Annotated in this window: 58 protein-coding genes and 1 pseudogene (2 of these 59 cut by a window edge); 22 read left to right on the plus strand and 37 right to left on the minus strand. The window is 71.4% G+C overall.

The window, feature by feature from the left end:
- A protein-coding gene (locus P696_RS0105565; RefSeq protein WP_084336860.1) for a tetratricopeptide repeat protein crosses the window boundary here: on the plus strand, positions 1–514 show its end. It extends 1745 nt beyond the left edge of the window; 514 of the gene's 2259 nt are visible here — the last part of the coding sequence; its start codon lies off the left edge, out of view; the stop codon is at positions 512–514.
- 35 nt (positions 515–549) lie between these two features.
- Here P696_RS0105565 and P696_RS0105570 read toward each other — a convergent pair whose 3' ends face one another.
- Positions 550–1008 (minus strand): hypothetical protein, encoded by a 459-nt coding sequence (locus P696_RS0105570; protein WP_245627516.1) that lies wholly within the window; start codon positions 1006–1008, stop codon positions 550–552.
- A 236-nt stretch (positions 1009–1244) separates the two neighbouring features.
- On the opposite strand from P696_RS0105570, the gene P696_RS0105575 reads away from it, so the two are divergent.
- Positions 1245–2018 carry a DUF899 family protein gene (locus tag P696_RS0105575; protein ID WP_026411544.1) on the plus strand — a complete coding sequence of 258 codons (774 nt, stop codon included), beginning with the start codon at positions 1245–1247 and terminating at the stop codon, positions 2016–2018.
- A gap of 183 nt (positions 2019–2201) precedes the next feature.
- Here the strand turns inward: P696_RS0105575 and yczE are convergent, their stop codons facing one another.
- Positions 2202–2843, minus strand: coding sequence for a membrane protein YczE (yczE, locus tag P696_RS0105580; RefSeq protein ID WP_026411545.1), 642 nt, complete (start codon positions 2841–2843; stop codon positions 2202–2204).
- Positions 2844–2973: 130 nt separating this feature from the next.
- On the opposite strand from yczE, the gene yczR reads away from it, so the two are divergent.
- Positions 2974–4365, plus strand: a complete 1392-nt coding sequence (gene yczR, locus P696_RS0105585; RefSeq protein ID WP_026411546.1) for a MocR-like transcription factor YczR — start codon at positions 2974–2976, stop codon at positions 4363–4365.
- A gap of 295 nt (positions 4366–4660) precedes the next feature.
- Here yczR and P696_RS43520 read toward each other — a convergent pair whose 3' ends face one another.
- Positions 4661–5404 carry a class I SAM-dependent methyltransferase gene (locus P696_RS43520; protein ID WP_051467100.1) on the minus strand — a complete coding sequence of 248 codons (744 nt, stop codon included), beginning with the start codon at positions 5402–5404 and terminating at the stop codon, positions 4661–4663.
- Between the two features lie 970 nt (positions 5405–6374).
- Here P696_RS43520 and P696_RS0105600 point away from each other — a divergent pair.
- Positions 6375–6881, plus strand: a complete 507-nt coding sequence (locus P696_RS0105600) for a hypothetical protein (protein WP_245627517.1) — start codon at positions 6375–6377, stop codon at positions 6879–6881.
- Positions 6882–6938: 57 nt separating this feature from the next.
- On the opposite strand, the gene P696_RS0105605 is transcribed toward P696_RS0105600, so the two are convergent.
- From P696_RS0105605 to P696_RS0105635, 7 genes and pseudogenes are all read right to left on the minus strand, one after another.
- On the minus strand, positions 6939–7451 hold the full coding sequence (locus P696_RS0105605; RefSeq protein WP_026411548.1) for a GNAT family N-acetyltransferase: 513 nt from the start codon (positions 7449–7451) through the stop codon (positions 6939–6941).
- A gap of 59 nt (positions 7452–7510) precedes the next feature.
- Positions 7511–8584, minus strand: coding sequence for a ribosome small subunit-dependent GTPase A (gene rsgA, locus P696_RS0105610; RefSeq protein ID WP_026411549.1), 1074 nt, complete (start codon positions 8582–8584; stop codon positions 7511–7513).
- Between the two features lie 402 nt (positions 8585–8986).
- A pseudogene (locus P696_RS54010) lies at positions 8987–9127 on the minus strand (AAA family ATPase); the annotation flags it as partial.
- Complete coding sequence (locus P696_RS0105620; protein ID WP_034483316.1) at positions 9124–9504, minus strand: hypothetical protein; 381 nt, start codon at positions 9502–9504, stop codon at positions 9124–9126. The gene P696_RS0105620 and the pseudogene P696_RS54010, both read right to left, overlap by 4 nt.
- A gap of 128 nt (positions 9505–9632) precedes the next feature.
- On the minus strand, positions 9633–10571 hold the full coding sequence (locus P696_RS0105625; RefSeq protein WP_245627518.1) for an NAD-dependent epimerase/dehydratase family protein: 939 nt from the start codon (positions 10569–10571) through the stop codon (positions 9633–9635).
- An 83-nt stretch (positions 10572–10654) separates the two neighbouring features.
- Positions 10655–11596 (minus strand): RNA polymerase sigma factor SigJ, encoded by a 942-nt coding sequence (gene sigJ, locus P696_RS0105630; protein ID WP_026411552.1) that lies wholly within the window; start codon positions 11594–11596, stop codon positions 10655–10657.
- 72 nt (positions 11597–11668) lie between these two features.
- Positions 11669–11899, minus strand: coding sequence for a hypothetical protein (locus P696_RS0105635; RefSeq protein WP_157429533.1), 231 nt, complete (start codon positions 11897–11899; stop codon positions 11669–11671).
- Positions 11900–12079: 180 nt separating this feature from the next.
- Here P696_RS0105635 and P696_RS43525 point away from each other — a divergent pair, with 180 nt between their 5' ends.
- Positions 12080–12943 carry a DUF1963 domain-containing protein gene (locus tag P696_RS43525; protein WP_034483318.1) on the plus strand — a complete coding sequence of 288 codons (864 nt, stop codon included), beginning with the start codon at positions 12080–12082 and terminating at the stop codon, positions 12941–12943.
- Between the two features lie 42 nt (positions 12944–12985).
- Here P696_RS43525 and P696_RS0105645 read toward each other — a convergent pair whose 3' ends face one another.
- Positions 12986–13321 carry a DUF397 domain-containing protein gene (locus P696_RS0105645; RefSeq protein ID WP_026411554.1) on the minus strand — a complete coding sequence of 112 codons (336 nt, stop codon included), beginning with the start codon at positions 13319–13321 and terminating at the stop codon, positions 12986–12988.
- Positions 13322–13397: 76 nt separating this feature from the next.
- Here P696_RS0105645 and P696_RS0105650 point away from each other — a divergent pair, with 76 nt between their 5' ends.
- The gene (locus tag P696_RS0105650; RefSeq protein ID WP_245627519.1) at positions 13398–14318 is read left to right on the plus strand and encodes an NADP-dependent oxidoreductase; all 921 of its coding nucleotides are present in this window, start codon (positions 13398–13400) and stop codon (positions 14316–14318) included.
- Here the strand turns inward: P696_RS0105650 and P696_RS54015 are convergent.
- Complete coding sequence (locus tag P696_RS54015) at positions 14287–14559, minus strand: DUF397 domain-containing protein (protein WP_084336862.1); 273 nt, start codon at positions 14557–14559, stop codon at positions 14287–14289. The two genes, P696_RS0105650 and P696_RS54015, sit on opposite strands and share 32 nt — an antisense overlap.
- Positions 14556–15389 (minus strand): helix-turn-helix domain-containing protein, encoded by an 834-nt coding sequence (locus P696_RS43530; protein ID WP_051466919.1) that lies wholly within the window; start codon positions 15387–15389, stop codon positions 14556–14558. Before P696_RS43530 ends, P696_RS54015 begins: the two co-directional genes overlap by 4 nt.
- Before the next feature lie 128 nt (positions 15390–15517).
- Between P696_RS43530 and P696_RS0105660 the strand changes: the two genes are divergently transcribed.
- A complete protein-coding gene (locus P696_RS0105660; protein ID WP_026411556.1) occupies positions 15518–15748 on the plus strand; it encodes a hypothetical protein in 231 nt (76 codons plus the stop codon).
- A gap of 90 nt (positions 15749–15838) precedes the next feature.
- Here the strand turns inward: P696_RS0105660 and P696_RS0105665 are convergent, their stop codons facing one another.
- The 3 genes from P696_RS0105665 to P696_RS0105675 all read right to left on the minus strand — a co-directional run bounded on the left by P696_RS0105665 (position 15839) and on the right by P696_RS0105675 (position 18075).
- Complete coding sequence (locus P696_RS0105665; RefSeq protein ID WP_026411557.1) at positions 15839–16603, minus strand: phytanoyl-CoA dioxygenase family protein; 765 nt, start codon at positions 16601–16603, stop codon at positions 15839–15841.
- Between the two features lie 46 nt (positions 16604–16649).
- Positions 16650–17204 carry a prepilin peptidase gene (locus tag P696_RS0105670; protein ID WP_026411558.1) on the minus strand — a complete coding sequence of 185 codons (555 nt, stop codon included), beginning with the start codon at positions 17202–17204 and terminating at the stop codon, positions 16650–16652.
- A gap of 175 nt (positions 17205–17379) precedes the next feature.
- Positions 17380–18075 carry an SseB family protein gene (locus tag P696_RS0105675; protein ID WP_026411559.1) on the minus strand — a complete coding sequence of 232 codons (696 nt, stop codon included), beginning with the start codon at positions 18073–18075 and terminating at the stop codon, positions 17380–17382.
- A 152-nt stretch (positions 18076–18227) separates the two neighbouring features.
- Here P696_RS0105675 and P696_RS0105680 point away from each other — a divergent pair, with 152 nt between their 5' ends.
- Positions 18228–19139 carry a hypothetical protein gene (locus P696_RS0105680; RefSeq protein WP_026411560.1) on the plus strand — a complete coding sequence of 304 codons (912 nt, stop codon included), beginning with the start codon at positions 18228–18230 and terminating at the stop codon, positions 19137–19139.
- On the opposite strand, the gene P696_RS0105685 is transcribed toward P696_RS0105680, so the two are convergent.
- The 4 genes from P696_RS0105685 to P696_RS0105700 form a co-directional block, all read right to left on the minus strand.
- A complete protein-coding gene (locus P696_RS0105685) occupies positions 19132–21228 on the minus strand; it encodes a glycoside hydrolase family 31 protein (RefSeq protein ID WP_034483659.1) in 2097 nt (698 codons plus the stop codon). The two genes, P696_RS0105680 and P696_RS0105685, sit on opposite strands and share 8 nt — an antisense overlap.
- A gap of 138 nt (positions 21229–21366) precedes the next feature.
- Complete coding sequence (locus tag P696_RS0105690; RefSeq protein WP_026411562.1) at positions 21367–22533, minus strand: pyridoxal phosphate-dependent aminotransferase; 1167 nt, start codon at positions 22531–22533, stop codon at positions 21367–21369.
- Between the two features lie 52 nt (positions 22534–22585).
- Positions 22586–23590, minus strand: coding sequence for an alpha/beta fold hydrolase (locus tag P696_RS52085; RefSeq protein ID WP_157429534.1), 1005 nt, complete (start codon positions 23588–23590; stop codon positions 22586–22588).
- Between the two features lie 5 nt (positions 23591–23595).
- Positions 23596–24522 carry a hypothetical protein gene (locus P696_RS0105700; RefSeq protein WP_026411564.1) on the minus strand — a complete coding sequence of 309 codons (927 nt, stop codon included), beginning with the start codon at positions 24520–24522 and terminating at the stop codon, positions 23596–23598.
- Between the two features lie 130 nt (positions 24523–24652).
- Here P696_RS0105700 and P696_RS43540 point away from each other — a divergent pair, with 130 nt between their 5' ends.
- Positions 24653–26086 (plus strand): carboxylesterase/lipase family protein, encoded by a 1434-nt coding sequence (locus P696_RS43540; protein ID WP_051466921.1) that lies wholly within the window; start codon positions 24653–24655, stop codon positions 26084–26086.
- Between the two features lie 27 nt (positions 26087–26113).
- On the opposite strand, the gene P696_RS0105710 is transcribed toward P696_RS43540, so the two are convergent.
- Positions 26114–26869: a carbonic anhydrase gene (locus P696_RS0105710; RefSeq protein ID WP_026411565.1), complete on the minus strand. Its 756-nt coding sequence runs from the start codon at positions 26867–26869 to the stop codon at positions 26114–26116.
- Positions 26870–26989: 120 nt separating this feature from the next.
- Here P696_RS0105710 and P696_RS0105715 point away from each other — a divergent pair, with 120 nt between their 5' ends.
- Entirely contained in the window at positions 26990–27793 is an 804-nt protein-coding gene (locus P696_RS0105715) for a carbon-nitrogen hydrolase family protein (protein ID WP_026411566.1), read from the plus strand.
- Between the two features lie 50 nt (positions 27794–27843).
- Here the strand turns inward: P696_RS0105715 and P696_RS0105720 are convergent, their stop codons facing one another.
- On the minus strand, positions 27844–28485 hold the full coding sequence (locus tag P696_RS0105720; RefSeq protein WP_026411567.1) for an NAD(P)-dependent oxidoreductase: 642 nt from the start codon (positions 28483–28485) through the stop codon (positions 27844–27846).
- Positions 28486–28576: 91 nt separating this feature from the next.
- On the opposite strand from P696_RS0105720, the gene P696_RS43545 reads away from it, so the two are divergent.
- Positions 28577–29176: a TetR/AcrR family transcriptional regulator gene (locus P696_RS43545; RefSeq protein ID WP_034483325.1), complete on the plus strand. Its 600-nt coding sequence runs from the start codon at positions 28577–28579 to the stop codon at positions 29174–29176.
- Between the two features lie 6 nt (positions 29177–29182).
- Here the strand turns inward: P696_RS43545 and P696_RS0105730 are convergent, their stop codons facing one another.
- From P696_RS0105730 to P696_RS0105750, 5 genes are all read right to left on the minus strand, one after another.
- Complete coding sequence (locus P696_RS0105730) at positions 29183–30346, minus strand: thiopeptide maturation pyridine synthase (protein WP_026411568.1); 1164 nt, start codon at positions 30344–30346, stop codon at positions 29183–29185.
- The gene (locus P696_RS52090; protein WP_157429535.1) at positions 30343–31311 is read right to left on the minus strand and encodes a lantibiotic dehydratase C-terminal domain-containing protein; all 969 of its coding nucleotides are present in this window, start codon (positions 31309–31311) and stop codon (positions 30343–30345) included. Before P696_RS52090 ends, P696_RS0105730 begins: the two co-directional genes overlap by 4 nt.
- Positions 31308–33785, minus strand: coding sequence for a lantibiotic dehydratase (locus tag P696_RS0105740; protein WP_026411569.1), 2478 nt, complete (start codon positions 33783–33785; stop codon positions 31308–31310). Before P696_RS0105740 ends, P696_RS52090 begins: the two co-directional genes overlap by 4 nt.
- A gap of 75 nt (positions 33786–33860) precedes the next feature.
- Entirely contained in the window at positions 33861–34055 is a 195-nt protein-coding gene (locus P696_RS0105745; protein ID WP_026411570.1) for a thiomuracin/GE37468 family thiazolyl RiPP peptide, read from the minus strand.
- 194 nt (positions 34056–34249) lie between these two features.
- Positions 34250–34474 (minus strand): hypothetical protein, encoded by a 225-nt coding sequence (locus P696_RS0105750; RefSeq protein WP_026411571.1) that lies wholly within the window; start codon positions 34472–34474, stop codon positions 34250–34252.
- Between the two features lie 13 nt (positions 34475–34487).
- Here P696_RS0105750 and P696_RS0105755 point away from each other — a divergent pair, with 13 nt between their 5' ends.
- On the plus strand, positions 34488–35348 hold the full coding sequence (locus tag P696_RS0105755) for a hypothetical protein (protein WP_026411572.1): 861 nt from the start codon (positions 34488–34490) through the stop codon (positions 35346–35348).
- A 60-nt stretch (positions 35349–35408) separates the two neighbouring features.
- On the opposite strand, the gene P696_RS0105760 is transcribed toward P696_RS0105755, so the two are convergent.
- The 6 genes from P696_RS0105760 to P696_RS0105785 form a co-directional block, all read right to left on the minus strand.
- Entirely contained in the window at positions 35409–35789 is a 381-nt protein-coding gene (locus P696_RS0105760; protein ID WP_026411573.1) for a hypothetical protein, read from the minus strand.
- 157 nt (positions 35790–35946) lie between these two features.
- Complete coding sequence (locus tag P696_RS0105765) at positions 35947–36726, minus strand: GntR family transcriptional regulator (protein ID WP_026411574.1); 780 nt, start codon at positions 36724–36726, stop codon at positions 35947–35949.
- 104 nt (positions 36727–36830) lie between these two features.
- Positions 36831–37820, minus strand: a complete 990-nt coding sequence (locus P696_RS0105770) for a sulfite exporter TauE/SafE family protein (protein WP_026411575.1) — start codon at positions 37818–37820, stop codon at positions 36831–36833.
- The gene (locus P696_RS43555; RefSeq protein ID WP_342668997.1) at positions 37817–39241 is read right to left on the minus strand and encodes an MBL fold metallo-hydrolase; all 1425 of its coding nucleotides are present in this window, start codon (positions 39239–39241) and stop codon (positions 37817–37819) included. The genes P696_RS0105770 and P696_RS43555 overlap by 4 nt, the downstream gene beginning before the upstream one ends.
- 120 nt (positions 39242–39361) lie before the next feature.
- The gene (locus P696_RS0105780; RefSeq protein WP_026411576.1) at positions 39362–40564 is read right to left on the minus strand and encodes an FAD/NAD(P)-binding oxidoreductase; all 1203 of its coding nucleotides are present in this window, start codon (positions 40562–40564) and stop codon (positions 39362–39364) included.
- A gap of 157 nt (positions 40565–40721) precedes the next feature.
- Positions 40722–41921: a cytochrome P450 gene (locus tag P696_RS0105785; protein WP_026411577.1), complete on the minus strand. Its 1200-nt coding sequence runs from the start codon at positions 41919–41921 to the stop codon at positions 40722–40724.
- Between the two features lie 256 nt (positions 41922–42177).
- Here P696_RS0105785 and vanY-N point away from each other — a divergent pair, with 256 nt between their 5' ends.
- Genes vanY-N through P696_RS43565 form a run of 3 tightly spaced genes read left to right on the plus strand, consistent with a single transcriptional unit; the run spans position 42178 to position 44573 of the window.
- Positions 42178–42801: a D,D-peptidase/D,D-carboxypeptidase VanY-N gene (gene vanY-N / locus P696_RS43560; protein ID WP_245627520.1), complete on the plus strand. Its 624-nt coding sequence runs from the start codon at positions 42178–42180 to the stop codon at positions 42799–42801.
- Complete coding sequence (locus P696_RS0105795; RefSeq protein ID WP_026411578.1) at positions 42749–43459, plus strand: response regulator transcription factor; 711 nt, start codon at positions 42749–42751, stop codon at positions 43457–43459. Before vanY-N ends, P696_RS0105795 begins: the two co-directional genes overlap by 53 nt.
- A complete protein-coding gene (locus tag P696_RS43565) occupies positions 43452–44573 on the plus strand; it encodes a sensor histidine kinase (protein WP_051466925.1) in 1122 nt (373 codons plus the stop codon). The genes P696_RS0105795 and P696_RS43565 overlap by 8 nt, the downstream gene beginning before the upstream one ends.
- Here the strand turns inward: P696_RS43565 and P696_RS0105805 are convergent.
- The 4 genes from P696_RS0105805 to P696_RS0105820 form a co-directional block, all read right to left on the minus strand.
- The gene (locus P696_RS0105805; RefSeq protein WP_157429536.1) at positions 44549–45043 is read right to left on the minus strand and encodes a cupin domain-containing protein; all 495 of its coding nucleotides are present in this window, start codon (positions 45041–45043) and stop codon (positions 44549–44551) included. The genes P696_RS43565 and P696_RS0105805 overlap by 25 nt on opposite strands.
- A gap of 82 nt (positions 45044–45125) precedes the next feature.
- Complete coding sequence (gene codA / locus P696_RS0105810; RefSeq protein ID WP_034483327.1) at positions 45126–46400, minus strand: cytosine deaminase; 1275 nt, start codon at positions 46398–46400, stop codon at positions 45126–45128.
- 11 nt (positions 46401–46411) lie between these two features.
- Entirely contained in the window at positions 46412–47827 is a 1416-nt protein-coding gene (locus tag P696_RS43570) for a purine-cytosine permease family protein (protein WP_051466928.1), read from the minus strand.
- Positions 47828–47998: 171 nt separating this feature from the next.
- Entirely contained in the window at positions 47999–49558 is a 1560-nt protein-coding gene (locus P696_RS0105820; RefSeq protein WP_026411581.1) for an acyl-CoA synthetase, read from the minus strand.
- A gap of 134 nt (positions 49559–49692) precedes the next feature.
- On the opposite strand from P696_RS0105820, the gene P696_RS43575 reads away from it, so the two are divergent.
- From P696_RS43575 to P696_RS0105855, 7 genes are all read left to right on the plus strand, one after another.
- On the plus strand, positions 49693–50322 hold the full coding sequence (locus P696_RS43575) for a uridine kinase family protein (protein WP_034483329.1): 630 nt from the start codon (positions 49693–49695) through the stop codon (positions 50320–50322).
- A 93-nt stretch (positions 50323–50415) separates the two neighbouring features.
- Positions 50416–50790 (plus strand): FKBP-type peptidyl-prolyl cis-trans isomerase, encoded by a 375-nt coding sequence (locus tag P696_RS0105830; RefSeq protein ID WP_026411582.1) that lies wholly within the window; start codon positions 50416–50418, stop codon positions 50788–50790.
- 163 nt (positions 50791–50953) lie between these two features.
- Positions 50954–52021, plus strand: coding sequence for an ATP-binding cassette domain-containing protein (locus P696_RS0105835; protein WP_026411583.1), 1068 nt, complete (start codon positions 50954–50956; stop codon positions 52019–52021).
- Positions 52018–52842 carry an ABC transporter permease gene (locus P696_RS0105840; protein ID WP_026411584.1) on the plus strand — a complete coding sequence of 275 codons (825 nt, stop codon included), beginning with the start codon at positions 52018–52020 and terminating at the stop codon, positions 52840–52842. The genes P696_RS0105835 and P696_RS0105840 overlap by 4 nt, the downstream gene beginning before the upstream one ends.
- Positions 52843–53132: 290 nt before the next feature.
- On the plus strand, positions 53133–53984 hold the full coding sequence (locus P696_RS0105845) for a polysaccharide deacetylase family protein (protein WP_026411585.1): 852 nt from the start codon (positions 53133–53135) through the stop codon (positions 53982–53984).
- Between the two features lie 130 nt (positions 53985–54114).
- On the plus strand, positions 54115–55371 hold the full coding sequence (locus P696_RS0105850; protein ID WP_026411586.1) for a DUF3696 domain-containing protein: 1257 nt from the start codon (positions 54115–54117) through the stop codon (positions 55369–55371).
- On the plus strand, positions 55361–55674 hold the start of the coding sequence (locus tag P696_RS0105855) for a hypothetical protein (protein ID WP_026411587.1). Its footprint extends 634 nt past the window's final position; 314 of the gene's 948 nt are visible here — the first part of the coding sequence; it begins with the start codon at positions 55361–55363; its stop codon lies off the right edge, out of view. Before P696_RS0105850 ends, P696_RS0105855 begins: the two co-directional genes overlap by 11 nt.

Here is a 55674-nt window from a genome sequence, read left to right on the forward strand (position 1 = left end):
GGAGGACGGGCGGCACGCCCTCGCCGAGAGCGAGCTGAGGGACCTCCTGAGAGATGCCAGGGATTCCCTGGGAGAGGAGAACGAGGACACCCTCGTCATCGGGCTCAACCTCGCGGTCTGCCTGCGCGTGCAGGGACTCCTCCAAGAGGCGCTCGCCGAGTACCGGCACGTGCTTCGGGGATGGCGTGCCGCGCACACCGAAGAAGATCTGAACACCCTCGACATCCGATTCGAGATCGCGCGCACGAGAAGCGATCTCGGCGACCACCGGGAAGCCGAAGAAGAGCTTCACCGGATCCTGGAGATCGCCGTGAGGGTGTACGGCGCGGAACACCCGAACACACTGACGATCAGGAACGGCCTGGCGAACACGCTCATACGCGCCGGTCGGGCGCGAGAGGCCGTGAACGAACTGCGCAGGACGCTTGAAGGGCAGCGGTCACAGCTGGGTCCGGGCCATCCGTCGACGAAGGCGACGGAGACCATGCTGCGGGAGATCGAGGCGTCGATCTAGCCGACGGATTCGGGAAGCCCCTCGGACGATCCAGGTCACTGCGGAGTCGCCGGAGGCCGCCCGAACACCACATGCTGGGTGCCCTGTCCCTGGACCGCCTGCTGCGCCTGATCGTGGGCGTGGGCGTTCACCTGGACCGCCGCTGCCGTCGTGCCGCCGATCTCCTCCGCCACGAATCTCACCAGCTCACGAACCTTCTCGTGAACCTCCGGAGTCTCTTCCAGCAGATCCGCGAACCGCGTTCGCCACGCGACGGCCTGCGCTTCCCGTATCTCCCGCGCCCTCTCCTCCGGAGCTCCCGCGACGTCCGCGTGGGCATGTTCCAGCCTGCGTTCCTGCCGGGCCTCCTCCGCCCGGTCGCCGCGTCCCAGAAGCCGCACCGCGCGGGCCCGGACCTCCTCCCACGCATCGGAGACCATGGCCGTCACGAGCCCCGACCCCGCCGCGGCCGCCAGCGCCGCCGCACTCTCAGGCAACATCATGAACTCCCTCACCGAAGGGTGATCAAGAAAGGACGTGCCCCTGCAAAATCTGTCATACAACTCCAAGCGATTCCATAAGGGCACGAAATGGATGGGCCTCTCGTGGCGTGTGGAGCGGGGCTGAGCCGCCGTGGGGACGCATTGGGCGAGGACGAGCCCCTGCCCGCGATGAGTTTCGGGGTGGGGGCTGGTCTGCACGGGTGACCGGCTGATGACGCCGCTCGGTACGAGACATCACGGAGGACACCATGACGGACGATCAGACCACCTCGCTGCCCGGACGCCCGCCCGTCGTCGACATGGACGCCTGGCAGGCCGCGCGTGACGAGCTGCTGGTCCGGGAGAAGGCGCACACGCGCGAAGGGGACGCCCTCGCCGCGGCCCGCCGCCGGCTGCCGATGGTGGAGTTCGACGGGAAGGTCGAGGTCGTCGGGCCCGACGGCCCCGTCCCGTTCCTGGACCTGTTCCAGGGCCGCGACGAGCTCGTCGTCTACAAGCACATGTGGTGGGACGGCGCACCTCACCAGGGGCAGTGCGAGGGCTGCACCGTCACGGCGTGGCACATGAGGGACAGCGTGTACCTCAACTCGCGCGGGGTCTCGTCCGCCATCCTGACCACGGGCCGGTGGGACGAGGTGGCCCCCTACGTCGACTTCATGGGCTACACCCAGCCCTGGTACTCCGTCCGCGACCTGGACGAACCGGTCGGCGGCGCGATGGGGCGTCTCACCAGCTACCTGCGGGACGGCGACCGGACGTTCCTCACCTACTCCACGACGGGACGCGGCGTCGAGCCGGTCAGCGGGTCCTTCGCCCTGCTCGACAGGACGCCCAACGGCCGCGGCGAGGCGTGGGAGGACAACCCCGAGGGCCGTCCCGAGGGCAACCATGCCTGCTGGTACTGGCGCTCGGACGCGGACGGCACCCCCTCCTGGAGCCCGACCAGCCGTCCCGTCCCCCAGTGGACCCGCCCCGACGCGACCCCCGAGACCACCCTCGGCCGCCAGGGCGACTACCACTGACCCACCCTCGCGCCACCGACCGTCGAAGGGATCGGGGCCGCTTCCAGACGGGCGGCCCCGATCTGGGGCGCCCGTCTGGAAGCGGCCCAGATCTGGGGCGCCTCGCCCCGGTGGACCTCGAAGGTTCCGGTGATCCTCACCGGCCCCTGCCTCGCACCAGCTGCCCGGACGTTCTCTTCGCGGTCATCGGGTGTGCTGTGCGGGTGCGGGAACGGCAGGAAGGCGAACGGCCACCAGCGGCAGGAAGCGGCCGACGAGGGGCCCCATGCACAGTGCGATCAGCACGGTGCCGACCCCGACGGTTCCGCCCAGGAGCCAGCCGGCACAGGCGACAGTGACCTCGATGCCGGTGCGCACAATGGCGACAGGCAGGCGGGTGAGCCGGACGAGTCCCGTCATGATGCCGTCGCGCGGTCCCGACCCGAACTGCGCGCCGAGGTAGAGCGCGTCGAAGAACGCCAGAGCGACAACGCCGAGGGCGAGATATCCGCCCTCGGCGAGTGGCCCCCGTGGGTCGGGGAGCACAGTCGCGGTGGCGTCGGCGGCGAAGCCGACGATCGCGACGTTGAGGAGCGTGCCGAGCCCGGGCAGTTCTCGTAGGGGGATCCACGCGACGAGCACCAGCAGCGAGATCAGGTTCGTCGCCCAACCGAACGAGACACCAAGGGATATGGCGGTGCCTTCGGTGAGCACGCTCCAGCTGGCCGCCCCGAGTCCGGACTGGACGAGCACCATGACGGCGGCCCCGTAGCCCGTCAGGCCGAGCAGGAGCTGAGGGATCCGACGCGCCTTTCGGACCGCCCGGATCTGGGCGAACGCGTTCATGCGCGGTAGTACGAATGGGTCGTGACGAGCCTGGACAGAGGCGTGTGTCGTGGAGTCGCAAGGTGCCATACGGTGAGTCTCTGGGGGATCTGGCCACGCATTCCATAGCCAGATTGCCTATGGTGGTCGGGTGAAAATCAGCTCGCACACGGTGGCGCGGATGCTGGGGACCTGGCAGGAGGGGCCGGGGCCGGGGCATCAACGGCTCTCCGACAGGCTGCGCCTGCTCATCCTGGACGGACGCCTTCCCCTCGGCGCGACCCTGCCGAGCGAACGCGACCTGGCCGTCACGCTCGGCACCAGCAGGACCACGGTCGGTACCGCGTTCCACACTCTGGTCGAGCACGGATACCTCGCCACACAGGCGCGCACCGGGGCGACCGTACGGCTGCCTGATGACACCGTTCCCGATCACCCGGCCGGCACGGACGCGGAGACCATCGACCTGTCCATCGCCGCGCCGCCCGCGCCCGTTCAAATCCTCCACGCGGCTTACGCGACCGCTCTCGAACGGCTGCCACGGCATTTCGAGCGGCACGGCTACGACCGATACGGCATCGCCGAACTGCGTGAAGCGGTCGCCCACTGGTACCAGCGGCGAGGACTGCCCACCCGGCCCGACCACATCCTGATCACCAACGGCGCGCAGCACGCGCTTGCTCTTCTGGCGCGAGTGCTCCTGTCGCCACGCGACCACGTCCTCATCGACCACCCGACCTACCCGCACGCGATCACGACGTTCACCCAAGCGCGCGCCCGGCTTCTGCCCGTCGCCGTGACATCTTCCGGCTGGGACACCGAGCAGCTTCGAACAGCGGGGCGAGCCGCGAACCTGGCCTACCTGATACCCGACTTTCACAACCCGACCGGGATGTGCATGCCCACAAGCGTGCGCCAAGAGCTCCGGCTCGCGTGCCCCACGATCGTCGACGAGACCATGGCCGATCTGGCTCTGGACGTTCCGAGCCCCGAGCCCCTCGCGCTGCACATGCCGACGGCCATCAGCATCGGCTCCGTGTCCAAGAGCGTCTGGGGCGGCCTGCGCATAGGCTGGGTTCGCGCGCTTCCCTCTCTCCTGGAACGCATCGAAAGGGCCCGTGCCACGACAGACCTCGGCACCCCCGTTGTCGAACAGCTCGCCACAGCCGTCCTCCTGAACGAGCACCAAACCCAGCGGCCGGACGCACTCCAGCAACTCAGGTCGCAACGCGACGCCCTACACCAAGCACTCACCGAGCACCTACCGGCGACCTGTGCCCTGCAACCAGCCGGCGGTCTGACGCTCTGGGCGACCTTCCCCGGGCCCGTCAGCTCACGGCTGGCAGCCATGGCGCCTGACCACGGAGTGACCATCGCGGCCGGACCACGATTCGGGATCGGGGGTGCGTTCGAACGCAACATCCGCCTGCCGTACACGCTCCCCTCAGGTCAACTGACCCTGGCGATCCGCAGACTCGCGCAGGCAGAACAGGCACTCGCACAAGGCGCTACCGGAACCCACACCCCCGCCGCCATCGCATGACCGTCAACGACATCCTGCCCCGCAACGGCCGCGGCGAGGCGTAGGAGGACAATCCCGAAGGCCGTCCCGAGGGCAAGCATGCCTGCTGCTACTGGCGCTCGGACGCGGACGGCACCCCCTCCTGGGGCCCCACCAGCCGCCCCGTCCCCCAGTGGACCCGCCCCAACGCAACCCCGAGAGCACCCTCGGCCGCCAGGGCGACCACCACTGACGCCCGACGACGGAAGCGCAGCCGCCGGGCATCGCAGCAGCAGCGGCGCCCGGCGCTTCGTCCCGTCAGGTCGGGGCCCGGCATTCATTTGGCTCCGGGATCGTCGTTCGGTTGGTCGTCCGCGCCGGAAGCCTTCGACGATGCCTCAAGGACGAAGAACAGGAAGGCGGGTCGGGTCGAGAGGTCCTGGAAGGCATCGGGAAACAGGTCGCGGGCGGCCGGGTCGGGCTGAGGCTCGCTGATGGTGGAGATGCGGAAGCCGGCGGCGGTGAATGCGTCGGTCATCGTATGCAAGGGCTTGCGCCAGAACTTCATCGGGACGAGCCGTCCGCTGAGCAGCCAGTCGAAGCTGTAGCTCGTCGTCGCGAGGTAGTCGGGCCGGGGATCGGAGATCGTGTAGGCCACGAAGGGATGGTCCACCGACGCGATCAGTCGGCCGCCGGGCCTGAGGACACGGCGTATCTCGGTCAGCGTCGGCCCCCAGTCCTCCAGGTAGTGCAGGACGAGTGACGCGACCACGTCGTCGAACGCGCCATCGGCGAACGGCAGAGGGTCGCGCAGGTCGACCACGTGCAGGGGCGCGTCGTCACCGAGCCTCTGCCTGGCCAGCGCCAGCATCCCCGTGCTGGCGTCGATGCCGGTGACGTCGGCGCCGCGATCGCGCAGTGCGGCCGTCAAGGGACCCGTGCCGCAACCGGCGTCCAGGATTCGACGACCGGCCACGTCTCCGGCAAGGGCCAACATCGCGGGCCGCTCGTAATAGGCGTTCACGAGGCTGTTCTCGGTCTCCGCCGAGTAAGCCTCGGCGAAGCCGTCGTAGTCGTTCACCTGCGCCGGATCGGCGGTCTGGACGGGCTTGTCGGCGGCCTGCTGGAGGCGGCGGCGTCCTTGCGGGGTGTAGGTGAGGGCGTCGGGCAGGGGCATGCCGCCGTGGCGCACCGCGATGAGCACCAGTGGATCGTGGTCGTCCGACCCGGTGGTCTCCGTTCCGAGGTCGAGGCGCTGCCCGATGTGGAAGAAGACCATGGGCTCGGCGGGGTCGTCGGTCAGGTATCCCAGCGTCTTCCCGTGCACGGGGCTGGTGGGGCCGAAGAGAACCGAGGGGGTCCCAAACGCGTCGGTCACCTCTTGCAGGGTGCGATCGTAAGCCGCCCAGGCGGCGGCCGATTCCCGCAGGTCGGTGAAACGGTCGGCGTCCAGCGTCCGGTCTGGATGCAGCCAGCCTCGGTCATTTGCCAGCTCCGCGTAGACCGACGCCATGGCGGGGTGATCGACGACGTGGGGATGGGGCAACCGGTCGATGACGGCGCCGGTCACGCCGCGCGCGGACCACGCGTTGCGCCGTTCCATCTCCTGTCTGACCAAGTCCAGGCCGTCCGGCTCGCGTTCGACCGTGAGCAGGTGGTCGATCAACAGCCGAAGGGTCAGCTCGTTGCCCCACACACCCGGTCTCCGCAGCGCACCGTTGAGCTGCTCGACAAGGTGCGCGTGGATCTCTTCGGCGGTTGCCAGTTCCGGCGAGGACGACATACCGCAGTCTCCCGCATGACGGGGCGCCGGCGAGAAAAGTGGCGGCGTCCGCGAGTGCCATCACCTGTGCAGGTGATGGGGCGGCGGCGCGAATCCCCTGAGCGAGGGAGGTGGCCGGCCCGGACGGGTGATCATCGGGGACGGCCTGGTCGGAAGAGTGAGGGCCGTGAACATCAGTCGGGTCATCCGCTTCCTCATCCACTCCGCTCCGGACGCCAGCGACACCGAACGGCCGGTTCGGCGGTGGGTTCTTCGTCTTGCTTACGCGATGCCCCTGGTCATCTTGCCTGCATGTCTGTGGCGGCTGCCGTTCGCCGTGCACTTCGACATGGGCCAGGACCTCAAGGGCGTCGGCATGCCGACCTACTGGCTGAGCATCCCCTACGTCCTGGGGCTGAGCGTGATGTCGGAGTTGATCGCCTTCCTGTGCATCGGCCTGGTGCGCCGCTGGGGCGAGGTGGCGCCCGGCTGGATCCCGTTCATCGGCGGCAGGCGCGTCCGGCCGCTCGCGGCGTTCGTCCCCGCTCTGCTCGGCGGGATGATCCTCACCGTGCTGTTCGTCGGCGTCCCCATCGGCGACGGCCAGGACCTCACCCTGTACGGCGTCGTCGACAGCCAGCCGTACGACAACGCCTGGTGGAAGGCGCTCGCCTTGATCTGCACCCGTCCACTCGGTTTGTGGGGCCCGGCCGTCATCGTCCTCGCCGTCGCCTACTACCTGCGACGCCGCCCTGAGTCCAAGGCCCCCACGGTCACCGAGCCGCTCCGGGGTTGAGGGCCCGGTCGCCCGTGGGCAGGCGGTGTTCTGCCTGCCCACGGGCTTGTGCCGGTGTCAGACGCCGAACGCCTTGGCGTAGCGGATGGTGCCGGACGGCATCGGACGGGACGGGGCGAGGCTCAGGGCCATCATGTTCTCGTCCGGCACCTCGAAGGGCGCGCGGATGCCGTGCTTCGAGGCCGGGACGAACCCGAACCGCGGGTAGTACGAAGCGTGCCCGAGGACGAGAACGAGGTTCTCACCCGCGCTCCGCGCAGCGTCGAGGGCGGCGCGGATGGCAGCCGACCCCGCGCCCGTCCCCTGGTGTTCCGGGGGGACGGCGCACGGCCCGAGCGCGAGGGCCGGGACGTCGTCGACGTGGCAGCGGGTCAGGAGCGCGTAGCCGGTCGGCGCGCCGTCGGGGCCCTCCGCGATCCAGGAGCCGAAGGGCAGCCAGGCGTCCGGGTCCTCGCGCAGGGCGTCGACGAGGTCGGCCTCCAGCGCGGTCGGGAACGCCGCGAGGTTGATCTCGCGGATCGCGCGGCGGTCGTCCTCGGTCTCGAGACGGGTGGTCCAGGTGATGCTCATGTCGGTGTGCGGTTCCTTGAGGATGTGCGGACGAATGTCAGACGGCGGCTGGGCGGCCATTACGGCTTGTCCCGGAACTTGTAGATCGCGCGCTGGTGGCGCGTGATGGCTTTCCACTGGTTCTCGCGTTCCGCCCGCAGGCGCGCGTCCTGGCGGGAGGCGGCCCAGGCGGCTTCGCGGAGCAGCTTGCGGTAGCTGTCCAGGCGTCGCTGCGTCAGGGTGCCGTCGGCGATCGCGGCGAGCACCGCGCAGCCGGGTTCGCTCTCGTGGGCGCAGTCGGAGAACCGGCAGTCGGCGGCGAGTTCCTCGATCTCGGCGAACACCTGCTGGATGCCGCTCTCGCCGTCGTGGACGCCGACGGCCCGCAGGCCCGGGGTGTCGATGAGGACACCGCCGTCCGGCAGCCGGATCAGTTCGCGGTGGACGGTCGTGTGACGGCCCTTGCCGTCGACCGCCCGGACGTCGCCGGTCGCGAGCAGATCGTCCCCGAGCAGGGCGTTGCCCAGCGTTGACTTGCCCGCACCGGACGGCCCAAGCAGCACGATCGTCCCCGTGAGGATGGCCGCCAGGATGTCCAGGCCCTCGCCGGTGACCGAGCTGACCGCCAGGGTCTCGACGCCGGGCGCGAGCGCGGCCACCTCGTCCCGCACCACGGCGACGGGACGTTCCGAAGCGTCGGCCTTGGTCAGGACGATGACCGGAACGGCGCCGCTCTCCCAGGCCAGGGCGACCATGCGCTCGATCCGTCCCGCGGGCGCGGACGTGGCCAGCGACACGGCGAGCACGACGGTGTCGACGTTCGCGGCCAGGACCTGGGCATGGGACGTGCGGGACGCCGACGACCGCACGATGGCGGTCCGGCGGGGCAGCAACGCCACCAGCTCCGGCCGTTCGCCGAGCCGCACCGCGGCCCAGTCGCCCGTGCAGGGCGGTTCGGCGGCCGTGGACCAGGCGGCCCGCACCCAGCCGTCCGCCGTGACGACGGTGGCGTGGCCACGGTCGACCCGCGCGACGCGTCCGGGCGTCAGGCCGTCGGAGCGGTGTGCGGTGAAGGCGTTCTCGTACGCCTCGTCCCATCCGTAGGCGGACAGGACGTCATCGGACGAATCCGAAGAAAAGAATGATGAAGACAACGAAGGAGACCCTTGTGTGAAGGGGCCCCGGCAGACACGAGGAGATCACGCCGAAGGACGAACGATCCCGATGGGCGGATCGACTCAGCCGAGTACAGCCGAGACCCGGGAAACGAGGTTGGTTCGAGCGCCGTATGCGACAGCGGCCGCTTCCGCGGTCATCAACCTCATCCCCCTCTCCCCCTCGATCCACATCACCTACCGACGATGTCGATATCAACCCGACGGTACCACCCGACATTCGCCCGGCACCTCCCATTTAATGGCTGTGGGGGGTAGTGAGCCCGGTGGGCCTCAGGGGAGGTGGGTGGTGACGAAGCGGAGTGGGGCGTCCACGGGGGCGCGAGGGAGTTCCAGCGGGTCGTAGCCGTATTAGGCGTAGGTCGCGACCATAGGTTCGTAGACGCCACGTCCGGCCTCATGGGACCGCGCGAACCCCTCGCGCTCCAGGGCGTCGATCAGGGTGCTCTTCCCTGATCCGGGGCCGCCGGTCACCACGATGAGCGGTCCCGGCTTGGACGCCCTCCCCTCGCCACTAGTCACTTGCGCGTGGGGGACGGGGAGGCCGGGAGGGGGTTGTCCCAGTCGATCCGCAGCCGGTTGCGGTTGCTGCGGCTGACCTGGCACGAGTAGTTCTTGGACACCGCGACGATCTTGACGACCTGGACGGTGTCCAGCACCGGGTCCTGCGAGCTCTCATAGTCCGGCCGGCCGGGGACGTGGACGCGGAAGCGCACCAGGTAGCTGTGGTTACCGCCGTTGAAAGCACGGTTGGTCTGCCTGATGTCCCTCACGGTGACGGTGCAGGGGACCGCGTCCGCGCTGTCCTTCTCAGGTTCCTTGCCTTCGGAGCCGCAGGCGGCGAGGAGAAGGCACAGAGCTCCCACACCGAGCCGGAACGGGAGTCGCCGCACACCCATGTCTTCCCCTCATCATGACCCTGACCTCGACACTTCGCGGCAAGCACCGCTGGAAGGATCTTGAGGGAAAGCATGGGTCACCCGCAACGTCGGCCGAGCCTCCCCGGCCCCTCGGCGGCACTCTCACGTCACGCCTTGACCTGGAGACCCTGCCGCCAGCTGGGGTGGGCCGGACGCCAGCCGAGTTCGCGCTTGGCCTTGGCGTTGGACGCGCCGCGCAGTTCGGTCATGAGGACGACCCCGGCCGGCCCGGCGGCCAGCCGTCCGACGAACCGCGGCACGCGCATCGGCTTCTTGGCGCCCAGCATCGCGGCCAGTTCCGGCAGCCATTCGGCGACCGTGGCGGGGTCGTCGTCGACGATGTTGTAAACGCCCCGGGCGCCCTTCTCCACCGCGGCGACCGTGGCCTCGGCGGCGTCGGCGATGTGGACGAACGACCACACCCCGCCGCCGTCCCCGACGACCGGGAACTTGCGCTTGCGGATCATCTCGAGCTGCTCGGAGCCCGGCGCCATGGACGTCCCGGGTCCGTAGAACGCGCCGTAGCGCAGCACGATCCCCTCGGTCCACTCCGCGCCCAGGACGGCCTTCTCCAGGTGCTGGATCGCGCCGATCATCGAGGCCATCGGGGCGACCGGCGAGGGGTCCAGGGGGTCCTGCTCGTTCTTGACCGGCCCGCCCGTCCGGGCGTAGGTGAACGCGCCGTTGCTCTGGGCGACGAACCGCCGCACCCCCGCGGCGCGGGCGGCGGCGAGCAGGATGTCGGTGCCCTCGGTCCGCAGCCGGTCGGTGGGGGCGAAGCTGCGTTCGAAGTGCCGGGTGTCGATGTGCCCGATGGCGGTCAGCTGGTCGACGACCACCTCCGGGGCCGCCTCGCGCACCGCCGCCTCGACCTGGGCGCGGTCGAGCGCGTCGGCGACGACCGGCACCGCGCCCAGCTCCGCCGCCCTGGCCTTGCCGGATTCGCTGCGGACCATGGCGAACACCTCGTGCCCAGCGTCCACCAGACGCGGCAGCAGTTCCTTGCCCATCGCTCCGGTCGCTCCTGCCACCAGGATTCTCATCATCGGCTCCCTTGCCGTCCGGTTCGGATTCGCTACCTGAACCGGACGGCCCGCCGATTCCTGACAGGAGACGGGAGTGATGCGGGTCACAGCACGAGGAGAGGCTCTCCGTGGTCGGCCGCCGCCCACTGCTCGGTCGCGCGTTCGAGCTTGTCGGGGTTGGCCTGGGTGCGGAAGGCGGCGATGCCCTCGGCGGTGACCTCCAGGCACACGATGACGGCGACCCGGCCGTCCACGACGGCCAGCACGGCGGGTTCGCCGTTGGCGACCCCCGCGTAGATCTCGGGCGAGCCGCCCACGACGGCGCGCTTGGCGTCGGCGGGCCTGAGCATGCCCTCCATGAACTTCGCGACCGCGACGGCCCCCTCGAACGCCCTGGTGCGGGCGGGCACCTTGCCCCCGCCGTCCCCGACGGCGACGGCGTCCTTGGTGAGCAGGCGCACCAGCTCGTCGGTCTGGCCGCTCGTGGCGGCGGCCAGGAACTCCTCGACGATCCGCCGGGCGTCGGCCTTGTCGATGCCGCCGCGGGCCTTCCCGTCCGCGACGTGCTTCTTGGCGCGGTGGAAGAGCTGCTGGCTGGCCGCCTCGGTGATGTCGAGGATCTCGGCGATCTCGCGGTGCGGGTAGTCGAACGCCTCCCGCAGCACGTACACGGCCCGTTCGTTGGGCGACAGGCGTTCCATCAGAGTGAGCACCGCGTACGAGACCGATTCGCGTTGCTCGGCGGTGTCGGCCGGGCCGAGCATCGAGTCCCCCACGAGCAGCGGCTCGGGGAGCCATCGGCCGACGTAGGTCTCGCGGCGCGCCCGCGCGGAGGTGAGCTGGTTGAGGCACAGGTTGGTGAGCACCTTCGTCAACCACGCCTCGGGGACCTCGACATGCTCGACGTCGGCGGCCTGCCAGCGAAGGAACGTGTCCTGGACGACGTCCTGCGCCTCGTCCGCGGAGCCGAGCAGCCGGTAGGCGATGGCCTCCAGCCGTGGCCTCGACAGCTCGAAGCGCGCGACGTCGTCCACCCTCAGAGCCATGACCTGATCATAATCTCCGGCATCGCCACCACCTGGTCACGGCCATCTCGTCCCCGAGGAGGACGACTCAGATCAGAGGTCGACGGTCCGGCCGTTGTAGTACCCGCCTATGCAGACCCATCCGATGAAGGCGGGTTGGACGCGGCCCCCGCCCATGACGCACTGGTCGACGCTGATCCCTTCGGGGGCGGTGCGGACGGCAGCGGCCTGCGTGCTCAGCGGGGCCGCCGCTGCAACTCCGACAGGCCCACCCACCGCGACCAGAACACCGGCGGCCAGGACGGGCAGAACCCTTCTGTTCATGATCAGCTCCCTACGGTCGGGCTTCACCACCAACGATCCCTGCACTCACCGCACATGGCCAGACACTGACAGTGACAGTGCGGTCGGGGCGTGGAAAGCACGGCGGCACCCGGGGCGACCTCGACGCACGGGTTCGACGTTCGGTGATCTTGAAGGGGCTTGGGGTGCTTTCATGGCCGGATGTCATATGAAGAGGCTCTGTCCGGCGTCCGAGCCCTCTGCGTTGAGACGCTCGGTGAGCACATCGGGTCTCAGTTGGCGGCGTTGGCGCGGCCCGGGTTCGACCTCAGGCCCGCGGACGAGCGGAACGCGGCGACCGGGCTGTGCCGGTGGGGCGGCCCGGCGCTGCTGGAGCCGGGCACGCCGTGGCCCGCCTACGCGGGCGTGCCGCACAGCCTGTTCGCCGTGCTCGACGTCGCCGCGCTCGGCCCCGGGGTCGCGGACCAGGCTCCGCCCGGGGCCGCGCTGCTCAACTTCTTCTTCCTCGATCCGTGGACCGGGTCCGAGGAGGTCCCCGACGACGTCAGTTCCTTCAGCGATGAGGAGTTGGAGGAGTACCTGGTCGTGCCTGCCGATCCCCGGCGCGCGGTCGAGGTTCCGGCACCCGAGCCGTCCCCGAGGTTCGACCAGGTTCCGATGCACGCCCGCCTCGTCGTCACCCTGCCGTCGGCCTCGACCTACGACTGCGACCCGGTGCTGCACACGCTCGACATCGGGGACGAGGTCAAGGCGTCGGAGCTCTACCGGACGTTCCCCGGCTTCCTGGTGGTCGACAGGTTCGGCGAGGAGGTCTGGCCGAGGTACGGCGAGGACGCGCAGGACATCCCGTGGGGAGGCATGAGCGACCAGGCGTTCGGCTGGCCGTCGATCCACAACAGCGGCGTCCCCCTGCTGGAGGACCTGTCGCAGGACGAGCCCTACGTCCATCTCCTCACGCTCGGCGCGAACGACATGTGGGAAGGCAGCCTGCGCTTCGTCGCCCCTGCCAAGGCGATCCGAGAAGGCGACCTGACCCAAGTACGTGCCGCCCCCGAAAATTGGTAGAGCCGCACGTGAACGATGGACGCGTCCGCCCCGTGGAACGCCCTACGCGCGAGCACGGGCGACGAGATCGCGCCAGGCGCTTGGGCTAAGGAGCAGCTTCGGCCCATCAGGATCCTTCGAGTCCCGGACAGCCACGACCGGCACCAGCCCAGCAACCTCAACGCATTCGTCTCCGCCCTGGGCACTGTGAGTGCTCTTGCGCCACTCCGCGCCAGAGAGATCGGCGATTTGGATGCACTGCCCGCCCTGCTCGCTGCTGTGGCTACTCGCACGCCACGGCACAGTGGAGAGGCTGGCGACTTCGATGCAATCCCCGCCTTGAGCGCTACTGCGGCTGCTCTTGCGCCAGTGGACGATGGACAGGTCGAAGGTGCTCATGCGCGATCCTCCGCTTCTGTGGCCTCGCTTGCCTGGCTTGACTCTCACATTGGTGTGAGTGTCTACCGTCCTCAGCATGAGCGCTACCTTCATGCGAGCTGTTGGGATTGACGTGCACGGCGGGACCAACGTGCTTCAGGTGCGGCGGGTGCCGGAGCCGCAGGTTGGGGCGGGTGAGGTCCTGGTGCGGACGGTCGCCAGCAGCCTGAACCCCGTGGACTCCAAGACGCGGGAATGGGAGATCGGGAAGCTGCCCGCGAACCTTGGATGGGACCTCGCCGGAGTCGTCGTGGCCAGTTCGGACGAGCGATTCCGGCCCGGCGAGCGCGTGATCGCGATGTCGGCGCAGATCGCGACCGGACGCGGAACCTGGGCCGACCTGGTTTCCCTTCCCGGGGATCTACTGGCCACCGCGCCCGCTCAGGTGGGTTTCGAGGATGCGGCGACGCTCCCGCTGGCCGGACTCACCGCGCTGCAGGCCCTGCAACTGGCCAAGGTGGGAGCGGGCGATCGGGTTCTGGTCGTCGGGGCCGTGGGCGGGGTGGGCGGGCTGGCCGTCCAGTTGGCCCGGCACCTCGGAGCCGCCCAGGTGGACGGACTGGTCTCACGGGCCAGTCATGTGGACGCGGCGCGCGAGCTGGGAGCCGAGGAGGTCACGGTCGATCCGGCGACTCTGTCCGAAGGCGCGTACCAGGTCGTCCTGCACACGGCCGGACCGCACGTGACGCACGTGCTCGCCGCTGGTGGACGGTACGTGTCGATCGCAGACGTTCCGCTGCCGGACGTCCCCGGCGCATCCAAGTCCTACGTCGAGCAAAGCGGGGAGCAGCTTGCCGAACTGGCGAGCCTGGTGGACGACGGCGTCCTGCGAACGCGAGTGGCCGCCAGCTTCCCGGTCGAGCAAGCGCGCGAAGCTCACGAGCGCTTCGAAGCGGGTGGTCTCCTGGGCAAGGTCGTGCTGAACTTCAGCCCGCCGACGTCCGAACGTGGCGAGTGAGGGAACGCCAAGCGGCGGCGTCGAGGATCAGCTTCGGCCCCTCTGGATCCTTCGAGTCTCGGACGGCCACGACCGGCGAAAGGCCGGCTACCTCGACGCAATCCTGCCCGCCCTGGGAGCTGCGGCCACTCTTGCGCCACTGCGCGGTGGAGAGACCGGCGATCTCGACGCACTGCCCACCCTGACTGCCGCTGCGGCTGCTCTTACGCCACTGAACGGTGGACAGGTCAAGGGTGCTCACTTGTACTCCTCTGCCGCCGCCAGGATGAACTTGTGGGACTGACTGCTGGACATCGCCTCGCTCATGACCTCGTCCCAGCGTAGTGCGTACTCCGAAACGGCGGCAGGGTCTTCGATCACCTGGCTGATGTCCGGCCCTTCGTGGTAGCCGATCTCATCACCGTTCGGCATTGTGAGGATGGTGAATGGGCCTTCGATCGCCCCCGCGTTGATCGAGGCGAACGGCAGGACCCGAACGTTGATGTTCTGCCGCGTTGAAGAGAGCTCGACAAGCCATTCGAGCTGTTCCCGCATCACGGCCGCTCCGCCGATGGGCCGCCTGAACACTGCTTCTTCGAGCACGACCCACAGGTGTGGAGCTGGCTTGCGCGAGAAGATCTGCTGCCGCTCCAGGCGCGCGGCCACGCGATCGTCCAGCACATCCGACTGCTCGCTGAGACTCAGAACCGCCCTCGCGTAGGCGGGCGTCTGGAGAAGGCCGGGCACCACCATGGTGTCGAACTCCCTGACGACCATGGCCTCCCGTTCCACGCTCACATACTTCTCGAAGCCGGGTGGGACGGCGATGTGTTTGCCCTCGCGTTTGATCTCGTCCCACATGGTCCAGAAGGTGCGGGTTCTGGTCGTGCCGAAGCGGAAGTCGCAGTCGTCGGCGGTGGCTTCGGAGGGGGGCTTGCGGCCCGTCTCCAGTTTCTCGATCCACGTCGTGCCGCAGCCGAGTTCGTCGGCGAGCTGGGGCCGGGAGAGGCCCGCGGCCTCGCGGTGGGAGCGCATGACCCGTCCGAACGAGCGGAGGAGCGGGTCGCGGGTGTAGCTCGGGTCGTCCGGCATCGGGGTGTCCCCTCTGGGAGGTGGGGTGCCGCCTGGGGTGTGATGGGGCCGTAGCTGAGAGTAACCCACGCCTGTGAAGCTGGTCACACGAAAGCGGTCAGTTCCTCGAAACGAAGGTTCCTCTCGCCATGGACGCGTGCTCTCCGTCGGAAGAATCCCTGCTCGCCGCGCTGGAGGCGGACTTCCCCGCGTGGGGGTTCATTCTCAGCAACAAGAAGCGCTGGTGGGCGTTGCGGGGGCCGTTGCCGATGGATCGATTGCAGGAGAAGGACGCGTTCGACTGCGACACCGCCGAAGAGCTGCGGGCCGCGCTGGTCGCGGACGGGTGGGGGCGCGGGGAGTTGGAGGGCTCCCGGTGACCTCGCCTGACGTGTGACGGCGCGTCCCGCTTGGAAAGGCGGCGCGATCGGCGGACAGCCCCCTCCGCCGATCGCGCCGCCGACTGCGTTCTAACGTCCGAAAAGGCCGAGTTGGATGGCGCGTTCGACCGGGGATGGGCCGTCCACCGAAAGCGGGACGGCGGGTTCGAGGCCCGGTTGCGCCATGAACTTGACGTTCTGGCCGTGGTGTTTCTGGGCCGCGTGCACCAGGAACGGGTGGCACAGGTAGACGTCTCCTGCGCGCCCGGTGGCGAAGGCTACTTCTCGGTACTCACTCGCGGCTGCGGCGGCTTGTGCGATATCCACAAAGGCGCGTCCGTCTTCCCCTGCGGATTTCAGGAGGGGCGGGACGTCCAGGTGCGAGCCGACGCGCACGCGCGTGGGGGCGTCGTCCTCCCCCACGTCGGAGAACAGGAAAAGAACGAGCAGGGCGCGTCCGCGCGAGTTCAGGTTGACGCGGTAGCTCATGTAGTCGTTCGGGTCGGGGCCCGGGAAGCTCGACTCGATGTGCCAGCCGTCGTCGCCCGGGTCGTCGTCCGAGGGGAAGCGGACGGCGTAGCTGCCGCCGACCGTCGCCCTGGGGACCCAGCGGCCCGCGCCGACGAGCGCGTCGTACGTCTCGTGCAGGCGCGCGCTCTGGGCGGCCTCGCGGAACGGCTTCTGGCCCTGGTCGAACAGGCGGAGAACGGGCTGCGTCCAGGTGGACGGGTCGTCCGGCGAGCATCCGGACGCCTCCCAGAGCAGTGCGCGGGCCTCGTCGGCGACGTCGCGTGGGAACGCCTCGGCGACGCGGACGAAGCCGTCCTGGATGAAGCTTTCAACGTCGATATCCATCGGATGGGCAGCCTGCCGAAGCGTGCGGCGGCGCGTCCAGCGAATTTCAGGCGTACAGGACGGCGGCCAGCACGGTCCCGGCCAGCATGAACGGGCCGTAGGGGATCTGGTCCTTGCGGCCCGCGCGGCGGAGCAGGAGGAGCGCGAGGGCGAAGAGGCCGCCGAGGACGACCATGCCGAACAAGCCGGTGATCCAGGCGGAGCGTCCCAGCCAGCCCAGGTAGAGCCCGAGGACGGGGGCGAGTTTCACGTCGCCGAGGCCGATGGCGTTCGGGACGATGAACCACTGCACCGCGAACACCAGGAACAGCAGGCCCGCGCCGACGAGCATGCCGAACCAGCGGGACGGGTCGGCGACGGCCAGGAGCGCCCCGGCGACGGGGATGGACGGCAGGGTCAGCGGGTCCGGAAGGCGTTTCAGCGCGACGTCCACGACGCCGAGCAGCACGCACAGGACGCCCAGGAATGCGAACGCGGGAATCGCGGCAAGGGGCGCGCGGAACGCCAGGACCGGGGCCAACGCGATGCAGCCCGCGAGCGTCCACGCGTTGCGCAGGGGCTCGGTCCAGTCGGCTCGGACCGACCACACGGGGGCGCTCATGCGCCGCAGCCTAGGGCATGTCTCAAAGCCACCTGCCCTACTGCGCGACGCCCAGGCACGCACCTCGCGGGGTTGTCGTCGGTCGACGGCCAAACCCGGGCCGACTCCCTCCTCCGCCCCCACGATGCACGCACCCGGACGCCGCTCGCCACGGGCGCCGACTTCGAGACACGCCCTAGCGGCGGAAGAGGCTCAGCTCGACGCCGCCGACGACGCGTCCGCGCAGGGCCTCGGCGAGGCGGTCGGAGACGCGCTGGACGGTGGCGCGCTCGTCGTGGTCCGGGGCGACCGCGAAGCGGACGGCCAGTTCGGCCTGCTCGCCCCGGCCCACGCGGACGCCCTGGACGCCCGGTTCCGCGCCGAACGCGGCGTCGATCGCGGCGAGGACCTCGGGGTCCTCGTGCGGGGGCGGGACGGGGCGTCCCTCGGCGAGCAGGTGCAGGCGGAGGCCGTCGACGGCGAACGGGACGGGGCCCGCGACGTCCACGACCAGGGCGTGCGCGCCCTCGTCGAGCGCGGCGGACGCGGCCTGCTGGGCGCTGACCGCGACGGGCCGGGCGTCGGCGCGCCACGCGGCCATGGACTCGGTGGAGGTGAACCCGAGGACGCCGCGGCGGCCGTCCTCGCCCATGAGGGTGGGCAGGGCCATCTCGCTGTTCTTCTCGCGGCGCAGCTCGCCGGGGGCGACGTCCTCCTCCTCGGTGAGGACGGCCACGATGGGGACGAGCAGGCGCTTGCCCGCGAGTGCTTCGAGGACCACGTGCCCGCCCGCCCGTCCGGCGGCGTAGGAGGCGAGCGCGTCCCGCAGGCGCGGGTCGGCGCTGCCGTCGTCGTCGGGGAACTGGGGCTCGGGAATGGTCAGGTCGGGCACGGCACGAAGGTTACTGCGTCGCGTGGCCACTCAGGGACTTGGGGTCGGCACGTGCCGTGACGGGCGTCACGCCCGGCTCGCCCCGGTTGGGCGGATGTGATGTAATTCCGCGCCGGACGGGGACCGGCTCCCGACGACCCCTGGAGTTCCTCGTGTCCGATCAGGCTTCTGAGCTGCGCGCACGCTGGCGTTCACTCGCCCCGTTCCTCCGCGAGGAGATCATCAGGACGGGGCGGTCGAGCGAGGCCGAGGCGAACTGGATCGCGGTCCACTACGCGCGGATGAGCCTCGGGCGGGTCCGGCGGCGGATGTGGATCGTGATCATCGTCTTCATGGTCGTCCTCGGGGTGGCGCTCGGGCTGCTCCGCTCGACGGACGTGGTGAACGGCGTGACGTTGCCGCTGGTCACGACCGTGATCACCCTCCCGTTCGTGCTGGCGTTGTTCGCATGGGCGCGCGGGCAGGTGATCGCGTTCAGCCGGATCATCACGATGAACGAGGCCGCGCCGGAGAGCGTCGCACCGGTGTCCGTGCGGCCGGGGTGGGGCGAGCGGCTGGACGTGAGGATCGTGCTGGGGCGGGTGATCGTCCGGTTCGGCGGGATCGCCCTGGTGCTGGCGCTCGTGGGCGCGCTGATGGCGGGGATCGGCGCCCACACGTCCACGATCGTGGTGTGCGAGACGGGCGCGGGGGTCATCCTGGCGATGCTTCTGTGGATCATCGTGCGCGCGCGGAGGCACGACCCGATGGTGAGGCTGTCCGAGGAAGGGGTGACCGTCGCGGGCTGGGGCACGACCGTGCCGTGGGGGCGGGTCACCGGCATCCGCGTCGTCACGCCGGACATGCGGCGCGGGGTGAGCGGCTCACACATCCTCGCACTGAGCGTGGACGCGCCGGAGCAGCTCATCGGCGGCCTTTCCGGCGCGTACGCGAAGTCGGCGCAACGGTCGCTGAGCGCGTACGGGACCCCGGTCTCGTTCTCGGACCGGTACACCGACACCACGGCCCACGCGGTCGCCTCGGCGGCGTCCACGTGGACCGGGCTGCCCGTCCGCTCTACTTGAGGATCTTGAGCAGGCGGGGCGTGTCGGGGGTCCCCAGCCGGACGAACATCGGCACGGTGCCGAGGTCGGCCTTGTAACCGCGCAGGTCACCGCCCTTGACGGCGCGGTGGCGGACAACGTCGTACCAGGTGCCGGGCGGCAGGTGGACGTCGCGGCTCGTCCCGGACGCGAGGACGGGCGCGGCGAGCAGCGCGTCGCCGAGCAGCCACTCGTCGGCGACGGTGTAGGACTTCGCGTCGTCCGGGTGCTGGAAGAACAGCGGCTTCATGATGGGCTCGCCCGTCCGGACGGCGCGGTCGGCCTGGTCGCGGATGTACGGGGCGAGCCTGGCGTGCAGCCGGGTCGCGGCGGCGTAGGCGGCGGCGACCTCGGGCGGGTAGGTCACCCACTTCTTGTTCACGAAGTCGTACACCTTCAGCGGGGACGTGGAGGAGTACTCGATCGGCATGAGGGCGGCGGCCTGCGCCCAGCGGACCAGGACCTCGTCCGAGGGCGGCGGCATGCTGTCCGAGCCGCCGATCATGTCGGTCGCGACGAACGGGTAGCCGATGACCGAGACGGCGAGGTTCTGCTTGACGGCGGCGTTGAGCGAGGCCCAGTCGGTGCCCTTGTCGACGGTGCGGGTGACGAAGCCGTACTTCTGCGCGCCCGTCCAGTGCACGCGGATGCCCGCGCCCTGGAGGTCGAACTGCTGGGCGAGTTCCGCGCCGAGCCTGCGGTAGGCGGCGGCGTCGAGTCCGTTGGACGCGGCGCACCGCTCGTCGAAGAACTTCGTGTCGAACTTGAAGCCGTCCACGCCGTAGTCGGCCTGCAGCTTCTTCAGCTGGCCCTCGTACCACTTGTAGGCGTCGGGGTTGCCGAGGTCGATGAGCCCGGCCTTGCCGTTCCACCAGGTGACCGTGCAGGGCTGGGACGAGTCCTGCTTGGACTTGAGGAGGTAGCCCCTGTCCTTGGCGACCTGGTAGTTGTCGGCGTCCAGGTTGATCCACTGGGTGATCCAGACGCCGAAGTCGTAGCCCATGGCGTGGATCTGGTCGGACATGCCCTTGGGGTCGGGGAACTTGGAGTTCCACGTGTAGTCGCCGTAGTGCGTCATCCAGCCGTCGTCCAGCTGCATGGTGTGCCCGAGGACGCCCGCGTCGTGCAGGGAGCGCGCGTAGTCGAGGAAGCCCCGCTGGTCGACCGTGGAGTAGAACTGCGCCCACGAGTTCCAGAGCGGCTTCTCGAACTGCGCGGGCGTCGCGCCGATGGTCCGCGGCTTCCCGGCGATGCCGACGTAGTCCTGGTAGACGGCGCGCGGGGTGCGCTCGACGAAGACCGTCGCGTCCAGGCTGGAGGTGTCGGTGACCTCGAAGTCGGCGACGCCCTCGTGGACGCGTCCGAGGGACACGCGCATGAGGTTGCCGGTCTTCACGTAGAGCCCGGCGGACGTCGCGGTGAACCAGAACGGCTCGGTCATCAGGTAGGACGCCGGGCCGAACGTGGTGTCGTTGACCTGCTCCTTGCCGGTCGCGGCGTCCAGGGGCCAGGGCTGGCGGGTGTCGGGCTCGCCCTCGGCGTCGGACTTGGCCTCGCCGTGGCCGTACCAGTGGCCGCCGGACGCCATGTCCAGGCGCAGCGCGGACGCGGTGGCGGCCGCGCCGGTGACGCCGGTCTGGATCCGGTACCGGTCGGCGTCCGGGGTGATCTTCACGGTCAGGGTCGCGGCGGGGTCGGACGTCGCGACGGCCAGGTTCAGCGTGCCGTCCGTCCAGGTCGCGCTGCGGACGTCGGTCGGCGTGATGTGCGTGCCGTCCGCGCGGGTCAGGTCGAACGCGCCGGACGCGGCGGTCGCGAGGACGGTCTTCCCGGCGCGGCGGGTCGTGATCGCGAACGGGCTCCGGTCGATGTCGATCTCGTAGTCGCGGGTGGCGACGGCGACCGTCCGGGCGTCCTGGCGGACCGTGGCGGGCGTCGGCGTGGCGGGGTCGGCTTGGGCGGACGGGGTGACGGCGGCGGTCAGCGGCACCGCGAGCGCGGCGGCGGCGACGGCCGCGGTGCTTCTTCTGCGGCGGGTTACAGGACGGCTGCGTCGGGACTCACGCGGCACGGACACCTCACAGGAATGCTCGATAGTGAGCGTTTCTCAAGCATCCCGAGCGTAAATGCGCAATCGGCGAAGATCAAGAGACACGACGGCCCCGGACGCCTCAGGAGCGTCCGGGGCCTCGTCGGAAGGTGAGGGAGGTCAGCGGGCGAGGCGGTGGAGGCGTTCCACGGCGTCGTCGATGACGTCCTCGCGCTTGCAGAACGCGAAGCGGACGAAATGCGCCCCCGCCTCGGCGTGGTCGTAGAACACCTGCGTCGGGATCGCGACGACCCCGGCGCGTTCGGGGAGCGCGCGGGCGAGTTCGAGACCGTCGGTGAACCCGAGCGGGCGGATGTCGGCCTGCACGAAGTAGGTGCCCTGCGGGCGGAGCGTCGCGAACCCGGCGGCCTCCAGGCCGCTGATCAGGCGGTCGCGCTTGGCCTGCAGCGACTTGCGCAGGTTCTCCACCCACGCGGTCTCCTCGCGCAGCGCGTACGCGGTCGCGCGCTGGTAGGGGGCGCTCGCGGTGAAGGTGACGAACTGCGCGACCGTCCGGACGGCGTTGACGAACGGCGCGGGCGCGCACACCCAGCCGGTCTTCCAGCCGGTCACCGAGAACGTCTTGCCGGTGGAGGAGATCACGACCGTCCGCTCGCGCATCCCGGGAAGGGTGGCGAGGCTGATGTGCTCGACGTCGTCGAAGGTCAGGTACTCGTACACCTCGTCGGTGATCGCGACGAGGTCGTGCTCGCGGCAGACCGCCGCGATCTGCTCCAGCTCGGCGCGGGTGAACACCGTCCCGGTCGGGTTGTGCGGCGAGTTCACCATGATCAGCCTGGTGCGCGGGGTGACGGCGGCGCGCAGCTCGTCCGGGTCGAAGGTGAACCGGCCGTGCTCGGGGCGGAGCGTGACCGTCCGGCGGACGGCCCCGGCCATCGCGATCATCGCCGCGTAGGAGTCGTAGTACGGCTCGAAGACGATCACCTCGTCGCCGGGCTCGGCGAGACCGAGCAGCGCGGCGGCGATGCCCTCGGTCGCGCCGACGGTCACGAACACCTCGGTCGCCGGGTCGTAGTCGAGGCCGTACCGGGCCCGGCGCTGCTCGGCGACGGCGTCCCGCAGCTCGGGGACGCCCGGTCCGGGCGGGTACTGGTTGTCCCCGGCGAGGATGGCGTCGGCCGCGTGCCGGAGCATCGCGGCGGGGCCCGACTCGTCCGGGAAGCCCTGTCCCAGGTTGATCGCGCCGGTCCGGACCGCCAGCGCCGACATCTCCGCGAAGATCGTCTCGCCGAACTCACGCATCCGGCGGACCAGTGGCTCAGTCACCCCGAAACTCTAACCGGCGACGCTTTCGCGGGCGATGGTGGCTTTGGTGGGCTCAGCGGGTCTTGGAGAGCGTGTCGATCGTGGTGGCGACGGCGGCGGGGTCGGAGACGAAGGCCATGTGCTGGGCGTGCGGGATGAGGGTGGGGGCGGGGGCGCCGATGCGGGCGGCGGTCTCGGCGGGTGTGGACTTGCTGAACACGAAGTCGTCCGCGCCGAAGACCACGGATTTCGGCATGTTCACGGTGCGGAGCTGGGCGAGGCGCGACGTCGGGATGCCGACGACGCCCTCTCGGAGCATCGCCCAGACGGCCTTCTCGGCACCCGGGATCATGAACGGACGCCGCCATTGGTCGACGCCTTGCTTGTCGAGGCGCGGGCAGCGGGGTCCGCACGCGCGCGCGTAGGCGGTGCGGACGAGCCAGTCGGAGCGGACGCCCAGGCGCAGGGCGGCCGTCCGGTAGGGGTCGAGGAGGACGTACGAAACGGGGCTCTTCTGCCCGGCGCCGGTGAGCAGCGCGTCCCCGTCGAGGAGCATGAGGCCGCCGATCGCGTCCGGGCGGCGGAGCGCGGCCTCGGCGACGACCGCCGCGCCGCTGGAGTGCCCGACGACCACCGGCTTGGCGAGGCGCATCGCGGCGATGAACGCGGTCAGCTGGTCGGCCATGTGCGCGGCGTTGTAGGGCGGTTCGCGCTGGCTGTAGCCGTTGCCGGTGAGGTCGATCGCGAAGACGTGGTGGGTGCGTCCGAGGATCTCGGCGGTCGGGGTCCAGGCGTCGGCGGACTCGAACGCGCCGTGCACCAGGACGACCGGGCTTCCGCTCCCGCCACTCCCCCATTCGCGGTACCGCGTCCGGACGTCCCCGGCCTGCACGTAGGACAGACCGTCCGGGACGGCGGCGCGTTCCCGTGTGGAGAGGACGACCACCATGGACGCCGCCGTGACCAGGCCCCAGAGGGTCACCAGGGTCAGGAGCGTCCGGCGCGACCACCGCCGCAGGCGTGTCCTCGATGTGGGGACGCGCGTTATTTGGGGGGCTTCGCGGAGTTGGTCCGTCACGCCCTTTACCGTACGGCTTGCGGTACGGCCTTGAACTCCCAGACGGTCGTCAGCGGGATGCACAGACCGGGCTGGACGACCTCGACCCGCAGGACGCCCGTGGCCGTGTCGTAGTCGAGGCCCTCGGTCTCGAAGGCGGGCTGCCCGTCGGCCTTGCAGGCGCTCTCCATGGGGAGCGGGCCGAGCGCGGTGACATGACCTGCGACGTCCTGGCCGTCGGGGGCGTTCGCCAGGTCGATCTGGAGCAGCGGGCGGACGACGCCGTCGACGGTGCCGTAGCCGTCGTCGGACGAGCAGACCAGGCGCGTCGCGGTGGTGAAGACGCACCCCTGCACGTCGCGGACGGGCTTGTCGAGGACGACGCGTCCGGTCAGCGGAAGGTCGTTCGCGGGGTCGTCGGCGGCCTTGTTCACCTTGGGCATCGGGGTGATGAGCAGGCGGTTCTGGACACCCCACTCGCCGGAGACGAGCCACTGGCCGTCCCGGCTGACGGCGGCGAACGAGTTGTTCATCGCCTCCCCCGGGACGAGCTTGTGCACGAAGTCGGACGACCGGAACCCGTTCGCCGTGTCGTACACACGGAACATCTTGGACGTCGGGGACGCCGTTCCCGACTGGTACGGCTCGACGACGTAGCCGCTGGAGAAGTCCGGGTCGCCGACGTGGTTCCAGCCCTTGAGCTGCGCGTCCGGCGCGACGACGTTGCCGGTGTACCAGAGGTGGTCGCCGCCGAACGCGCGGACCGTCGCGAGCCCCTGGTTCTGGAACAGGCTGCTGACCAGCGACGATCCGGTCGCCTGCCAGGGACCGACGGTCGGAAGAGCCGCTTTCGAGGGGGTGGCGGCTGTCGCCGGGGCGGCCAGGGCCAGGGTCAGCGCGGCGGCGGCCGTGGCGGTCGCGGCGGCGGCCAAGGGCGCGGTGTGGCGTGGCATGTGGTCCTCCCCGGGGTGGAAGCCGGGTCAGCGTATCGGCGATCTTCGCCGGGACCGGGACATCGGGGTGAAGTTGTCATGAAGCGGTCAGCGCGCGGCGCGGGCGGCGGGCCGGGTAGCGTCGGGGGGCGTGACGGACGACGTGCTGGCGCGGACCGACCGGGGTGCGGTGCGCGGAACCGGGGCCGACGGGCTGGCGATCTTCCTGGGCGTCCCGTACGCGGCGCCGCCGGAGGGCGAGCGGCGGTTCCGGCCGCCCGTCCCGGCCGGGGCGTGGGACGGCGTTCGGGACGCGACGCGGTTCGGCACTCCCCCGCCGCAGCGCGCGGCGGCTCCGGGCGCGCCCCCGATCTGGCGTCCCGGGGACGGCCTCGACTGCCTCAACGTCAACGTCTGGACGCCCGACCTCGGCGGTTCCGGGTTGCCCGTGATGGTCTGGTTCTACGGCGGGGCGTGGCGGATCGGCGCGAGTCCCATGCCGCACTACGACGCGGCGCGGATCGCGCGCGCGGGCGTGGTCGTCGTGACGTTCGACTACCGGACGGGGTTCGAGGGTTTCGGCCACCTGCCCGGCGTCCCGGACAACCGCGGCCTGCGCGACCAGATCGCCGCGCTGGAATGGGTGCGGCGCAACATCGCCGCGTTCGGCGGAGACCCGGACCAGGTCACGGCGTTCGGGCAGTCCGCCGGGGCCGCCTCGATCGTGCTGCTGGCGAGCGTTCCCGAGGCCCGGGGACTGTTCCGGCGGGGCATCGCGCACAGCGTTCCGGACGGGTATCACGACACGTCCGTGGCGTCCGAGATCACGGGGATCATCGCGGACGCGGCCGGGGTCGAGCCGACGTGGGAGGGGTTCGCGGCGCTGTCGCCGGAGGCCGTCCTCGCCGTCCAGGACGCGCCTGTCGATCCGGTGAAGCGGCCCGTCACGGCCTTCGCGCCGGTCGTGGACGGCGATCTGGTCACCGGCCCGCCGTGGTCGCGGATCGCGGACGCCGCCGAGGTCGACCTGGTCTGCGGGTTCGTCCACGAGGAGGCCCGCGCGTTCCTGCCGTCACCGGTGCCGCCGGAGCTGAACCCCGAGATGGTCGCGGGCGCGACGAAGGTCGGCGCGGGCGGCGCGAAGGCGTATCGGGCCGCGTATCCGCAGCTCAGTGACGTCGAGTTGGCTGTTGAGCTGCTGTCGGACGCGATGTTCCGGATGCCGACCACGCTGACGGCCGAGGCGCACGCGGCGGCCGGTGGGCGCACGTGGCTGTTCGACTTCGCCTGGCGCAACCCCGAGGGCCTGAACCGGCACTCGATCGACGTGCCGTTCGTGTTCGGCCTCCCGGACTCGCGGTTCGCCGCCCGTCACCTCGGCTCGCCCGCACCGGACGGGTTCGCGGCGCTGTCGGACGCGATCCGGACTGCATGGACGTCCTTCGCCGCGGGCGGCGACCCCGGCTGGGCCCGCTATGAGCCCTCGAAGCCGGTCGCGCGGGTCTGGGACGACGAGATCTCGGACGGGCCGTCGCCGGTCGCGCCGTCCGTCCCGATCTGGAAGGACGCGCTCGGGCTCCGGTGACCGTCCGGTCGCGATCCGGTCGCGCCGTCAGGACGGTCTCATGCCGACAGTCCGCAGGACCGACACCCGGCCGGTGTCGAGGCTGTAGTAGGCGGCCACGAGGCCGAGGACGCCTTTGTCGATCTTCGGAACCAGCACCGGATCGACGGCCAGCGCGGCGACCGTGCGCAGCGTCTGGATCCGGATGGTCCGGTCGACGACGTCACCGCCGTGGCGGCGGGCCCGTTCGTAGGCGGGCCTGATCGAGTCCACGACGGCGTTCAGGTGGGGCGGCAGGGGATGGTGGTGCTCGATCGACTCCACGGTCGCCTTCACCGCCCCGCACCGCTGGTGGCCCATGACCACGATGAGCGGAGTGGCGTGCTCGACCGGCCCGTACTCGATGGAACCGGTGACCAGCCCGTCGACGGTCTGCGCCCCGGTCCGCACGACGAACATGGAGCCGAGGCCCTGGTCGAACACCGTCTCCGGCGGCACCCGCGAGTCGATGCAGGACACGACCACGGCGAACGGGTGCTGCTCGTGAGCGAGCTCGTGCCGAAGTGGCAGGTCCTCGTCCGGGCACGTGCGGGCTCCGGTGGCCCACGCGTGGTTCCCCCGCGCGAGCCTTCTCCATGCCTGAGCCGGGGTGAGGGTATGGGTGCCAGTGGATGTGTCGGGATGCGCGGCAGGAGCCAAACGGCCGGAGCCGGAGGCGCTCACCGCCGGAACCAGCGCGGCGAGGCCGAGGCCCCCCGTGGCCAGCCCGGAGCGCAGGGCCATTCGACGTGAGAAGTCGTTCACCCCCATTTGGTACCGCCCGGATTCACTGGGGCATCCCACGAACCGGCAAAGGCTGTTCTCGGGATTCGACGGTTGGACGCCACCTGTCGTGTCCGCGCGTCGAAGGGGCAGAATGAGGGCATGCGCGTGGCTCTGTGTCAGATCGAGGTCGGCGACGACCCCAAGGAGAACCTGGACCGCGTCCTGGCGGCGCTGGCCGAGGCCGCCGGAACGCCGGGCGGCTGCGACCTCGCGGTGTTCCCGGAGGCGTCGTTCCTCCGCTTCGGCAACGACCTCGCCGCCGCCGTCGAGCCCCTGGACGGCCCGTGGGTCACGGCCGTCCGCGAGGCCGCCCGCGACCACGGCGTGAACGTCGTCATCGGCGCGTTCGAGCCGTCCGGGACCGACCGGGTGTTCAACACCGTCATCGGGGTCTCGTCCGACGGCGAGCTGGTCGGCTCCTACCGCAAGCTGCACCTCTTCGACGCCTTCGGCGATCACGAGTCCGAGCGCGTCGCGCCCGGTGACCGGCCGGTCGTCCTCGACCTGGCCGGGCACCGCCTGGGCGTCATCACCTGCTATGACGTCCGCTTCCCCGAGCTGGCCCGCGCGCTGGTGGACCAGGGCGCCGACATCCTCGTCATCCCCGCCGCCTGGGGCCAGGGCGTCTTCAAGGAAGAGCACTGGACGACCCTCGTCCGCGCGCGGGCCATCGAGAACACCACCTGGGTCGTCGCCGTCGGCAAGGCCCCGGACCGCACCCGCCCCCCGCGCGGGCTGCCCGGCGGCGTCGGCCGGAGCCGGCTGATCGACCCGATGGGCACCGTCGTCACCGACCTGGGCCCGTTCCCGTCCGTCCGCGTCCTGGACCTGGACCCGGGCCTCACGGCCAGGGTCCGCGAGACCCTGCCGTCCCTGAGCCACCGGCGCCGCGACGTCCTCTAGCGGGACCAGGACGCCGGTTGACCTGGTGTTTCACGGCGTGACCCGGCGGTTCAGGACGCGACCCAGGCGACGTGTCCGATCGCCTTCGGGTCACCGGCCAGGTCGAGCATGGCCGCCGCGACGTCCGCGCGCCGGATCCTCCGGGCCTTGACCGGGGCCAGGTCGAGGCCCAGGCGGCAGGTGCCGGTGGGCGGGCCGTCCTGGAGCATCGGCGGCCGGACGAGCGTCCAGTCGATGCCGTCCGCGTTCTCGATCAGGGTGTCGGCGCGGACGAGGTCCTCGAACGGCCTCTCGAGGATCTTGGTGACCAGCGGCTTGACGATGCGCCCGCCGACGAACCCGTCGCCGGGGTCGGGGTAGGGCGCCGCCGCGCTGACGGTGAGCAGTCGCCGGGTCCCCGCGGCGCGCATGCCCTCGATGATGGACGTGGCGCTCCGCGTGTGGACGGTGGTCGCGGCGCGTCCGTCCCGGGTGCCGAGGCACGACAGGACCGCGTCCCGTCCCTCGACGGCGGACTCGACCGCGGCCGGGTCCATCACGTCCGCGACCAGGACCTCCGCGCCCTCACGCACGTCCTCCGCCAGCCGTCCGGCGTCCCGGACGACCGCGGTGACCTCGTATCCGCGCCTGATCGCCTCGCGGCACGCGGCCGTCCCGATGCCGCCGGTCGCCCCGAAGATCGTGAGCTTCATCGATCATCCCTCCCGAAAGGGGTTAGTAAATACTCACTCACCTCTAGAGTGTGGGTAAGCGTTCACTCACCTGTCAAGGGGGCCCGGCCGAATGACCACCGCTCGCGAGCGCCTGCTCGACGCCCTCGCCGAGATCATGCGCACCCGCGGACTCGCCGAGGCCACCACCAAGGAGATCGCCCGCCTGGCGGGCTGCTCCGAGGCGCTCCTCTACAAGCACTTCCGGGACAAGGAAGAGCTCATGCTGAGCGTCCTGCGCGAACGCATGCCCCCGTTCACCCACCGCCTCGAACCCGGCGAGGACACCGTCCAGGACAACCTGACCGCCACCGTCCGGGGCGGTCTGCGCTTCTACCGCAAGGCCTTCCCGATGATGGCCGGAATGCTCGCCCAGCCCCGGGTCCTGGCCGCCACCCGCGAGTCGCTGAGCAAGTACAACGCCGGGCCCAGGGAACCCGTCACCGCCGTGGCCCGCTACCTGGACGCCGAGATCCACCGGGGCCGGGTCCGTCCCGAGGCCGACACCGCCTCCATCGCCGCGCTCCTCATCGGCGCCACCTTCCAGCAGGGATTCCTCCTTTTCTTCGCCTCCGGTCCTGAGGGGCCCGACCCGACGGGGGAAGAAGCCGCGCTGCTCGTCCGCCCCCTGCTCCCCGCCCTGCTCCCCGCCCCCTCGGGCCCGTCCGCCTGAGCGCACTCAGTCCTCGTTGGGATGGGCGAGGGTGAAACGGCGGACGAGGTCGACGGCGTCGAGCCGGTGGACGTCCTCGACGGCGTTGGCCGCGAGGTGACACAGGCGGAAGCGCTCGGGCGGAGTGAGGCCGAGCCGGTTGATGTGGAGATAGGTGTAGTTGATGAGTAGTCGATAACGGCTGAAGGCGGGGTTCTCGAAGGCGGCGCGATGGTAGGCGCGGTTGCCGAACATCATCCGATGGAATTCGGACGGCCACTGCGCGCTCTTGTCAGCGTCGTAAGCGGGTGGCTGGATGAGTTTGCCCTGGGCGATCAGCGGGGTGGCGCGGTCGCAAAAGGTGGCGATGAGGTCGGCCCATTCTGCGACGAAAGGCACCGGGACATCCGTGTCGCCGTCGAGGGTGGCCTCCACCGCGCGGACGCGTTCGGTGAGCCGGGCTCGGTGGGCTCGGTAGTGGGCGTCGAAACGGGCCCGGGTCGCGTCGGGGTCGGCGCACTGGGCGATGAAGCCCTCGGCGTGGGAGCGGTAGGAGACGAAGCTGCTGGTGATCGGCGGCAGTGCGGTGATCGAGGTGGCCAGCATCAGGCCCAGGCCGACCGCTTCGGCGCCGTCGTGGCCGGAGCGGACGTGCTCAAGGGCGTCGAACAGCAGCGGAGTGCCGTCCACGTAGAAGTCGGTGAGCAGCTCGACCGACTCGGGGTCGTTCAGCACGTGGCGTCGGTCGTCAAAGGGGACGTACTGGATGCTGTTGTCGGGGAACCAGGGCGTGAGCGGTCCCCGTTCCTCCTCGCGCTGGGCCAGGAAGCGGTGCTGGGCCAGCGCCGCGAGCCGGTCGGGACGGGCCGTGGAGGGGTGCGCGGCCAGGTAGTCGCCGATGGTCCGCTCGATGGCGGGCTGGACGGTGGTCGTCCAGGTGCGCGGGTCGGTGCGGATGTTGAGCCGCAGGTGGGGGCCTTGGCGCCAGTGTCGGAGGACGTAGGCGTCCGGGGCCGCCGCGCGCAGGTCGTGGATCAGGGGGCGGACGGCGTCCAGGAGCAGGGCGGTCTTGTCGCGCTCGTAGTAGTAGATGTGCGCGGCATGCCACTGCTCGGCGTCGGCTGCTGTGGGCTGCGGCTCGGCAGGCTGCTGCTCGGTGGGGTGCGGCTCGGTGGCGGGTGTGGCTGTCATGGCAGATCTCCGGCTTCGTGCAGGACGGACAGGGCGTGGGCGGCTAGCAGTGCCAGGCGGTGTTCGGCCGTGGAGCCGAGCCCGAGCCTGTTGGAGAGCAGGTGGGTGCAGCGCAGGAGGGCTTCGGCGACGTGGCGCTGGTGAGGAGGTACGGCCTCGGCCAGGAAGCTCAGCGGGGACGCGGGGTCGTCCGGTGCGTACCGGTTGCGTGCCAGGGCGCGTCGCAGGGTGTGGACGGATTCGGACCAGGTGGCGAGCGTCCCGCCGGGACGGGTCGTCCACAGCAGCCGGGTCTGGTGGAGGAGATCGTCGCGGCGCTGGTCGAAGAGGTCGCGGACGGCCGGGGGCAGGCTGACGGCCGGGAGGTCGCCGGGGCGCAGGGCGCTGGCGGCGAGGCTGATGGTGATGGCGGCCAGGCAGAGCGCGGCACGTTGCCCTTGGGTGGGACGGGTGGCGAGGACGTCCATTGCGAGGCGGCTGGACGCGGTGAAGTGGGATTCGAACGCGGCCATGCAGGCGGCGTTTCCGTAGGCGTGGTGTTCGGGGCGGTAGGCGATGGACTCGACGCTGTCGTTCGCGTGAAGTCGGCTGTCGTATTTGGGTAGGCGTTCGCGGCTTGCCTGGTGCGCGGCATGGGCGCGGTAGTCGTGGGCGGTCAGGCGGCGAACGGACGGATGCACGTCCAGGTGGTCGCGTGCCCGGGCCTCGACGATGCGCCGGAGCCGGTCGGCGTGATGGGAGTGGCGGGGACGCAGGCGCAGGCGCAGGTGCGGGCCGCCCTCCCAGTAGCGCAGGAAGAACAGGCCGTCGATGTCGGCGGCGAGGTCGGCGAGGAGTGGGGCGACCAGGTCGGTGATGAGTTCGTCCAGGTCACCGGCGTGAAAGAGGTGGACGCTGATCCAGCCCGCGTCCACGCCGTCGCGCGGCCGTGCCGGTCGTGTCGGCTGTGTTCTGGAGGCTGTCACGGGTGGTCCTGGCCGACCTCGAAGACGTACTCGGTCACGCGGGAACCGTGCGGGCCGTGGTCCGGGGCGTCGGCGGGGTCGGGCAGCGCTTCCTCCAGGACGAGCAGGTCGTCGGTTCCCCGGAGGGAGCGGATCAGGGAGAGCAGCTGGAGGTGGTCGGTCACGTCGACGTACAGGGGCTTGCGGCTCTTGCGGCCGACCGGTTCGCCGGGGCTTCGGGGGGCCAGGCGGGCGAAGAAGCGGCGCGGTAGCCGATGCTCGTTCAGCCAGCGGGCCAGGCGTGGCAGGTAGGCGGCCTCGTTCTCGCCCTTGGCCGGTATGGGGAAGGCCCCGGCGGGGAGCCGCCAGGCGGCGCGGGCCAGGACGACCCGGCCCAGTTGCAGGCGTGGTCGGCGGTGCACGGGTTCGGTCCGCGCGTCCGGCCAGGGCGCTGGTGACATGGCGACCGGCGGCTCGCCGAAGACCTGGATCAGGAACGTCCAGGCGGGCGGAAGCAGCAGCTCGCTGCTCATCCCTGTGTGGACGGGCCGCATCTGGTGGCCGTCCTGGTCGGACAGGGTCAGCCGTTCGGTGGACGCGTCGTAGGCGACCCACAGGTCGGTCAGGCCGAGCCGGGCGTCGGTGGTCGTGAAGGGGTAGTCCAGGCCGGTGGACGACGCGGCGGGACGCAGGTTGAGGTTCGTCCCGAAACCGGCTCGGCACTCGAGGACCGGAGAGAACGGGCCGTCGGGTCTTGCGACGCCGCTGCGGCCGAGGAGATGCCGGATGCGGCCGGTGTGGCGTCCATGGCCGGAGTAGACGGCGTTGAGGACGAACTCGGGTCCGCCGGGAGCGGCGACGGCCTGGCCGTAGCAGCAGAGGGACGTCGGCGGGCGGATCTGGACCGGCCAGTCCGCCGTCAGTTTCCCGATCAGCTCGTGGTCGACGACGATCACGCCTTCGCCGTTCTGCGGACGGCCATAGAGCGTCCGCCACGCCTGACGGCGAAGCGCCGCGGGATGCGCCGTCCAGGGAGACGGCCGCCCCGGGGCGTGGTGGAGCAGTGCCCGCAGCTGGTCGGACGAGGTGTGCGCCGCCCGGTACAGGCGCAGGAACGGCACGGGCCCGTCGAAATGGCGCACGAAGAAGTCGGCGGCGGCCAGCTTGATCGGCAGGCCGGAGTCGAACACCCCGCACAGGCGGCGGAGCGTCTGGAGGTCGTCCAGCACCGGCCGCCATGCCTTGGCGCTCAGGAGGGCGAGGTCGTCGGCGGTGATCGCGGTGTCCAGGCACAGGGTCTTGTCGGGCGGCCGTCCCTGGTGGCCCAGGACGCCGTCGATCAGTTCACCCATGCGGACGATGGCCTCACGGCGCTCGGTGACCTCGGTCGCATGCCGCGTCGGCCCTTCGGGAGCGCGGGCCAGGCGATGCAACTCCTCCAGCGCGCGCAGCGTGGGGGGTTTGTCGATTGGGCGGGTGGGGTGGGACGCGTGCAGCCAGGCGATCAGGTCGCCGAGTGGGTCGGGTGACTGGTCGGTGAACGGCGGACGCCGTTCGAGGAGGCCGATCGACACCAGGCGGTCGGTCGCCTGCGGTGAGCCGGTCAGTTCGTCCACGCGGGCGAGGGTGGGGTGCGGCAGTTTCCGCACCCGGGTGAGCAGGGCGCGGACGGACGGTTCGGACGGCACGCTGTTCAGCGGTTCGTGCGCGCCCGCGCCCAGGAAGCACAGCCGTCCGTCCTGCTCGGTGAGACCGGTGTTGATGCGGACCCGCACCGCGTGGCGCGTCTCCGGACGCCGTGCCAGCAGGTCCCACATGCGCTCGACCGGCGCGCGGTGGAGTTCGGTCACGAGGATCGGGTTCAGGTGTTGCGGAGGCGACACGGCCGGGCCGTCGGGCGTCCAGCGGCCAAGGCCGCTGACGGTGAAGGTGGCGAAGGGGCTGGTCTTGGCAGCGGCTCTGGCCAGGTACTTGGCCAGCCGGATCACGGCGGGACGGCCCGGATGCGCGGCCGGGTCGGCGAGCCAGCCGGACAGATGCTCGGACAGCGTGGGGCTGGACAGCAGCAGGCCGTGCTGGAAGGCCGGGTCGGCGGCCAGGTCGCGCAGGGCCGTGGTCCTGTCGGCCAGTTCGGTGGCCAGGACGTCCGGCAGGGCCGCGATGAGGGCGGCGCGCCGGGCCCGCCGTCCGCGCCAGGCGGCGACGCGCTCGGCGAGATCGTCGGGGAGGGCGGCCAGCGCGGCGTCCAGGCGGTCGAGACGCCGGCCGGCGTGGATCGCGCGGCGGAGGGCCACCAGCAGCGGCTTGAGCTCGGGCCGCCGGTCGCGGCCGATCAGCTCGTACAGCGCGTCGGACAGCGCCGTGCCCTCGGCGGTAGTGCGGGTGTCCAGGGCCAGCAGCTCGTCCACCAGTGCCCAGGTGCGGCGGCATCGCAGTTCCCGCACCCGGTCGAAGGCGAGCCCGGCCACCCGGACGCCGAAGACCCCGTCCGTCACCTGCGGCGATGTCACTGTGCGTCCCCCGCTGCCGGCTGGGCGGCAGGGCCGGGCGAACCCGGCCCTGCCCGTGGATCAGGACTCGTCGTGCTCGCCGTCGTACGGGGCACGGCAGCTTCCGCAGTGCGGGAAGCCCACCTCACGGTGACCGCAGGAGGCGGCCATCTCGGTCATGCCGTGGCCGATGTCGAGCCGCTCGACACCGTCGGCAGGAAGAACGTCGATCGAGTCGACGGGCAGGTCGTTCAGGTCCGCGAAGTCCTTGGACATTCTCACTTCCCTCCATCCGGCACCGGTGTGCCGTTCGGTCGGCCGCGCGGGGTCGTCCCCGCGCAGGCCGGGTCACCTTCGCTCGATGCCCGCCCGGAAGCCAGCCTTAGCTCAAGCGACGATCCGCTTCCGCCCATGGATGACGCGTCCGCCCCGAAGGCCTCGCCCGACCGGCACCACAATTCCCAAATCGGCTACATGGGCGGATAGCGGGGCCTAGGCTCACCCCCCGACACAAGGGGTGCTCTCATGAAGCGAATAGCGATCGTCGTAGCGATCTGCGGCGCATTGGCCTGTTTGGTCACCTTGGCCGTTTCCACGGCCACGTCCTCGAACGTCTCACCGTCGGCGGCCTCCGCGCCGTCGGCGACGTTCAAGGCGCAGCGGATCACGGGCCCGCCGCCACCGAAATCAGGCATCGACCACAATGTCGTGGCACTCGGCACCGTGCGGCTGGCGATGACGGCGAAGCAGACCGCGTACGTGGTCTCGGCGCTGCGCGCGAACGCGGCGACCGTCCGGACGATGGTGGACAACGAGGTGCGCTGCTCCTGGCCGGGCGGCAGCAAGAACCTGGTGATGGGCCAGAACCTCTACGCGGGCACCGGAAAGGCCCCGCAGTGGGAGGACGCCTGGATCGTCACCAAATTCCTGCTGCACCCGGGCGTCGCGGCGACGGCCCAGTGCACGACGTACGCGCGGGTCGCCTCGCTGTACAAGCAGAGGTCCTCGGTGAAGATCGTGGGCGGTTCGCTGCGGTTCGCCGACACCTCGGTCGCGAACGCGGCGAACGGAAAGGCCCTCGAATACGACATTCCCTACGGCGACCTGCCGGTGAACCGGACCCACCGGACGATCTGGCAGCCCGCGATGCCGAAGACCGTCGCGCCCGCCGGGCTCCGCGAGCTCAGCGCCTTCGGCGACGTGGACTACCAGGTGTGCCAGCGCGGCGCCAAGTGCGACAAGAACGGTTCGTCGACCGCGCGGTTCACGTTGATCGTGAACCAGTGGAACGCGAAGGGCACGAAGATCTGCCACACGGACGCGACGAAGAGCGTCACCAGGACGATCCCGTACTGGGTGCACCACGCCGTGGTGCCGCTGTACACCCCGCACTTCAAGGTCTCGAAGGCGGCGGGCTGCGGCCCGGTCTTCAACGCCTATGTGCGGGTGGACTGGCTGCGCGGCCAGACCGGCGCGGTGCAGGGCACGGCGGTCGGCCTCCCCGACCGGCGCGGCTCCGCCTCCAAGCACCGCTCGGCGATGAGCCACGTCTACATCGTCCCCGCCTGACCTCGGTCCCGGGCCTGGCGGCCCGTCCGAGTTGGAGGGGCACGGACGGGCCGCCGGGCGTCACCGGATCTCCTGGATGAAGGTGGCGGACCGGCCGGAGAAGCGCACGCTGACGTTGTGCGGCGACGCCCGCGCCCAGTCGTCGATGCCGTTGACGGAGCACCTGCCGGCGTTGGGCGGGGCGGAGCCGTCCGGGCACTGTCCCCCGGCGACGAACAGGACGGTGTCGCCGGACGTGGAGAAGACGACGTCGCCCACGCTGAACTTGCCCGGCGCCACGTAGCGCAGCCGTCCCCACGCCGACCTGGACCGCTGGCCGTCCTGGCCCGCGGACGGCGGGGCGGCCCCGGCCCCGGCGTCGCCGTCGCCGTCGCCGCCGCAGGCGGTCAGGCCGAGCGCCAGCGTCGCCGCCGTCATCGCGGTCATCACGATCGTCCGCATGGGTCCCCGCTCCAGTGCCCCGTGCGCGGCCTTCGTGGACGCGCTGTGCCGGGTGAGATGCGGGCGCGGTGGTGCGGGGTTGGCGCTCGTAAACGTGATCAATCCGACCCGGCGTGGTCCGAACCCGCGGCGCGATGCGGGCGTCGTCCGGGCTGGGTCAGAGTGCGGGGGCCGGGGCGCCCAGTCGGTAGTCGCTGTTGGAGAACGAGGCGGCGACGGCCCAGCGGTCCGCGCGGACGAGGGTCTGCCGCCACTCGATGAGACGCCTGTCGGCGTCGCGTCCGAGCCGGTCGATCGCGAACAGCGCGGTCGTCGGCGGGCAGTCGAGCAGGAGGCGTTCGGACGGGCCGGGCACGACGGCCCGGATGCGTTCCCATCCGCTGCCGATGCGCGTCCCGCAGTGGCGTTCGAGCTCGTCGTAGAGCGAGGTGCGGGTGAAGTCGACGTCCAGGAGCGGCCCGGCGACGTCCTCGGGCAGCCAGACCCGGTCGACGGCGAGCGGCTCCTCGTCGGCCAGGCGGAGGCGTTCGAGGTAGATCAGCGGTGTGGACTCCTCCAGGCCCATGCGGACGGCGATGACGCCGTCGGCGCGCCGGTCGAGGACGCGGACGACGCTGCGCTGGACGGCCCCGACCTCCTCTACGGAGCGGAAGAGGCTGTACGCCCCGCCGACCGGCTGCTCCAGCGGGCGGCCCGTGGTGAACCTGGACACCCTGCCGCGCTGGGCGGTCACCAGGCCCTCGGCCCGGAGCTGCCGGAGCGACTCGCGGACGGTGTGCCTGCTGACCTGGTACTCGGCGACCAGGTCGTGCTCGCCGGGGAAGACGTCGTGGAACTCGCCCTCCTCCAGGCGGCGCAGCAGGTCGGCGCGAAGCTGCGCCCACAGCGGCCGGCCCGCGGACCGGACGAGCGGACGGGGGCCACGCTGGAAGCTCACGACACCCTCCTGGGCTCGCGGGACCGAAAGGCGGTACGGGACACGGCGTAAATGTACGGCCCCCGGGGGGACGTCGCGAACCCCGGCCCTCGTCCTCAGGGCCGTCAGGCGAGGACGCCGACCAGCATGAACGCCGCCACCGCGAGCAGCAGGACGGCGAACGTCCGCTGCAGGGCGGCGCCCGAGAGCCCGGCCGCCAGCCGCTTGCCCTCCCACGCCCCGAGGACGGCCGCGCCCACGAACGGGACGAAGATCGCGAAGTCGAGGGCGTCGCCCCCGACCGCGAGGCGGGTGGAGAGGGACACCACCGAGTTGACGAGGATGACCACGAGGCTGGTGCAGACCGCCTTCCGCATCGGCAGGCGGAGCACCGAGACCAGCGCGGGGACGACCAGGAAGCCGCCGCCGACCCCCAGCAGCCCCGTCACCGCCCCCAGTCCGGCCCCGGCCGCGGCGGTGCGCAGCCGCCCATCCCCTCGCATAGGTGCCGTCCGCTCGTCCTCGCGCGCGGGGGCCGGGTCGGCGTCGCCGACGTCACAGCCGCCGACGGCGGCGCGGCGGGGGGCGTCGGGCACGGCCGGACGGCCGTCCTCGGCCCGTTCGGCGAGGATCGTCCCTCCGGCGGGCCGGGGCGCGGTCGCGGTCCTGGCCCCGGTCCAGGAGACACCGGAGACGACGACGCCCGCGGCATCGCCGGAAGCGGGCGCGGCGGCGGGGCGGGCGGGGCGCGCCGCCCGGGCGCCGCGCAGCATCACCACGGCCGCGACCGCCGCCAGAGCGGCGAACGCGCTGGTCAGCACGTCCTGCGGGATCCGGTGGGTGAGCACCGACGCGCCGATGGCCGGGACCACGCCGGTCGCGGCGAACAGCAGGCCGGTGGGCCATTCGATGGTGCCGCTCCCGGAATGCCGGACGAGCGCGGTGACGGACGTGGCGGTGACGATGGCCAGGCTGGTCGTCCCGGCGTCGGCGGGCGTGACGCCGAGCAGGTAGACCAGGGCCGGGACGGCGAGCACTCCCCCGCCGCCGCCGAGCCCGCCGAGCGCCACGCCGACCACGGCCCCGCAGAGCAGGGCGAGGACGAGGACGCTCACGCCGCGGGTCCACCGGCGGCGCCAGCGGGACGCGCCACTTCGCCATGCCAGGCGGAGAAGCCGCCCCGCAGGTCGACGGCCTCGAACCCGCGGGCCCGCAGGACCGAGACGGCCACCGACGAGCGGTTGCCCCCGGCGCAGAACACGGTCAGTGGACGGTCGGCGGGCAGCTCGTCCAGGCGGGTGAGCAGCTCGGGCAGCGGGATGTGGCAGGCGCCGGGGATGGTCCCGCCGTCCCGCACCTCGCCCACGCCGCGCACGTCCACCAGCGCGATGTCGTCCGCCGCCCCGGCGAGCCGGTCCGCGAGGACGTCGGCCTCCACGCGACCGCCGACGCTCAGGTGCGCGGCCTCGACCGCGTCGACCGGCGTGGCCAGGGCTCCCAGGACGCGGTCGAAGCCGATGCGGGCCAGGCGGTTGCGGGCCTCGCGCGCGGCGGACGGGTCGCCGCAGAGGACGATCTCGTCGTGCGCCTCCAGCACCACGCCCGCCCACTCGGCGAACCGTCCGCCCAGGGGGACGTTGACCGCTCCCGGCAGGTGGCCGGACGCGAACGACTCGGGGTCCCGGGTGTCGAGGACGGTCGCGCCGTCCTCCCGGGCGGCCTTCAGCAGGGCGTCGAGCGTGAGGGACGCGACGGGCGCGTCCTCGTCCAGGACGGCCCGGGACTGCCGGTTGCGCACGGAGGTGAACGCGAAGTAGGCGGGCACGGCGGGCTGGGCCTCGATCACGGCGGAGACGAACTCGTCCTCGCTCATGTCCGCCAGCGCGTAGTTGACGCGGCGCTGCTCGCCGATGGAGGAGCTCCGGTCTGCCGAGAGGTTCTTGCCACAGGACGAACCGGCTCCGTGGGCGGGGTAGACGCGCGTCGCGTCCGGGAGGGTGAGCAGGGCGCGGGTCGACCGGTAGAGGGCGCGCGCCATCTCCCCGGCGGACCGTCCCCGGGAGCTGAGCAGGTCGGGGCGTCCGACGTCGCCGATGAACAGCGTGTCGCCGGTGAGGACCCCGTAGGGGACGGCGTCCCCGGCGCGTTCGCGGACGACGACGCAGATCGACTCGGGCGTGTGGCCCGGGGTGTGCAGGATCTCCAGGTCCACCTCGCCGAGGCCGAGGTGCTCCCCGTCGGCCAGGGGGTCCACGTCGAAGTCGAGCTCGGCGGACGATCCGTAGGAGATGCGGGCCCCGGTGCGCTCGGCCAGCTCCAGGTGGCCGGAGAGGAAGTCCGCGTGGACGTGGGTCTCGACGACCCGCTCGATGGTCAGGCCGTGCCGCTCGGCGGCGGCGACGTACTCGTTGACGTCCCGCTGCGGGTCGACCACGACCGCCCGCCCGGAGGCGCGGTCGCCGACGAGGTAGGACGCGTGGGAGAGGCACTCGAGATAGAACTGCTGGAAGACCAGCGGTCCGGCGCGGTCGGGCATGGGGGCTCCTGGAAGAACGGTGTTCACGCGCCTTGGAGGCGTCGAGATCGGGATGCGTCGGCTCTGGGGCCGCGAAGGCTGCGGTCCCCGTCGCTGGACAAGGGGGCCGGTGCGGCGGCGTCAGGCGAGGCCGCGGAGCATGAGGTTCCAGTACAGGAACGGCAGGCCGCGGCGCTTGAGGTACCACATGTCGGTGCGCTCGCGGAGGGTGTCGATCACCGGGATGGACGGGGTGGGCCGTCCGCTGTAGTCGAACTCGGCGAGCAGCATCTTCCTGCGGGCGGTGGTCAGCGGGCACGAGGCGTAGCCGTCGTAGGAGGCCGTGGGCTCCCGGCCGTCCAGGGCCGCGAGGAGGTTCTCCACGACCACCGGCGCCTGCTTGCGCACGGCCGCGCCGGTCTTGGAGTTCGGCGACGACCCGGCGTCGCCGAGGGCCCAGACGTCGGGGTACCGGACGTGCCGCATCGTGTGCTTGTCGATCTCGACGTACCCGGCGGGGTCGTCCGCGCCCGCGAGCGGGCTCCGCTTGATCCAGTCCGGCGCGCTCTGCGGCGGCACGAGGTGGGCCATGTCGTACGGCAGGGTCGTCTTCTCCCCGCTGCCGAGGTTCGTGACGACCACCTCACGGGCGCCTGGACGCACCTCGGTGACCTCGCTGCCGAAGTGCACCTTGATCCCGTACCGGCGGACCACGTCCTCCAGGACGCGCGCGAACTCCGGGACGCCGAACATGGCGGCGCCGGGCAGCACCAGGTGGACGTCGATCTTGCCCAGAACGCCCTGCTCACGCCAGTAGTCGGCGGCGAGGTAGGCGATCTTCTGCGGCGCGCCCGCGCACTTGATGGCGCCCGCGGGCATGCTGAACACGGCGCTGCCCGACCGGGTGGCGCGGATGAAGCGCCAGGTCGCGGGGGCGGTCGTCGGCAGGTAGTTGCTGGACAGGCCGTCCTTGCCGAGGCCCTCCTCCAGCCCCGGCACCCGGCCCCAGTCCAGCTGGATGCCCGCGCAGACCACCAGCTGCTCGTAGTGGAGCGTGCCGCCGTCGTCGAGCAGCACCTCCCGCGCCTCGGGATCGACGGCGGTCGCGGCGCGGCGGACCCACCGCACGCCCTTCGGCATCACCGACCGCTGCGGGCGGATGCTCTCGCGCAGGGGCGCCCGTCCTCCGCCGACCAGCGTCCACAGCGGCTGGTAGTAGTGCCGGGCCCCCGGCTCGACCACCGCGACGTCCCGCTCGCCCGCGCGGCGGAGCCGGGCCGCGACCGTGATCCCCGCACTCCCGCCGCCGATGACCACGATCCGGTGATGCCGCCTGGTCTCCACGAGAAGATCCCTCCCACCACACGAAATGTACGGACATTAAGCTGCCAGTCGTTCCGGCCACATGCAAGTGATGTGTGGGCATCTCAGCCCATTTGTCCGTACATTTCAGCACGATGGAAGATGTCCGGCCCCCGCGCGATGGCGGGGGCCGGGGCGGTCACCAGGTGACGGGGAGGGCGCGGGGACGGCGGACGAAGCGGTGGGCGTGCCAGGGGACCTCGTCGGCGGGGACGGCCAGGCGCAGGCCGGGGAGGCGCCTGGTGAGGGTGGACAGCGCCACCTGCAGCTCCATCCTGGCCAGGGACGCGCCCACGCAGCGGTGCAGGCCGAACCCGAAGGCGAGGTGCGGGTTGTCGGCGCGGGCCACGTCCAGGACCTCGGGGTCGGGGAACACCGAGCCGTCGCGGTTGGCGGCCGACAGCTCGACCAGCACCTGGTCGCCCGGACGCAGCCGCACCCCGCCGAGCTCCGTCTCCTCCAGCACGTAGCGGGCGAACGAGCCCTGGGCGATCAGCGGGACGTACCGCAGGAGCTCCTCGACCGCCGCGGGCACCAGCTCGGGCTCGTCGCACAGCCTCTTGTAGTCGCCGTTGGTCAGCAGCAGGAACACGAAGTTGGGGATCTGTGAGGCCGTGGTCTCGTGTCCGGCGGCCAGCAGGGTGCGCACCAGGTTGACCATCTCGTCACGGCTGAGCCGGTCGCCTTCGACACGCGCGCGGACCAGCGCGCCGATGAGGTCGTCGGTCGGGTGCTCGACACGCCGGTCCGCCTGCTCGCCCAGGTAGTCGTTCATCTCGGCGATGCCGGCCAGGACCTCGTCGGGCGTCAGGCCGCTGTCCTCGATCAGGCTGTCGCTCCAGGCGGTGAAGCGGTCCTGGTCCGCCGCGGGCACACCCAGCAGGTCGCAGATGACCCGGACCGGAAGCGTCAGCCCGAACGCCTCGAACAGGTCGGCGGGCGGGCCCTGCTCCACCATGGCGTCGACCAGGCCGTCCGCGATGCGCTCGGTCGACGGGCGCAGCCGCTCGATCCGCCGCGGCGTGAAGGTGTGGAAGACGAAGCGCCGCACCCGGGCGTGGTCGGGCGGGTCGGCGCTCACCATCGTCTGGGCGGTGATGTCCACCGGCGTGACGCGGGCGACGTCGGAGTCGGCGACGCCCGCCCTCCGGGGATCCCGCCCGAAGGCGGGACTGCTGAAGACGTGCCGGGCGTCCTCGTACCGGGTGACCAGCCAGGCCGGGGCGCCGTAGGGCGGCTGGACCTGGACGGGCGCCCCGTCGCCGCGCGCCTCGGCGAGGGCGGGCGCGAGCCGCAGGGCGTGGTCACTGGGGAAGGGGAATGCGGGCAGTGCGGGCATGGCGAGTCCCATCGGGGTCGTGCACCGCGGTGAAGGCCGAGCAGAATGAATCGCGCAATTCCGGACATCCCCACGCTAGCCGCGCCACCCCGCAGCGAGAAGGACAGCTTTCCCTAACCACCCCTCACCCCACCGCCAACGTATCGCGGGCGTATGGAAAGGGGCATACGCGGTCGCAACGGCGTCCCGATTTCAGTGGGGGCATGAACGACAAAGCATTCCTGTCAGCACCGTCCCTCGACCTGACCCTCCGGCGGTGAGCCGCGGGGAGTCCGGCCTCGGCGACCAGAAGGCGGAGGTCCTCGCGGCCCTCACCCGGCTCACCGCGATGCTGCTGGTGCCGGTCGCCTTCTGCGGCGCGCCGGGCCGCGCCCGCTTCCTGGCCTGCCAATGGGCGCTGGGCCTGCGTTTCCCCGCCGAGGATCTGCGGGGCCTGGCGCCGGAGACGCTGGCGGCGTTCACGCACGCGCGGGCCGAGGCGTTCTGGCGTCACGGGCAGCTCATCGGCCTCACCTCGGGATACCGCGACCCGGCGGAACAGCGGCGGATCTTCGCCGAGGAGGTGCGGCGCACCGGCTCGGTGGCCGCGGCGCGACGCCGCGTGCTGCCGCCGGAGGAGTCCGGCCATGTCCGGGGGCTCGCGCTCGACGTCCGTCCGGCCCAGGGCGCGCGGTGGCTCGAACAGCACGGCGGACGGTACGGGCTCTACCGCGTCTACGACAACGAGTGGTGGCACTTCGAGTACCGGACGGCCGCACCGGTCCGCCTGCCGCATCCCGGAGCCGCGCCATATGCGCGCGATACACCGTGTTGCCTAGCCTCGGGGCATGCGCGTGCTGATCGTGGAGGACGAGCCCTACATGGCCGAGGCCGTACGTGACGGTCTCCGGCTGGAGGCGATCGCCGCCGACATCGCCTACGACGGCCACTCGGCCCTGGAACTGCTCAGCGTCAACACCTACGACCTGGCGGTCCTGGACCGGGACATCCCAGGGCCGTCCGGGGACGAGATCGCCCGGCGGATCGTCGCGTCCGGCAGCGGCGTCCCCATCCTGATGCTCACCGCCGCCGACCGGATCGACGACAAGGCCTCCGGGTTCGAACTCGGCGCCGACGACTACCTCACCAAGCCGTTCGAGCTGCGGGAACTCGTCATGCGGCTCCGGGCGCTGGACCGCAGGCGCGGGCACGCCCGGCCCCCGGTGAGGGAGATCGCGGGCCTGCGGGTGGACCCCTTCCGCAGGGAGGTCTTCCGCGACGGACGCTACGTCGCGCTCACCCGCAAGCAGTTCGCCGTGCTCGAGGTCCTCGTCGCCGCCGAGGGCGGTGTCGTCAGCTCCGAGGAGCTGCTCGAGCGGGCCTGGGACGAGAACGCCGATCCCTTCACCAACGCCGTCCGCATCACCATCTCGGCGTTGCGCAAGCGACTCGGCGAACCCTGGCTCATCGCCACGGTGCCCGGCGTCGGCTACAGGATCGACACCGGCGCGGACGACACCGGCGCGGACGGCTCCCGTCCTGGCGACGCCGATGGCTAGACGTCCGGGGTTCAGCGTCCGGCTGAAGCTCACCCTCAGCTACGCCGGATTCCTCATGCTCGCCGGTGTCCTCCTGCTGGCCGTGGTGTGGGTGTTCCTGCTGCGGTACATCCCCTACCACGTGCCCTACACCCCGGGCGGTTTCGTCCCCAGCCGCAACGTCCTCATCCGCACCTTCCTCCCCCGCGCGGCGGCGGCGCTGGTCTTCCTGCTGGTGTTCGGCCTGCTCGGAGGGTGGATCCTCGCCGGACGGATGCTCGCGCCGCTCACCCGGATCACCGACGCGGCACGGATGGCCGCGAACGGGTCGCTGTCCCACCGGATCCGCATGGAGGGCCCCGGAGACGAGTTCCGCGAGCTCGCCGACGTGTTCGACGCCATGCTCGACCAGCTCGAGTCCCACGTCACCGAGCAGCAGCGGTTCGCCGCGAACGCCTCCCACGAACTGCGCACCCCGCTGGCGATCTCGCGGGCCCTGCTGGACGTCGCCCGCAGCGGCCCCACGCGGGACCAGGGCGAGGTCCTCGAACGCCTGCACAACGTCAACACGCGCGCGATCGACCTCACCGAGGCGCTCCTGGTGCTGAGCCGCAGCGAACGCAGGAGCTTCACCCGCGAACCCGTCGACCTCTCCCTCGTCGCCGAGGAAGCCACCGAGACCCTGCTGCCCCTCGCCGAACGGCGCCGGATCACGCTCGACGTCACGGGCGAGACGACCCGGGCCGCGGGCTCGCCGACGCTCCTGCTGCGGATGGCGACGAACCTCGTCCAGAACGCCATCGTCCACAACCTGCCCGACGGCGGCACCGTGACGGTCCACACCGAGACGCGGGACGGAGCGAGCGTCCTGTGGGTCGAGAACACCGGCCCCCCGCTCGCGCCCGCGCTGATACCGACCCTGACCGAGCCCTTCCAGCGCGGAACCGAACGCGTCCGCACGGACGAGCACGCCGGTGTCGGGCTCGGACTGGCCATCGTGCACAGCATCGTCCGGGCCCACGACGGCGCCCTCGACCTCACGCCCCGTCCCGCCGGCGGCCTCCTCGCCACGGTCCGGCTCCCCGCCACCGGACCCGGGGCCGAGGCCGCCTACTTCCCGGCGTGGAAGTCGTAGGGCAGGTCGTCGTACACCTTGTAGACGCAGTCCGCGCCCTTCAGGCACTTGCCCCAGTGGACGGCCTTGGACGGGTAGTAAAGGAAGTCGCCCTGGCCGATGCGCGCGTGCGGACCGCCCTTGACGTTCCAGCTCAGCCTGCCCGAGATGCCCAGGACATGCTCGGGGCTGGTGTGCCAGTGCGGGGCGAACTCGGTGCCAGCCTTCAGCCGGAAGACGGCCTCCGACGGGCCCGTCGCGGGGTTGCCGCGCAGCGGCTTGTAGGTGCAACCGGCCAGCCCCTCACAGGGCAGCCACTCCCCGCCGCGAAGCGGCACATAGACCGCCCTGTCGACCTGAGGCTTCGCCTCGGGGGACGCCTTGACCGCCGGGGACGCCTTGACCGCGGGAGACGACTGGGCCGCCGCTTCGGAGGCGGTGAGCAGAAGCCCGCCGGCCGCCGCCGCGACCACGAGATGGCGCACGCGCATGAACACTCCCCTATCCGGACTGTGGTCCGCTTATATTAAGCGGACCACAGTCCGGATGTCTATGGAGTTGTCGCGGCGGGCCTCAGGGACGGGCGAAGGTGACCTCCCGGACGGGTTCGCCCGGCCAGCTCAGGCGGGTGGGCGTGACAGGGGTCTCGGCGACGACCCTGCCCTTGGCGATGACATGGGTCGGACGGGTCTGGCGGCGGATGGCGTCGTAGGGGGACGTCGCCGGGAGGATGACCAGGCTGGCCGGGCGGGACTCGGCGATGCCGTAGCGGTCGCCCAGGTGCAGGACCCGCGCGGCCCGGTCGGTGATCATGCGGAACGCCTCGTCGATCTCGGCGGCGCCGGTGAGCTGGGCGGCGGCGACGCCGACCAGGGCCACCTGGAGGGACGAGGCGGTGCCGAGGGGGAACCAGGGGTCCATGACGTCGTCGTGGCCGAAGGCGACGTTGACACCGGCGGCGAGCATCTCCTTCACCTGGGTGAGGCCGCGGCGCTTGGGGTAGTCGTCGAAACGGCCCTGGAGGCAGAGGTTGGCCATGGGGTTGCTGACCAGGTTGATGCCGCTGCGCGCCAGGATCCGCTGGAGCTTGTAGGAGTAGGCGCCGTTGTAGGAGCCCATCGCGGTGGTGTGGGACGCGGTGGCGCGGTCGCGGAGGCCGCCCCGCCGGGCGAGGGTCGCGAGGACCTCGACGAAGCGCGACTGCTCGTCGTCGATCTCGTCGCAGTGGGCGTCGAGGAGCAGGCCGTGGCGCTCGGCGATGTCGAAGGCGATCTCGAGGGAGCGGACGCCGTCCTCGCGGGTGTCCTCGAAGTGCGGGATGGCGCCGATGACGTCAACGCCGCGCTCGGCGGCCCTCTCCAGCAGCCGCGGACCGTCGTCGAAGGAGACGACGCCCTCCTGAGGGAAGGCGACGAGCTGGAGGTCGACTACGTCGCGGACGCGGTCGCGGACCTCGATCATGGCGTCCAGCGCGACCAGGCCGGGGTCGGTGACGTCCACGTGGCTGCGGACGTGCAGGACGCCGTTCGCGGCGTACCAGCGGAGCACCTCGGTGGCCCGGTCGATGACGTCCTGCCTGGTGAGGGACTTCTTGCGCTCGGACCAGACGGCGATGCCCTCCCAGAGGGAGCCGGAGGCGTTCCAGCGCGGCTCACCGGCGGTGAGGGTGGTGTCCAGGTGGACGTGCGGCTCGACGAAGGGGGCGGAGGCCAGGCCGCCCGCGCCGTCCGCGAGGAGGTCGCCCGTCCCCTGGCCCGCCGGGACGATCCGGGTGAAACGGCCGTCCTCGACCTCGATGTCGTGGAGGCCGTCGCGGTCGGTCAGGCGGACGTTGCGGATCACCGTCACCGGCGGACTCCTCAGCTGGACGAACGGACGGGAACGAGCACGGGCGAGCGGCGGCGGGACAGCAGCAGGTAGAGGCCGCCCGCGACGACCGCGCCCGCGAGCCAGGACAGGTCGATGCCGCCGAGGGCCTTGGCGGCGGGGCCCTGGAGGGCCTCCGGGACGCCGTACTGGAACGTCCAGGTGGCCAGCGCGCCGAGCAGGAAGGAGACGACGGCGTCCCAGCGCACGTCACCGAGGCGGGACGCGCCGGGCGGGTCGTAGAGGGCCTCGATGTCCACGTTCTGCCGCTTGACGACATAGAAGTGGACGGCCATGACCGCGGCCCACGGGACGACCCAGGTGACCAGGCCCGCGAGCCAGGCGTCCAGGGTGTGCGCGAAGTCCTCCTGGAAGATCAGGAGGATCGTGAAGGCGGCGGCGAAGATCCCGACGGCGTAGGAGACGACGCGGCGGGACACGTTCCAGTCGACGGTCTGCGCGCACAGCGAGCACGAGTAGACGTTCAGGATGTTCGTCGCGATCGGACCGTGCACGACCAGGAGGAGGACGGGGATCGCGAGCGCGCCGAACGAGTCGACGATCAGCTTGCCGGGGTCGGTGGTCTGGCTGACCGTGGCGAGGGACGCGCCGAGCGCGCCGAGCCACACGACCGGGACGAACTGCCCGAGCACGCTGGACCAGTAGAGCGTGCGGCGGCCGACCTTCTCCGGGACGAACCGGGAGTAGTCGGAGGCGTAGGCGAACCAGGTGATGCCCCAGCCGACGCCGATCGCGGTCATGACCGTCGTCATGGCCGAAATCCGGTTCCTGCCGCTGAGATGCGCGCCCGGAAAGTCCCAGTGCACCCCGGTCTTCGTCCAGGCGACGGCGGTCATCACGGCGAGCACCACGAGGGTGATCGGGACCGTCCACTTCTCGAACGAGGCGATCGCCTTGAACCCCGACGCGGCGATCCCGACCTGGAGACCCATGATCACCACGACCACGGCGATCTTCAGCGCGGTGCCGCCGTGCACGCCGACCTGCCCGAGCAGGGCCATCACCAGGTCCAGGACGATCCAGGTGTTGACCGCGCACCAGCCCGCCGACATGACCCCCTGCAGGGCGGCCGGGAGGTAGGCGCCGCGGCGGCCGAACGCCGACCGCGCCAGGACCATCTGGGTGACGCCGGTCCGCTGCCCCATCAGGACGAACAGCCCGAACACCGCCATCCCGAGGACGTTGCCCGCGACCAGCACCGCGATGGTGTCGGCGAGGCTCAGCCCGAGCTTGATCCCGAGGGCGCCGAGCACCCAGTTGATGGGGGCGATGTTCGCGCCCGCCCAGATCCAGAACTGGTGCAGGGCCGTCGAGCTGCGAGCCCCCGGCGGGACCGGCTCCAGCGAGTGGGCGGGATCGGCGGCGGGGGCGGGGTGCGTGCTTGTCATCTCGAGCGTTCAGCCTAGCGGCGCACATCGCGTGGAACGTACCGATACGTCCCCGATGTCCGCCCTGCTGAACGCCATGATCAGCACCGCCGGAGGGCGTGGTGGTCGACGCTTGGCCGCCGGGTGCTCTGCGCGGCCCGGCGGGCGGTCATGGGGTCCGGCGGGCGGGCCTCACGGAACCAGGCGGGTCTTGACGACCTTGCCCATGGCGTTGCGCGGCAGGGACTCCACGAGGTGGACGACCCGGGGCCGCTTGTGCGCGGAGAGGCGGTCCGCGACGAAGTCGATCAGGGCCTTCTCCCCGACGCCGCCGCCGCTCCCGTCCCCGCCGCCATCCTTTGCGCCGCCCTCGGGGCCGCCGACGACGCCGTCCTCGGGGGCGCGCGCGGCGGGGTCGACGACGACGTAGGCGGTGACCTGCTCGCCGAGGTCCTCGTGCGGGACGCCGACGACGGCGGCCTCGCGGACGGCGGGGTGCGCGAGCAGCGCGTTCTCGACCTCGCCCGCGCCGATCCGGTAGCCGCCGCTCTTGATCAGGTCGGTGGACGCGCGGCCGACGATGCGGTGGCGTCCGTCCGGGTCGACGACCGCGATGTCGCCGGTGCGGAACCAGCCGTCCGGGGTGAACGCCTCGGCGGTGGCCTCCGGGCGGCCCAGGTAGCCGTCGAAGACCGTCGGCGCGGAGATCTGCAGGTCGCCGGGCGTCTCGCCGTCGGCGGACACGGGCGCGCCGTCCTCGCCGACCAGGCGGGTGCGGACGCCGGGCAGCGGGAAGCCGACCGCGCCGGGGACCCGGTCGCCGTCCGCGCGGGCGCTGACCGTGATGAGGGTCTCGGTCATCCCGTACCGCTCGACCGGACGGTGTCCGGTGAGCCCGGCGAGCCGTTCGAAGACCGGGACGGGCAGCGGCGCGCTCCCCGACACGAGGAGCCGGGCCGTGCGCAGCGCCGCGGCGGCCCCGGGGTCGCGGGCGACCCGCGACCACACCGTCGGGACGCCGAAGAACAGCGTGCCGCCGTCGCGCGCCGCGTCCGCGTACGCCTGGGGCGTCGGACGTCCGGTGTGGACGAGCGGCGACCCGACGCGCAGCGGCCCCAGCACGCCGAGCACCAGCCCGTGGACGTGGAACAGCGGCAGTCCGTGGACGAGGGTGTCGTCCGCCGTCCATCCCCACGCCTCGGCGAGCGCGTCGAGCCCGGCCGCGACCGCCGCGCGCGAGACCAGCACGCCCTTCGGAGCACCGGTCGTCCCGCTCGTGTAGAGGATGAACGCGGTCGACCCCGGCTCGATCCCCCGCGACGCCACCGTCCGCGTCGCCCTCCGGACGTCGGCGCGATCCGGAGGGGCGGCGGAGGCGAGGCCGTCGGGTGTGCTCGCCGGGCGGAGGCGGTCGACGGCGACGAGGGGCGGGACGTCTGTCCCCTCGGGGGCGGTAGCGGAGGCGGCGAGCAGGTGCGTGGCGCCGGAATCGCGAAGGATGTGGGCGCGCTCGTCCGGGCCGGAGTCGGGCGGCAGCGGCACCACGGGAACGCCCGCGAACAGCCCGGCGACGACGGCGGCGACGGTCTCCAGGGTCGGGGTCGCGTGCACGGCGACGGCCCGCGCGTCCCGGATCTCGGCGGCGATCGCGACCGCCCACGCGTCCAGCGCCGGACGCGTCAGGGGACGTCCGGCCACGGTGATCGCGGGACGGCCGGGGGCGTCGGGGCGGGGTCCGCCGAGCAGGTTCATCGGGCGCGTCCCTTTCACGTCGGTCCGGAGGCCCGGACGTCCGAGGGCCGAGGGCTCGGAGGTCCGGGAAGAGCGGGAAACACCCGGCAAAGGGCGCGCCCGCGATGCGGGATCGACCTGCATCTGCTGGAAGTATGCCGTCCGTGACGGACGCTCCGACGACCTACCCGGCCCTCGCGGACCGGCTGCGCGCCCTGCCCCCGTCGGCGGGGCCGGTGCGGCTGATCGCCGTCGACGGGCCGAGCGGGTCCGGGAAGTCCACGTTCGCGCCGCGCCTCGCGGCGGCGCTGGGCGCGCTGGAGGGACCGGACGGGGTGCCGCTCGTCCGGTCGGACGACTTCCGGGTGCCGTGGGACGCCGACCCGCTGACGTGGTGGCCGCCGTTCGAACGCGACGTCCTGACCCCGCTCGTCGCCGGACGCCCCGGCCGCCTGCGCCGTTACGACTGGCACCGCGACGTCTACGGACCGCCCGAGGAGCTGCCGCCCGCCGGGGCGCTGGTCGTGGAGGGCGTCGGCGCGGCCTGGCGGGGCTCCCCCGCCGCGTTCCGGATCTGGGTGGACGCGCCGCGCGACCTGCGAAGGGCCCGTGCCCTCCAGCGCGACGGGCTCGCCTACGCGGACGCCTGGGACGAGTGGTCCGGGCGCGAGTCGCGTCACTTCGCGTCCGACCGCACCCGCGAGCGCTCCGACCTCCTCGTGGACGGCACCGCCGTCGCCGTCCCGGCCTTCCACGCCGTCCGGCCCGACGCGGACGTCCCCTGAGAGAAGGACCGTCGCGCGCAGGGCTCGGCGCGGGGGCGACTAGGCTGTCCGGGTCCGTAACCGACCCATGAGAAGACGGGTGGAGCCAGCACCATGGCGCTTGAACGTCCCGAGATCGACTTCCCCGAGGGCCAGCCCCCGCAGAACCTTGAGATCACCGACATCACGGTCGGGGACGGCGAGGAGGCCACCAAGGGCTCGACCGTCTCCGCCCACTACGTCGGCGTGTCCTTCTCGACCGGCGAGGAGTTCGACGCGTCCTGGAACCGCGGCGGGCCGCTCGACTTCCCGCTCGGCGCGGGCCGCGTCATCAAGGGCTGGGACATGGGCATCCAGGGCATGAAGGTCGGCGGCCGGCGCAAGCTGGTCATCCCGCCGCACCTGGCCTACGGAAGCAACAGCCCGTCCCCCAAGATCAAGGCCAACGAGACGCTGATCTTCGTGGTGGACCTCGTCGGCGTGAGCTAGGACGTGTCCTAGGCCGACGGGAGGTACCGGGCGCGGAGGGACGAACCCCCGCACCGAACCCCCTGAAAAGTCGCTTCAACGGCGGGCAATCCGGGAGCCAAATCCTGCTCCGGGTGCCCGCCGTCGCCGTTTCCGGACGGGAACGGGTCGGTATCAGCCCAGCATGATCGAGGCGCGGGGGCTGACGAAGCGGTTCGGTGAGAAGACGGCCGTCGACGACGCCAGCTTCACGGTCGAACCGGGCCGGGTGACCGGGTTCCTCGGCCCGAACGGCGCGGGAAAATCCACCACGATGCGGATGATCCTCGGCCTCGACCACCCGTCCGCCGGGACGGTGACGGTCGCGGGCGTCCGCTACGCGGGCCTCGGCGCGCCGCTGCACCAGGTCGGCGCGCTGCTGGACGCCAAGGCCGTGCACGGCGGACGCAGCGCCCACAACCACCTGCTCTGCCTGGCCCGCAGCAACGGCATCCCCACCCGCCGCGTGGACGCGGTGCTGGAACTCGTCGGCCTCCACTCGGTGGAGAGGAAGCCCGCCAAGGGGTTCTCGCTGGGCATGGGGCAGCGCCTCGGCATCGCGGGCGCGCTGCTCGGCGACCCCGCCGTGCTGATGTTCGACGAGCCGGTGAACGGCCTGGACCCCGAGGGCATCCTGTGGATCCGGACGCTCATGCGGACCCTGGCCGCCGAGGGCCGCACGGTGTTCGTGTCCAGCCACCTGATGTCGGAGATGGCGCTCACCGCCGACCACCTGGTCGTGATCGGACGCGGCCGGATCCTCGCCGACACCTCCGTCCGCGAGTTCATCGAGACCAACGCGCACAGCCACGTGCGGGTGCGCTCCCCGCAGGTCGCCGAGCTCGGACCGCTGCTGGCCCGGCGGCACTGGCGCGTGGAGGTCGACCCGGACGGCTCGCTCCGCGTCTTCGGCTCCGACCCCGCGTCCATCGGCGACCTCGCCGCCGAGCACGGCGTCCGCCTGCACGAGCTGTCGCCCGTCCAGCCGTCCCTGGAGGAGGCGTTCATGCGCCTGACCGGCGACACCGTCGAGTACCACGCGGGCGGCCTGCACAACCACGACGCGGAGCCTCCCGCCGCCGAGGAGGTCCTCGGTGAACCGCCGGAGGGACCGCCGCCCGGCGGGCCTCCCCCGGGATCGCCGCCGGACGAGGGCCCGTCCGGTCCGCCGCCGTCCGGGCCGACCGGCATGTGGGAAGGAGGACGGTCGTGACCGACGCCCACGCCGAGCCCGGACACCCCGCCGTGAAGGAGCGTCCGGCCACGTTCACGGACGCCGTCGCCGCCGAGTGGATCAAGATCCGGACCGTCCGGTCGACGTTCTGGACGCTGCTGTCCGGGCTCGTGGTGACGATCGGGCTGAGCGTCCTGCTGGCCCTGGTCTTCGTCTCCGCCTGGGATCAGCTGACCCCGCGCGACCGCCTGCAGTTCGACCCGACCGCCTACGGGCTGGTCGGCATCCAGTTCGGGATGGTGGCGTTCGGCGTGCTCGGCGTCCTGGTCGTCACCGGCGAGTACGCGACCGGGATGATCCGGACCTCGCTCACCGCGGTGCCCCGCCGCGCCCGGCTGTTCACGGCGAAGGCGCTGGTGCTCGGCCTGGTCGTGCTGGTCGTCGGGGAGATCGTGTCGTTCGCCGCCTACTTCCTGTCCCAGCTGATCTTCGCGAGCAAGAACCTGGACGAGGGCCTCGGCGCGCACGGCGTGCTCCGCGCGGTGATCGGCGGCGGCCTCTTCCTGACCCTGATCGCGCTGTTCGCGCTGGCCTTCGGGACGCTGCTGCGGCACACCGCGGGCGCGATCACGACCGTCCTCGGCCTGCTGTTCGTGCTGCCGATCATCGGCTCGTTCCTGCCCGGGGACCTCGGCCAGACGATCCGCAAGCTGCTCCCGTCGGCGGCGGGCGGCGCGGTCATGGGCACCCGCCCGTCCCCCGACGTGCTGTCCCCCTGGGTCGGCTTCGGCGTCTTCGCGCTGTACACGGCCGTCCTGCTCATCGTCGCCCTGATCGCCTTCGAAAAACGCGACGCCTAGCCGCCAGGGGCACGTCCTAGATCTCTACGGGCGCCAGTACCGGCGGACGAGGCGGTATCCCAGATCGCAGACGGAGGGGTCGTCGGGCTGGTCGGGACCATGCGCGGGCGGCAGCAGGGCGATCGTTTTTCAACCCGGTCGTTCCGGCCGCCTCGCCGTGGTCGGATGGAGGAGAGTTCGGACACAGGTGTGCAACAGCGGGGCGTCGCTGTCTCAGTCGTTGGCCCGACGTGATCAGATATGTCCGATCTTGTTCGACTGGACGTACGTACGGCACGGGGGACGCGGGGATGCGTGGCGGTGTTCCGAAGGGGTACACGGCGGTGGCGGCGGCGCTGGGGATCGCGGTCGGTGTCTGGCCCGCCCTGTCGGCGCTTCCGTCCGGGGACGGCGGCGACGGCGCGAAGCTGCGCACCGAGCTGACCGCGGCGCTCGGCGACCGCCAGTGGGAGCACCCGAAGCCCGGCTCGTGGACGCCGCCGAAGCCGTCCACGGACGGCCTGCCCCCGGTCATCAGCAAGATCGACACGCAGGACCGCGTCGTGTTCCTGACGATCGACGACGGCTACGAGTACGACCCGGAGTTCGTGAACATCGTCCGGAACGAGAAGGTGCCGATCCTCACCTTCCTGACCACGACGTACGTGCGCGGGCACGGCCAGTACTTCTGGGCGCTGCGCAACGCGGGCTCGCGCATGGAGGACCACACGGTCACCCACCCCGACATGAAGACGCTCCCGCTGGACGCGCAGCGGCGGCAGATCTGCCAGTCGTCCGACACGATCGCCAAGCAGTACGGACGGCGGCCCGAGCTGTTCCGGCCGCCGTTCGGGTCGTTCAACACCGCGACCCGCCAGGCCGCCAAGGCGTGCGGCATCAAGTCGATCCTGACCTGGACGGCCGAGTTCTACAACGGGACGTCCGGCCCGGGCGTCGGCTTCAACGGCTTCGCGCGCGGGGACGGCCTGGGCAAGGGCTTCCGCCCCGGCGACATCGTCCTGATGCACTACCGCAAGGGCCTCGCCGGTCAGTTCCGAACCCTGCTCGGCTGGATCAGGCAGCAGGGCTTCCGCCCCGCCGCCGTCCAGAACTACCTCCCCCACTCCCTCGGCGGCGACGCCCCCGACACCCCACCCGCATAACCCGCAGACCGCGACCACGGCTTTCACTCTCCAGCCCAACGCGAACGAAATCCCCAGGGCTGCCCGAGCCCACACGGAATCACCCCGTTCCCAGGATCCGAGGCTCACTGGCCCGTTAGGGTCTGCCGACATGGCCCTGGTGAATCTCTCGCTCCGCAACTACCGGTGCTTCGCGGAGCGGCAGGACGTGGAACTGCGCCCGATCACCGTGGTGCTGGGGAAGAACAATTCGGGCAAGAGCGCGCTGGTCCGTGCGCCGCTCATCCTGCAGACCGGTATCCGCAACGACCACCCGCTGCCCTTCGACCTCGAACAGTTCGGGGACGACGCACCAGAGTTCACCGACCTGGTTCACGGGCGGCTGGACCTGAGCAGCGTCACGATCGGTCTTGGGTTGACCGGCCCGGGGGGCGAGGAGTACACGCTCGACGCCACGGTTCAGAACGTCCCCGAGCTGTACAGCCAGCGGGTCCTCGAGTGGTCGCTGACCTCCGGCGGCCGCAGGGCGTCCTACACGTGGGTTTCCGGGCGTACGGACGAGGAGCTGGAACAGCAGGTCTACCGCAGGCCGGACCGCTCGACCGTGTCGATGGACTTCAAGGGACTGCTGCCGACCGAACTCCCCGACGGGGACGGCACCGGATGGTTCGCCCCGGAACGCGTGCGCTCGTCCTTCGACGTGATTCACCATCTAGGACCGTTCCGCTTCAAACCGAAGCGGCTGGTGCGCCTCCCCGCGCGGGAACCCGACCATGACGAGTTCGGCAGTCGCACGGCGGAGATCCTGGCCTACGATCACGTGCGCCGGAAGGGACGCCTGATCAACAAGATCAACGAGTACCTCCGTACGGCGCTTCCCGCCTGGGAACTGAAGGTCCAGCCCCACCTCGACGGCTACGCGGTGGGGTTGCGGTCGCTGGAGACGAAGGACCTGTGGGTCCCCGCCACCGACATTGGGACGGGAATCTCCCAGATCCTGCCCTTCCTGGTTCGCAGGGCCCAGGACGAGCTCGACCCACCCGAGCGCGACGTGCTGGAGGTCGTCGAAGAACCCGAACTCCACCTGCACCCGTCCGCACAGGCCATGTTGGCCGACCTCTACATCAGGGCCATCGACGTGGCCTCGGTCAGATTTCTCGTCGAGACGCACAGCGAGGCCTTTCTGCTACGCCTCCGGCGCCGCGTCGCAGAGGGCGAGCTGGACGCGAAGCGGCTGGCGCTCTACTTCGTTGATGACGGCGGTGAGTTCTCGACGGTCCGCCGGATCAACGTCGATGAGCTCGGCAACGTCGACTACTGGCCGGAAGGGATCTTCGAGGAGGGCTTCGAAGAGGTGCGCGCCCTTGCCGAGGCCCAGGAGACGCGTCTGGAGAGCGATGCGGGTTGAGCTGACAGCGGCGGTTCTCGAGATGACCGAGCCTGCAGACGAGATCTCGACCCTCCTGGGCCACTTCAACAAGGGGCGACATTCGTGGGTGATCGCCCCGCAGCTCGCCAAGGCCGCAGACTCCCTCATTGAGAGGAACATGGCCCCGCCCCGGGTTCCGGCGTACCAGCAGCTCGCCAGAAAGGCCGCCACACAGCAGCACGCCTACAGGACCTCAGCGGCACCTCGTCCTGTGCGAATCTCCCCGGACGACCTCAAGGAACATGTCGACGATCTCGACCGGCCGGCCGTCCTCGTGGTGGA

This window comes from Actinomadura oligospora ATCC 43269 (assembly GCF_000518265.1).
Classification (GTDB): domain Bacteria; phylum Actinomycetota; class Actinomycetes; order Streptosporangiales; family Streptosporangiaceae; genus Spirillospora; species Spirillospora oligospora.

Bases quoted from the DNA above. Each gene is read 5' to 3' on its own strand.
- P696_RS0105670 (WP_026411558.1), bottom strand. From the start codon at position 17,204: ATGAGCGCCCCCGTGTGGTCGGTCCGAGCCGACTGGACCGAGCCCCTG.
- P696_RS0105715 (WP_026411566.1), top strand. From the start codon at position 26,990: ATGCGCGTGGCTCTGTGTCAGATCGAGGTCGGCGACGACCCCAAGGAG.
- P696_RS0105625 (WP_245627518.1), bottom strand. From the start codon at position 10,571: ATGATGAGAATCCTGGTGGCAGGAGCGACCGGAGCGATGGGCAAGGAA.
- P696_RS0105730 (WP_026411568.1), bottom strand. From the start codon at position 30,346: ATGACAGCCACACCCGCCACCGAGCCGCACCCCACCGAGCAGCAGCCT.
- P696_RS0105660 (WP_026411556.1), top strand. From the start codon at position 15,518: ATGGACGCGTGCTCTCCGTCGGAAGAATCCCTGCTCGCCGCGCTGGAG.
- P696_RS43525 (WP_034483318.1), top strand. From the start codon at position 12,080: ATGTCATATGAAGAGGCTCTGTCCGGCGTCCGAGCCCTCTGCGTTGAG.
- P696_RS0105750 (WP_026411571.1), bottom strand. From the start codon at position 34,474: ATGCCTGATTTCGGTGGCGGCGGGCCCGTGATCCGCTGCGCCTTGAAC.
- P696_RS0105605 (WP_026411548.1), bottom strand. From the start codon at position 7,451: ATGAGCATCACCTGGACCACCCGTCTCGAGACCGAGGACGACCGCCGC.
- P696_RS0105795 (WP_026411578.1), top strand. From the start codon at position 42,749: ATGCGCGTGCTGATCGTGGAGGACGAGCCCTACATGGCCGAGGCCGTA.
- P696_RS0105665 (WP_026411557.1), bottom strand. From the start codon at position 16,603: ATGGATATCGACGTTGAAAGCTTCATCCAGGACGGCTTCGTCCGCGTC.
- P696_RS0105700 (WP_026411564.1), bottom strand. From the start codon at position 24,522: ATGCCACGCCACACCGCGCCCTTGGCCGCCGCCGCGACCGCCACGGCC.
- P696_RS0105830 (WP_026411582.1), top strand. From the start codon at position 50,416: ATGGCGCTTGAACGTCCCGAGATCGACTTCCCCGAGGGCCAGCCCCCG.
- P696_RS0105720 (WP_026411567.1), bottom strand. From the start codon at position 28,485: ATGAAGCTCACGATCTTCGGGGCGACCGGCGGCATCGGGACGGCCGCG.
- P696_RS0105760 (WP_026411573.1), bottom strand. From the start codon at position 35,789: ATGCGGACGATCGTGATGACCGCGATGACGGCGGCGACGCTGGCGCTC.
- sigJ (WP_026411552.1), bottom strand. From the start codon at position 11,596: ATGGCTCTGAGGGTGGACGACGTCGCGCGCTTCGAGCTGTCGAGGCCA.
- P696_RS0105745 (WP_026411570.1), bottom strand. From the start codon at position 34,055: ATGTCCAAGGACTTCGCGGACCTGAACGACCTGCCCGTCGACTCGATC.
- P696_RS0105850 (WP_026411586.1), top strand. From the start codon at position 54,115: ATGGCCCTGGTGAATCTCTCGCTCCGCAACTACCGGTGCTTCGCGGAG.
- P696_RS0105845 (WP_026411585.1), top strand. From the start codon at position 53,133: ATGCGTGGCGGTGTTCCGAAGGGGTACACGGCGGTGGCGGCGGCGCTG.
- P696_RS0105785 (WP_026411577.1), bottom strand. From the start codon at position 41,921: ATGCCCGCACTGCCCGCATTCCCCTTCCCCAGTGACCACGCCCTGCGG.
- P696_RS43570 (WP_051466928.1), bottom strand. From the start codon at position 47,827: ATGACAAGCACGCACCCCGCCCCCGCCGCCGATCCCGCCCACTCGCTG.
- P696_RS0105650 (WP_245627519.1), top strand. From the start codon at position 13,398: ATGAGCGCTACCTTCATGCGAGCTGTTGGGATTGACGTGCACGGCGGG.
- P696_RS43555 (WP_342668997.1), bottom strand. From the start codon at position 39,241: ATGCCCGACCGCGCCGGACCGCTGGTCTTCCAGCAGTTCTATCTCGAG.
- P696_RS0105820 (WP_026411581.1), bottom strand. From the start codon at position 49,558: ATGAACCTGCTCGGCGGACCCCGCCCCGACGCCCCCGGCCGTCCCGCG.
- P696_RS0105645 (WP_026411554.1), bottom strand. From the start codon at position 13,321: ATGAGCACCTTCGACCTGTCCATCGTCCACTGGCGCAAGAGCAGCCGC.
- P696_RS0105575 (WP_026411544.1), top strand. From the start codon at position 1,245: ATGACGGACGATCAGACCACCTCGCTGCCCGGACGCCCGCCCGTCGTC.
- P696_RS0105635 (WP_157429533.1), bottom strand. From the start codon at position 11,899: ATGAACAGAAGGGTTCTGCCCGTCCTGGCCGCCGGTGTTCTGGTCGCG.
- yczE (WP_026411545.1), bottom strand. From the start codon at position 2,843: ATGAACGCGTTCGCCCAGATCCGGGCGGTCCGAAAGGCGCGTCGGATC.
- P696_RS0105600 (WP_245627517.1), top strand. From the start codon at position 6,375: ATGCCCCTGGTCATCTTGCCTGCATGTCTGTGGCGGCTGCCGTTCGCC.
- P696_RS0105835 (WP_026411583.1), top strand. From the start codon at position 50,954: ATGATCGAGGCGCGGGGGCTGACGAAGCGGTTCGGTGAGAAGACGGCC.
- P696_RS0105620 (WP_034483316.1), bottom strand. From the start codon at position 9,504: ATGGGTGTGCGGCGACTCCCGTTCCGGCTCGGTGTGGGAGCTCTGTGC.
- P696_RS43575 (WP_034483329.1), top strand. From the start codon at position 49,693: ATGCCGTCCGTGACGGACGCTCCGACGACCTACCCGGCCCTCGCGGAC.
- P696_RS43565 (WP_051466925.1), top strand. From the start codon at position 43,452: ATGGCTAGACGTCCGGGGTTCAGCGTCCGGCTGAAGCTCACCCTCAGC.
- P696_RS43545 (WP_034483325.1), top strand. From the start codon at position 28,577: ATGACCACCGCTCGCGAGCGCCTGCTCGACGCCCTCGCCGAGATCATG.
- P696_RS43530 (WP_051466919.1), bottom strand. From the start codon at position 15,389: ATGCCGGACGACCCGAGCTACACCCGCGACCCGCTCCTCCGCTCGTTC.
- P696_RS0105805 (WP_157429536.1), bottom strand. From the start codon at position 45,043: ATGCGCGTGCGCCATCTCGTGGTCGCGGCGGCGGCCGGCGGGCTTCTG.